This window comes from Paraburkholderia unamae (genome assembly GCF_003268775.1).
GTDB lineage: Bacteria > Pseudomonadota > Gammaproteobacteria > Burkholderiales > Burkholderiaceae > Paraburkholderia > Paraburkholderia unamae.
In genome coordinates this window covers 1-55,582 of sequence record NZ_QLSU01000042.1, presented here as the reverse complement: position 1 = coordinate 55,582, position 55,582 = coordinate 1, and the positions used below count along the sequence as shown (strand labels likewise).

At 66.7% G+C, this 55,582-nt stretch carries 56 protein-coding genes (1 of these 56 cut by a window edge); 23 read left to right on the top strand and 33 right to left on the bottom strand.

Annotated elements, in window-relative coordinates:
* The 3 genes in view from C7401_RS40100 to C7401_RS40095 are tightly spaced (each overlapping or abutting the next) and all read left to right on the top strand, a layout consistent with a single transcriptional unit that may run on beyond the window.
* Positions 1-516, top strand: the 3' portion of a protein-coding gene (locus C7401_RS40100; protein ID WP_112177594.1) for a LysR family transcriptional regulator. 408 nt of this gene lie to the left of the window's left edge; the window shows 516 of its 924 coding nt (coding positions 409-924); the start codon falls outside the window, past its left edge; the stop codon is at positions 514-516.
* A complete protein-coding gene (locus tag C7401_RS44680; RefSeq protein ID WP_146758074.1) occupies positions 513-710 on the top strand; it encodes a hypothetical protein in 198 nt (65 codons plus the stop codon). The genes C7401_RS40100 and C7401_RS44680 overlap by 4 nt, the downstream gene beginning before the upstream one ends.
* On the top strand, positions 707-2,029 hold the full coding sequence (locus C7401_RS40095; RefSeq protein ID WP_112177593.1) for an ATP-binding protein: 1,323 nt from the start codon (positions 707-709) through the stop codon (positions 2,027-2,029). The genes C7401_RS44680 and C7401_RS40095 overlap by 4 nt, the downstream gene beginning before the upstream one ends.
* 47 nt (positions 2,030-2,076) lie before the next feature.
* Here the strand turns inward: C7401_RS40095 and C7401_RS40090 are convergent, their stop codons facing one another.
* Entirely contained in the window at positions 2,077-2,445 is a 369-nt protein-coding gene (locus C7401_RS40090) for a cupin domain-containing protein (protein ID WP_112177592.1), read from the bottom strand.
* Positions 2,446-2,992: 547 nt separating this feature from the next.
* Here C7401_RS40090 and C7401_RS40080 point away from each other — a divergent pair.
* On the top strand, positions 2,993-3,733 hold the full coding sequence (locus C7401_RS40080) for a response regulator (protein WP_112177590.1): 741 nt from the start codon (positions 2,993-2,995) through the stop codon (positions 3,731-3,733).
* Between the two features lie 17 nt (positions 3,734-3,750).
* Here C7401_RS40080 and C7401_RS40075 read toward each other — a convergent pair whose 3' ends face one another.
* The 15 genes from C7401_RS40075 to C7401_RS45845 form a co-directional block, all read right to left on the bottom strand.
* A complete protein-coding gene (locus tag C7401_RS40075) occupies positions 3,751-4,776 on the bottom strand; it encodes a LacI family DNA-binding transcriptional regulator (protein WP_112177589.1) in 1,026 nt (341 codons plus the stop codon).
* A 15-nt stretch (positions 4,777-4,791) separates the two neighbouring features.
* On the bottom strand, positions 4,792-5,955 hold the full coding sequence (locus tag C7401_RS40070) for a glycerol dehydrogenase (protein ID WP_112177588.1): 1,164 nt from the start codon (positions 5,953-5,955) through the stop codon (positions 4,792-4,794).
* Positions 5,952-6,719 (bottom strand): SDR family oxidoreductase, encoded by a 768-nt coding sequence (locus C7401_RS40065; protein ID WP_220092903.1) that lies wholly within the window; start codon positions 6,717-6,719, stop codon positions 5,952-5,954. Before C7401_RS40065 ends, C7401_RS40070 begins: the two co-directional genes overlap by 4 nt.
* Before the next feature lies 1 nt (position 6,720).
* The gene (locus tag C7401_RS40060; protein ID WP_373864487.1) at positions 6,721-7,749 is read right to left on the bottom strand and encodes an NAD(P)H-quinone oxidoreductase; all 1,029 of its coding nucleotides are present in this window, start codon (positions 7,747-7,749) and stop codon (positions 6,721-6,723) included.
* A gap of 10 nt (positions 7,750-7,759) precedes the next feature.
* A complete protein-coding gene (locus C7401_RS40055) occupies positions 7,760-8,305 on the bottom strand; it encodes a 2,4'-dihydroxyacetophenone dioxygenase family protein (RefSeq protein ID WP_112177586.1) in 546 nt (181 codons plus the stop codon).
* A 130-nt stretch (positions 8,306-8,435) separates the two neighbouring features.
* Positions 8,436-9,140 (bottom strand): ABC transporter ATP-binding protein, encoded by a 705-nt coding sequence (locus C7401_RS40050; RefSeq protein WP_112177585.1) that lies wholly within the window; start codon positions 9,138-9,140, stop codon positions 8,436-8,438.
* Complete coding sequence (locus tag C7401_RS40045) at positions 9,124-10,908, bottom strand: branched-chain amino acid ABC transporter ATP-binding protein/permease (protein ID WP_112177584.1); 1,785 nt, start codon at positions 10,906-10,908, stop codon at positions 9,124-9,126. The genes C7401_RS40050 and C7401_RS40045 overlap by 17 nt, the downstream gene beginning before the upstream one ends.
* Positions 10,909-10,926: 18 nt before the next feature.
* Positions 10,927-11,799 (bottom strand): branched-chain amino acid ABC transporter permease, encoded by an 873-nt coding sequence (locus tag C7401_RS40040; protein WP_112177583.1) that lies wholly within the window; start codon positions 11,797-11,799, stop codon positions 10,927-10,929.
* A gap of 98 nt (positions 11,800-11,897) precedes the next feature.
* Complete coding sequence (locus tag C7401_RS40035; RefSeq protein WP_373864486.1) at positions 11,898-13,106, bottom strand: ABC transporter substrate-binding protein; 1,209 nt, start codon at positions 13,104-13,106, stop codon at positions 11,898-11,900.
* Positions 13,107-13,311: 205 nt separating this feature from the next.
* Complete coding sequence (locus tag C7401_RS40030; protein ID WP_112177581.1) at positions 13,312-14,226, bottom strand: alpha/beta fold hydrolase; 915 nt, start codon at positions 14,224-14,226, stop codon at positions 13,312-13,314.
* Between the two features lie 76 nt (positions 14,227-14,302).
* Positions 14,303-14,860, bottom strand: coding sequence for a TetR/AcrR family transcriptional regulator (locus C7401_RS40025; protein WP_112177614.1), 558 nt, complete (start codon positions 14,858-14,860; stop codon positions 14,303-14,305).
* Positions 14,861-15,001: 141 nt separating this feature from the next.
* Positions 15,002-17,056, bottom strand: a complete 2,055-nt coding sequence (fusA, locus tag C7401_RS40020; protein WP_112177580.1) for an elongation factor G — start codon at positions 17,054-17,056, stop codon at positions 15,002-15,004.
* Positions 17,057-17,279: 223 nt separating this feature from the next.
* On the bottom strand, positions 17,280-18,053 hold the full coding sequence (locus C7401_RS40015; RefSeq protein WP_112177579.1) for a slipin family protein: 774 nt from the start codon (positions 18,051-18,053) through the stop codon (positions 17,280-17,282).
* Positions 18,050-19,582: an NfeD family protein gene (locus C7401_RS40010; protein WP_112177578.1), complete on the bottom strand. Its 1,533-nt coding sequence runs from the start codon at positions 19,580-19,582 to the stop codon at positions 18,050-18,052. The genes C7401_RS40015 and C7401_RS40010 overlap by 4 nt, the downstream gene beginning before the upstream one ends.
* Before the next feature lie 437 nt (positions 19,583-20,019).
* The gene (locus C7401_RS45845; RefSeq protein ID WP_255217806.1) at positions 20,020-20,145 is read right to left on the bottom strand and encodes a hypothetical protein; all 126 of its coding nucleotides are present in this window, start codon (positions 20,143-20,145) and stop codon (positions 20,020-20,022) included.
* Positions 20,146-20,466: 321 nt separating this feature from the next.
* On the opposite strand from C7401_RS45845, the gene C7401_RS40005 reads away from it, so the two are divergent.
* A complete protein-coding gene (locus C7401_RS40005; RefSeq protein WP_112177577.1) occupies positions 20,467-20,838 on the top strand; it encodes a DUF4148 domain-containing protein in 372 nt (123 codons plus the stop codon).
* A gap of 255 nt (positions 20,839-21,093) precedes the next feature.
* Complete coding sequence (locus tag C7401_RS40000) at positions 21,094-22,128, top strand: 2-hydroxyacid dehydrogenase (protein ID WP_112177576.1); 1,035 nt, start codon at positions 21,094-21,096, stop codon at positions 22,126-22,128.
* A 17-nt stretch (positions 22,129-22,145) separates the two neighbouring features.
* Here the strand turns inward: C7401_RS40000 and C7401_RS39995 are convergent, their stop codons facing one another.
* The 3 genes from C7401_RS39995 to C7401_RS39985 form a co-directional block, all read right to left on the bottom strand.
* Positions 22,146-22,568 carry an organic hydroperoxide resistance protein gene (locus C7401_RS39995; protein WP_112177575.1) on the bottom strand — a complete coding sequence of 141 codons (423 nt, stop codon included), beginning with the start codon at positions 22,566-22,568 and terminating at the stop codon, positions 22,146-22,148.
* A 105-nt stretch (positions 22,569-22,673) separates the two neighbouring features.
* Positions 22,674-22,922 carry a DUF4148 domain-containing protein gene (locus tag C7401_RS39990; RefSeq protein WP_112177574.1) on the bottom strand — a complete coding sequence of 83 codons (249 nt, stop codon included), beginning with the start codon at positions 22,920-22,922 and terminating at the stop codon, positions 22,674-22,676.
* A 239-nt stretch (positions 22,923-23,161) separates the two neighbouring features.
* On the bottom strand, positions 23,162-24,559 hold the full coding sequence (locus C7401_RS39985; RefSeq protein WP_258397410.1) for an aminotransferase-like domain-containing protein: 1,398 nt from the start codon (positions 24,557-24,559) through the stop codon (positions 23,162-23,164).
* A gap of 169 nt (positions 24,560-24,728) precedes the next feature.
* On the opposite strand from C7401_RS39985, the gene C7401_RS39980 reads away from it, so the two are divergent.
* The 5 genes from C7401_RS39980 (at position 24,729) to C7401_RS39960 (ending at position 30,083) form a co-directional block, all read left to right on the top strand.
* Complete coding sequence (locus tag C7401_RS39980) at positions 24,729-26,015, top strand: hydroxymethylglutaryl-CoA reductase, degradative (protein WP_112177572.1); 1,287 nt, start codon at positions 24,729-24,731, stop codon at positions 26,013-26,015.
* Positions 26,016-26,226: 211 nt separating this feature from the next.
* The gene (locus C7401_RS39975) at positions 26,227-26,757 is read left to right on the top strand and encodes a hypothetical protein (RefSeq protein WP_258397409.1); all 531 of its coding nucleotides are present in this window, start codon (positions 26,227-26,229) and stop codon (positions 26,755-26,757) included.
* Positions 26,754-28,133: a tripartite tricarboxylate transporter permease gene (locus C7401_RS39970; protein WP_112177571.1), complete on the top strand. Its 1,380-nt coding sequence runs from the start codon at positions 26,754-26,756 to the stop codon at positions 28,131-28,133. The genes C7401_RS39975 and C7401_RS39970 overlap by 4 nt, the downstream gene beginning before the upstream one ends.
* Before the next feature lie 350 nt (positions 28,134-28,483).
* Positions 28,484-29,536: an alpha/beta fold hydrolase gene (locus tag C7401_RS39965; protein ID WP_112177570.1), complete on the top strand. Its 1,053-nt coding sequence runs from the start codon at positions 28,484-28,486 to the stop codon at positions 29,534-29,536.
* Positions 29,537-29,624: 88 nt separating this feature from the next.
* A complete protein-coding gene (locus C7401_RS39960) occupies positions 29,625-30,083 on the top strand; it encodes a cytochrome P460 family protein (RefSeq protein WP_258397412.1) in 459 nt (152 codons plus the stop codon).
* A gap of 229 nt (positions 30,084-30,312) precedes the next feature.
* On the opposite strand, the gene C7401_RS39955 is transcribed toward C7401_RS39960, so the two are convergent.
* A complete protein-coding gene (locus tag C7401_RS39955; RefSeq protein WP_112177568.1) occupies positions 30,313-30,876 on the bottom strand; it encodes a thioredoxin family protein in 564 nt (187 codons plus the stop codon).
* A 309-nt stretch (positions 30,877-31,185) separates the two neighbouring features.
* Here C7401_RS39955 and C7401_RS39950 point away from each other — a divergent pair, with 309 nt between their 5' ends.
* The 6 genes from C7401_RS39950 to C7401_RS39925 all read left to right on the top strand — a co-directional run bounded on the left by C7401_RS39950 (position 31,186) and on the right by C7401_RS39925 (position 38,653).
* Positions 31,186-33,075, top strand: a complete 1,890-nt coding sequence (locus C7401_RS39950) for a cytochrome c biogenesis protein DipZ (protein ID WP_112177612.1) — start codon at positions 31,186-31,188, stop codon at positions 33,073-33,075.
* Positions 33,076-33,380: 305 nt separating this feature from the next.
* Positions 33,381-33,743, top strand: coding sequence for a DUF4148 domain-containing protein (locus tag C7401_RS39945; RefSeq protein WP_112177567.1), 363 nt, complete (start codon positions 33,381-33,383; stop codon positions 33,741-33,743).
* Positions 33,744-33,850: 107 nt separating this feature from the next.
* A complete protein-coding gene (locus C7401_RS39940; protein WP_112177566.1) occupies positions 33,851-34,639 on the top strand; it encodes an alpha/beta fold hydrolase in 789 nt (262 codons plus the stop codon).
* 258 nt (positions 34,640-34,897) lie between these two features.
* Positions 34,898-35,896 carry a sensor histidine kinase gene (locus C7401_RS39935; RefSeq protein WP_112177565.1) on the top strand — a complete coding sequence of 333 codons (999 nt, stop codon included), beginning with the start codon at positions 34,898-34,900 and terminating at the stop codon, positions 35,894-35,896.
* 105 nt (positions 35,897-36,001) lie between these two features.
* A complete protein-coding gene (locus tag C7401_RS39930; RefSeq protein WP_112177564.1) occupies positions 36,002-37,210 on the top strand; it encodes an MFS transporter in 1,209 nt (402 codons plus the stop codon).
* Positions 37,211-37,252: 42 nt separating this feature from the next.
* Positions 37,253-38,653: an amidase family protein gene (locus tag C7401_RS39925; protein WP_112177563.1), complete on the top strand. Its 1,401-nt coding sequence runs from the start codon at positions 37,253-37,255 to the stop codon at positions 38,651-38,653.
* A gap of 99 nt (positions 38,654-38,752) precedes the next feature.
* On the opposite strand, the gene C7401_RS39920 is transcribed toward C7401_RS39925, so the two are convergent.
* On the bottom strand, positions 38,753-39,196 hold the full coding sequence (locus tag C7401_RS39920; protein ID WP_112177562.1) for a winged helix-turn-helix transcriptional regulator: 444 nt from the start codon (positions 39,194-39,196) through the stop codon (positions 38,753-38,755).
* A gap of 136 nt (positions 39,197-39,332) precedes the next feature.
* Here C7401_RS39920 and C7401_RS39915 point away from each other — a divergent pair, with 136 nt between their 5' ends.
* Complete coding sequence (locus tag C7401_RS39915; RefSeq protein ID WP_112177561.1) at positions 39,333-40,592, top strand: MFS transporter; 1,260 nt, start codon at positions 39,333-39,335, stop codon at positions 40,590-40,592.
* A gap of 49 nt (positions 40,593-40,641) precedes the next feature.
* Complete coding sequence (locus C7401_RS39910) at positions 40,642-42,000, top strand: pyridoxal phosphate-dependent decarboxylase family protein (protein ID WP_112177560.1); 1,359 nt, start codon at positions 40,642-40,644, stop codon at positions 41,998-42,000.
* A gap of 179 nt (positions 42,001-42,179) precedes the next feature.
* Here the strand turns inward: C7401_RS39910 and C7401_RS39905 are convergent, their stop codons facing one another.
* Positions 42,180-43,760 (bottom strand): methyl-accepting chemotaxis protein, encoded by a 1,581-nt coding sequence (locus tag C7401_RS39905; RefSeq protein WP_112177559.1) that lies wholly within the window; start codon positions 43,758-43,760, stop codon positions 42,180-42,182.
* 212 nt (positions 43,761-43,972) lie between these two features.
* On the bottom strand, positions 43,973-45,256 hold the full coding sequence (locus C7401_RS39900) for a sensor domain-containing diguanylate cyclase (RefSeq protein ID WP_112177558.1): 1,284 nt from the start codon (positions 45,254-45,256) through the stop codon (positions 43,973-43,975).
* Between the two features lie 325 nt (positions 45,257-45,581).
* Here C7401_RS39900 and C7401_RS39895 point away from each other — a divergent pair, with 325 nt between their 5' ends.
* Positions 45,582-45,968, top strand: a complete 387-nt coding sequence (locus C7401_RS39895; RefSeq protein ID WP_112177557.1) for a hypothetical protein — start codon at positions 45,582-45,584, stop codon at positions 45,966-45,968.
* 43 nt (positions 45,969-46,011) lie between these two features.
* Here the strand turns inward: C7401_RS39895 and C7401_RS39890 are convergent, their stop codons facing one another.
* Together C7401_RS39890 and C7401_RS39885 are read right to left on the bottom strand one after the other, a co-directional pair.
* Positions 46,012-46,368, bottom strand: coding sequence for a hypothetical protein (locus tag C7401_RS39890; RefSeq protein WP_258397408.1), 357 nt, complete (start codon positions 46,366-46,368; stop codon positions 46,012-46,014).
* A gap of 39 nt (positions 46,369-46,407) precedes the next feature.
* Positions 46,408-46,794: a putative universal stress family protein gene (locus C7401_RS39885; protein ID WP_112177556.1), complete on the bottom strand. Its 387-nt coding sequence runs from the start codon at positions 46,792-46,794 to the stop codon at positions 46,408-46,410.
* A 191-nt stretch (positions 46,795-46,985) separates the two neighbouring features.
* On the opposite strand from C7401_RS39885, the gene C7401_RS39880 reads away from it, so the two are divergent.
* The 3 genes from C7401_RS39880 to C7401_RS39870 all read left to right on the top strand — a co-directional run bounded on the left by C7401_RS39880 (position 46,986) and on the right by C7401_RS39870 (position 48,786).
* Complete coding sequence (locus tag C7401_RS39880; protein ID WP_258397407.1) at positions 46,986-47,348, top strand: hypothetical protein; 363 nt, start codon at positions 46,986-46,988, stop codon at positions 47,346-47,348.
* Position 47,349: 1 nt separating this feature from the next.
* Positions 47,350-48,228 carry a 4-hydroxy-tetrahydrodipicolinate synthase family protein gene (locus C7401_RS39875; protein ID WP_112177555.1) on the top strand — a complete coding sequence of 293 codons (879 nt, stop codon included), beginning with the start codon at positions 47,350-47,352 and terminating at the stop codon, positions 48,226-48,228.
* 123 nt (positions 48,229-48,351) lie between these two features.
* The gene (locus tag C7401_RS39870; RefSeq protein WP_112177554.1) at positions 48,352-48,786 is read left to right on the top strand and encodes a phosphate-starvation-inducible protein PsiE; all 435 of its coding nucleotides are present in this window, start codon (positions 48,352-48,354) and stop codon (positions 48,784-48,786) included.
* 46 nt (positions 48,787-48,832) lie between these two features.
* Here the strand turns inward: C7401_RS39870 and C7401_RS39865 are convergent, their stop codons facing one another.
* From C7401_RS39865 to C7401_RS39830, 8 genes are all read right to left on the bottom strand, one after another.
* Positions 48,833-49,660, bottom strand: coding sequence for an IclR family transcriptional regulator (locus C7401_RS39865; protein WP_112177553.1), 828 nt, complete (start codon positions 49,658-49,660; stop codon positions 48,833-48,835).
* A 129-nt stretch (positions 49,661-49,789) separates the two neighbouring features.
* The gene (locus C7401_RS39860; protein ID WP_112177552.1) at positions 49,790-50,527 is read right to left on the bottom strand and encodes an SDR family NAD(P)-dependent oxidoreductase; all 738 of its coding nucleotides are present in this window, start codon (positions 50,525-50,527) and stop codon (positions 49,790-49,792) included.
* 23 nt (positions 50,528-50,550) lie between these two features.
* Complete coding sequence (locus C7401_RS39855) at positions 50,551-51,852, bottom strand: MFS transporter (protein ID WP_112177551.1); 1,302 nt, start codon at positions 51,850-51,852, stop codon at positions 50,551-50,553.
* Between the two features lie 68 nt (positions 51,853-51,920).
* On the bottom strand, positions 51,921-52,658 hold the full coding sequence (locus C7401_RS39850; RefSeq protein WP_112177550.1) for an SDR family NAD(P)-dependent oxidoreductase: 738 nt from the start codon (positions 52,656-52,658) through the stop codon (positions 51,921-51,923).
* Positions 52,655-53,176, bottom strand: coding sequence for a 2,4'-dihydroxyacetophenone dioxygenase family protein (locus tag C7401_RS39845; protein WP_112177549.1), 522 nt, complete (start codon positions 53,174-53,176; stop codon positions 52,655-52,657). Before C7401_RS39845 ends, C7401_RS39850 begins: the two co-directional genes overlap by 4 nt.
* Before the next feature lie 182 nt (positions 53,177-53,358).
* Positions 53,359-53,790 carry an SRPBCC family protein gene (locus tag C7401_RS39840; RefSeq protein ID WP_112177548.1) on the bottom strand — a complete coding sequence of 144 codons (432 nt, stop codon included), beginning with the start codon at positions 53,788-53,790 and terminating at the stop codon, positions 53,359-53,361.
* A gap of 42 nt (positions 53,791-53,832) precedes the next feature.
* Positions 53,833-54,948, bottom strand: coding sequence for an alkene reductase (locus C7401_RS39835; RefSeq protein WP_112177547.1), 1,116 nt, complete (start codon positions 54,946-54,948; stop codon positions 53,833-53,835).
* Positions 54,949-55,027: 79 nt separating this feature from the next.
* The coding region (locus C7401_RS39830; protein WP_112177546.1) for an aldo/keto reductase at positions 55,028-55,582 on the bottom strand (555 nt) is incomplete at its 5' end.

Genomic DNA, 55,582 nt, shown 5'->3' with positions numbered 1-55,582 from the left:
GTGGCCGGGGGCTTCGACGCGGGCGTGCGCGTGCTCGAAGACGTGCCGCGCGACATGATCGCGATCCGCTTTACGCAGGACATGCGTTTTGGCGCGGTGGCCTCGCCCGGCTACCTCGCGCAACATGCGCCGCCAGGCGCGCCGCACGACCTGGAGCGGCACCGCTGTATCCGTTTTCGCTTCGAGAGCGGCGCGCTGTTTCGCTGGGATTTCGCGCATGGCGGCAAAAGCGCCAGCATCGACGTGGACGGCCCGCTCACGCTCGGCAATCTCAACCTGATGGTCGAGGCGGCGCTTGCGGGCATTGGCGTGGCCTGGGTGCCCGACACGCTCGTGGCCGAGCACGTGGCCGCGGGTCGCCTCGTGCATCTGCTGCCCGAGTGGGGGCCGGTGTTCTCGGGGCTCTGCCTCTACTATCCGGCCAACCGTCATCCGCCCGCCGCGCTGCGCCTGTTCGCGCAGGCCGTGCGCGAGTGGGCCGAGACCGCGCCGCAGCAGGCGCGCGCGAGCCCATGAACCATCACGAAACCCGGCAAAACCGGACCGGCCTGCAATATTTTGTGTCCCGCGCCCGCGCCGATACAGTGGGATACAAAACATCTCGCGGCATGCGGTATAAACCCAGCATTCCCTGCACACGGAGCCCGAACATGCTCGCCGAAGGTTTTGCGGCCCGCCGCCGCGCACCGCTTGCGGCGGTGCGGCAATGAGCGCGGCGCTGCACTGGCCGCGCACGTTATTTGCGCGCCTCGCCCTGATTCTCTGCGTTGGCCTCGCGCTCGCGCAGGTGATGTCGTTCACGCTCACGATGACCGAGCGCAACGACGCCACCGCGAACATGATGACCGACTACATCTCGCGCGAAGTCGCCATTTCCGTGGCGCTGCTCGACCATCTGCCCGCAGCCGGGCGCGCGGCGTGGCTGCCCCAGCTCGCACGTCGCACCTACAGCTTCATCCTTGGTCCCGGCACGCCGGGCGAGCCGCCCGACGCAAGCCGTTCGCGCACGGTGGCGTCGGCCATCGCGGCGGGCCTCGCCGACAAGTACGCGCTCACGACCAACTCGGTGCCCGGCAACGGCGAGCGCTTGCAGATCCACCTGCGGCTGTCGGATGGCGCGCCGCTCACCATCGACTATCGCCCCGGTTCCGCGCTGCCCTTGTCGGGCTGGCTGCCGGCCGTGCTCGTCGCCCAGCTCGTCGTGCTGGCGGTGTGCTGCTGGTTCGCGGTGCGCACCGCCACGCGGCCGCTGCATGAACTCGCCCGCGTGGCCGACGCGCTCGGCCCCGACCTGAAGGCGGAGCGCCTGGAGGAAGAGGGACCTTCCGAAGTGGCGCGCGCGGCGCGGGCGTTCAACGCGATGCAGCAGCGCATATCGGCGCACGTGGCCGAGCGCATGCAGATTCTCGCGGCCATCTCGCACGATTTGCAGACGCCGATCACACGCATGCGCCTGCGTGTGGACCAGATGGACGACGACGCGCAAGCGGGCAAGCTCGCGCAGGATCTGCACGAGATGGAGCAACTGGTGAAAGAAGGCGTGGCCTACGCGCGCACGCTGCACGGCACCGGCGAAGCGCCCGCGCGCGTGGATCTCGACGCGCTGCTCGACAGCCTCGTGTGCGATTACGTGGATGCGGGCTCGCCCGTGACCTTCGAGCGGCGCCTGAACGTGGCGATCGTCACGCGGGTGCAGGCGCTGCGGCGTATTGTCGGCAATCTCGTGGACAACGCGCTCAAGTACGGCGGCACGGCGGCTATCGAAGTGAGCGAGTCGGCGCGGGACAAGACAGTCACGATTTCCGTGCTCGACAGCGGCCCCGGCGTGCCCGACGACGCGCTCGAAAAGGTGTTCGAGCCGTTCTACCGGCTCGAAACGTCGCGCAATCGCGGCACGGGCGGCACGGGGCTGGGCCTCGCGATCTCGCGCCAGCTGGCCGTGGCGATGGGCGCGCAGCTCACGCTGCGCAATCGCCCGGAAGGCGGTCTGGAAGGGCGGCTCGTGCTGGCCGGCGCGGGCAAGGCGTGAGCGCCGGGCTCGTGCCGGGCTCGCGCCTGGCGCGTGCCGGGTTGCGTTCACGAAGCGAGCGGGATGAATACGTTGAACTGCCCTTCGTCGGGGTGGCGCGAGCGATGACCCTTGCCCACGGTGTCCTCGCACAGCACGACGGTACCCGGCTCGCAGTGGCGCGTGTCGCCGTCGCTGGTTTCGAACTCGACCCAGCCGGTCATCCAGATCACGAACTGGCGCACGGGCGTGGTGTGCCAGTCGGCCTCCTTCAGGCCCGCCGGCACCCAGCCAAAGCGCACCGACTTCGCAGGTTCCCACGTCGAAAGATAGATGGGCGGGATGTTGGGAAACAGCTCGAGCGGCGTGAGGGGAATATCCATGTCCTCGAAATGCGACTCGCCCTCGGCGTCGGCATAGATGCGCAGACATTTCATGGGAGACCTCCTGGAGCCGTTTTCGCCACGGCCGTATTTGTCACCGCCGTATTTGCCAGCGGTATGGCCCGCTCCTGACAACCAGCATAAAAGATGCCGGTCCGGCGGCGGCCGGCAAGCGGCATTGCCGGCCGTTTCAGGTCGATTTCAGTTTGACAGGCGGCGTGCCGGATGTGCGTCAACGCACATTGTGGCCCCGAATCGGGCGGCGTGTAGAGAATCGCGCGCCGCATGCAATGTCTTGTGTCTACGCGCCTGGCGGATACAGTGCGATACGGCGCCGCGCGCGGCCTGGGCTATAAAGCAGGGCATCACCTCGATTGAACGGAGAGCAAAATGATCACCGCGGATCGCGGCGCGCGGGCCTCGCAAGCACGGCGGCATGAACCCGTTTCACCCGATTTCCCTGGCGCGGGACGCATGAAGCGCGTACTCGCCATTCTTTTTTTCGCGGCAAGCGGACTGGCTGCGGAGATCGTGCATCCGGTGTACTGTTCGTGCATCGTGGAAACCCGCTCACGCACAGGGCGCAAGGAGACAAGAACTCATGACGGAAAAGATGGATCACGTGCTGATCGTCGATGACGATCGCGGCATACGTGAACTGGTCGGCGCCTACCTGGAAAAGAACGGCATGCGCGTGTCGCTTGCCGCGAACGGGCGCGAGATGCGCACCGTGCTGGAAAGCGGGGCGCCGGACCTGATCGTGCTCGACCTCATGATGCCCGGCGACGACGGCCTCGTGCTGTGCCGCGAACTGCGCGCGGGCAAGTTCCGCGCCGTGCCCGTGGTGATGCTCACGGCGCGCAACGAGGAAACCGACCGCATCGTGGGCCTGGAAATGGGCGCCGACGACTACCTGCCCAAGCCCTTCGCGGTGCGCGAGCTGTTCGCGCGCATCCGTTCGGTGCTGCGCCGCGCGCGCATGCTGCCGCCAGGCATGGAGGTGAGCGAGTCGGCCCAGTTGCTCGCGTTCGGCGACTGGCGGCTCGACACCACGGCGCGCCATCTGCTCGACGCCGAAGGCACGATCGTGGCCTTGAGCGGCGCGGAGTACCGGCTGCTGCGCGTGTTTCTCGATCATCCGCAACGCGTGCTCACGCGCGACCAGTTGCTGAACCTCACGCAAGGCCGCCAGGCCGACGCGTTCGACCGCTCGATCGACCTGCTCGTGAGCCGCCTGCGCCAGCGCTTGCGCGACGAGGCGCGCGAGCCGCGCTATATCAAGACGTTGCGCAGCGAGGGGTATGTGTTTTCGGCTGCGGTGAATGCGGGCGAGGGGGAGTAAGCGAGGGCCGCAGGCGGCTAGCGCGCTTGCGGCGCGTTGCCGAGACTCTCGCGCTCGATCACCGGCGCTTCCAGCGCCGACTCGGCGCCGACCGCCTTGCCTTCGATCAGCGCCACGACGTGGCGCGCCGCCCGCACGCCGATATCGATCGCGGGCACGTGCACCGTGGTGAGCGGCGGCGTCGTGAGCTGTCCGAGTTCGATGTCGTCGAAGCCTGTCACGGAAAGCTGATGCGGCACGGCAATGCCACGTGAGCGGCAGGCGTCGAGCACGCCGACCGCCTGGAGGTCGGTCCCGCAGATGATGACGCCAGGCGGCGTCTCCCGCGCATCCCACAAACGCCGCAGCGCTTCGCGCCCGCCTTCGAAAGAAAAGGGCACTTCCACGCGCCATTCCGGATGGAACGCAATGCCGGCCTCCTGCATCGCCGCGAGTGTGCCTTCCGCGCGGGCCCGCACGCGCTCGTTGCCGTCGGCCACGCCCGTGCACAGGGCGATGTGCCGATGCCCGCGCGCGATCACGCGCCTGGCCAGCCGGTACGCGGCATCGTAGTTCGAGAAGCCCACGCAATGCGCGTAGCGCGTTTCGTCGAGCGACCATGTCAGCACATAAGGGATGTCGTACTGGCGCACGAGATCGAACACGTCGTCGCCATGGTCGGTGCCCACGAGCACGAGGCCGTCGACGCCACGCTCGACGATGCCGCGCAGCACCTCGCTCTCGCGCACGTGCTTGTACTCGTGGCTCGCGATCATCAGCCGGTAGCCATGGTCCCAGAGCGTCTGCTGGAGGTACTGGATGGAGTCGGCGTAGACGGGGTTGTTGAGCGTGGGATAAATCGCGGCGACCATGCGCGTGCGCCGCGAGGCCAGCGCCTGGGCCGCGCCGTTGCGCACGTAGCCTAGCTGCTCCACGGCCCGTTGCACGCTTTCCAGCGTGGCGGGCTTGACCTGCTCGGGCACGGAAAGCGCGCGCGAGGCGCTGCCGAGCGAAACGCCCGCGAGGCGGGCGACATCAGAAAGCGTGGCGCGGCGTGAAGTCATGGCGCTCCGGTTGGGTTAGTGAGATCGCGCCGGGTCGACGCGGGCGCGCCATGCGCGGCCGAACGCGTCGGCGCGCGCCAGGCCCTCCAGCAGGCGTGGCGCCGTGAGCGGCGGCGTCATATGGCGGCTATAGCTGGCCGCGAGCGTCGCGTCGGCGAGCATTGCCGCCTGTTGCGGCGTGAGCGCCGCCGGCTGGCCGAGCTGCGCGAGCGTCAGCGGGAGTTCGACAGCGTCGAGTAGCGTAGCCAATCGTTCGATCTCCGTTTGCGGTGCGTTTTCAACGAACAGTTGAACCAGGGTGCCGAACGCCACCAGTTCGCCATGCAGATTAGCGGCCATCGCGGGCACCGCCGTCAAGCCGCGGATCAGCGCATGCGCGAGCGACAAACCGCCGCTTTCGAAGCCGATGCCGCTGTGCAGCACCGTTGCCTCGACGACCTGCTCGACCGCTTCGGTCAGGCGGCCTTCGCTTACGTCGCGCCACGCCTGCGCGCCCGCGGCGTACAGGGTCTCGCGTGTTTGCGCGGCCATGCGCAACGCGGTGGGCAGCGCACGCGTGCCGAACCCGTTCGTGCCTTGCGCGCGTTCGCACTGCGCGACCTCGAAGAACTTGCTGAGCGCGTCGCCGATGCCGGCTGCGAAAAGGCGCTTCGGCGCACGGGCGATCACGTCCGTGTCGACGATGACGGCGTCGGGGTTGCGCGCGAGCATGTCGACGCCCGCCACGCGGTGCTGCTCATCGTAGCGCACGATCAGGCGGCTCGTGGGCGCGTCGCTCGACGCCGCGCTCGGGCAGACGACGATCGGCAGGCGCCGCGCGCGCGCCGCGCCCTTGGCCGAGTCGATCGCCTTGCCGCCGCCGATCGTCACGATCGCGTCGGCCTGGAAGGCGCGCGCCGCCTCGGTTAGCGCGGCGATGGTCGCGGCCGTGCATTCGTGCGCGAAATCCACGCGGGCCCAGGACACGCCGGCCCCGGCCAGAGTGGCGTCCACGGCCGGTGCGAGGGTGGCCGCCACCGAAGCGTCCAGAATTGTACACGCGCGGCGCGCGCCCAATTCGGCCAGCACGGGCCCAAGCGCGGCGAGCGCGCCGGGGCCCTGCACATAGCGCCCGGGAAAGCCGATCGTGCGCCACGGGGGCGCGGACGCGCCCGCTGTCGTTTCAGTTGCAGCGCTCATGTCATCAGCCATCCGCCGGAGACGTCGATCACCTGGCCGGTCACGAAGCTGGCGGCGTCCGAGCTCAGGAACAGGCAGGCCTTCGCGACTTCGTCGGGCGTGCCGAGGCGGCGCAGCGGCGTGACGTCCACTACGCTCTGGTTCGCCTCGGGAGCCACGCCGCGCACCATCGGCGTATTGATGCGGCCCGGCGCGAGCGCGTTGACGGTGATGCCGTACGGGCCGAGTTCGCCGGCCAGATGGCGCGTCATGCCGATTAGCGCGGCCTTGGTTGTCGCGTAGTGCGCGGCCACGATGTCGAGATACGCCTTGCCCGCGACCGACGACATCGCCACGATGCGGCCGAAGCGGCGCTCGACCATGCCGGGTGCGATCAGGCGCGTGAGGTTGAACATGCTGTTCAGGTTCACGTCGACGACCTTGCGCCACTCGCTCGCATCCATTTGCCAGATCGGCATGGGCTTGCCCGCGTGCTTCGGCGAGATGCCCGCGTTGTTCACGAGTGTGTCGATGGGGCCGAGCGCGGCCTCGATCTCGCGCGTGGCGCGCTCGCATGCCTCGTACTCGCCCACGTCGGCGCAGGCGAAATGCACGCGCTTGCCTTGCGCGCTCAACTCGCGCGCGAGCGCCTCGCCCAACTGCGCGTCGCGGTCGACGATGCCCACCGCCGCGCCATCGTTTGCGTAGCGGCGCACGATCGCCTCGCCGATGCCGCCGTTGCCGGCGCCGCCCGTCACCAGGACGACTCGTTCTTGATGTTGCACGTCACTGATCTCCGATGTTCAACATGATCTTGCCGATGTGCGCGCTCGACTCCATGAGCCGGTGAGCGTCGGCGGCTTCGACGACCGGCAGCACGCGATGGATGATGGGCAGCGCCTCGCCGCGTTCGAGCATCGGCCAGACCTTCGCTTCGAGCGCCTGCGCGATCGCCGCCTTCTGCTCCGCGCTGCGCGCGCGCAGCGTCGAGCCCGTGAAGGTGAGGCGCTTGAGCATGATCGGCATGGCGTCGAGGGTCACGCGGCTGCCTTCGAGGAACGCGATCTGCACGAGACGCCCTTCGAGCGCGAGCGACTTCAGATTGCGTTCGATGTAGTCGCCGCCCACCATGTCGAGGATCATGTCCACGCCGCGTCCTTCGGTCAACCGCGCTACGGCATCCGCGAAATCCTCGTCGCGGTAGTGGATCGCGTGATGCGCGCCCGCTTCGAGGCAAGCCTTCGCCTTCGCCTCGTTGCCGACGGTGACGAACACCGTCGCCCCGGCGGCGCTCGCGAGCTGGATCGCGGTCAGGCCGATGCCGCTCGAGCCTCCGTGAATCAGCACGGTTTCGCCCGCCGCGAGGCGGCCGCGCTCGAACACGTTGGTCCACACCGTGAAGTACGTCTCCGGCAGCGCGGCCGCCTGGAGCAGCGTGAGGCCGCGCGGCACGGGCAGGCAGTGGCGCGAGTCCGTCACGCAGTACTGCGCGTAGCCGCCGCCCGGCACGAGCGCGCATACCGCGTCGCCGACCTTCCAGCGGCTCACGCCGTCGCCCACGGCCGCGATGCGGCCCGACACTTCGAGGCCCAGATGCGGGCAGGCGCCCGGCGGGGGCGGATAGCTGCCCGAGCGCTGCAACACATCGGGCCGGTTCACGCCCGCATAGGCCACTTCGATCAGCACTTCCGAGGGGCCGGGCGCGGGCCGCTCGCGCGTGGCGAGCGTCATGCAGGCCGCGTCGCCGCCCGCGCCGTGGTCGACGTATTGCATGGTGGGCATGGTGGGCATGGTCGCCGCAAGGGTCACCGTCATGGCGCCTCCCTCAGCGAATGATGTTCAGGAGTGCTTCGGGCGGAAGACCGATCGACTCGTAGTGCTTCTTCGTCGTCTCGATCTTCGTGAACACGTCTTCGTAGCCCTGTGCCACGCCGTGAGGATCGACGTAGGTGTAGCCGCCCGTCACGTGGAACCACGTGATCATTTCGGGCACGTCTTCGGGCACGAACAGCGTGTGGGTTTCGCCGGCCGGCTCGAACGCATAGCCGCCTTGCTCGGCGACCCAGTCGTGTTCGAGGTAGTACCAGCGGCCCTTGAGCACCATCGCATGCACCGCGCCGCTATGGCGATGGCGCGAAACCACGCCGCTGCCGCGCACGCGCAGCAGGTTCACGTAATAGCCCTGGCTCGCGCTCAGCACGAGCGGCTTGAACGAAACGGTGGCGGTGGACGGCACCCAGAGCCTGTCGTCTTCGAGCCAGTCGGTCAGCACGCCGCCGTGCACCAGATCCTTCGACATGAAGGGCGCTTGCGGGAGCTGATAGGCGACGACTTGTTCATCGGGTTTGTTGGCGTTGACGGTCGTATTCATGGAGGATTCCTTAGGTTATCAATGTGTGCTTCAGTGTGTGCTTCGATCGATGCCGACGGATCGGCCTGAAAAAACGGTTGTTGAGGTTGGCGGCGCGGCGCACGCGCCCAGTGCCAACCCTGTGCCCCACTCAGTGCCCTAGATACGCGCGCCGCACGTGCGGGCTTTCCAGCAGTTCCGCTCCGCTGCCCGAGAGCGCGATGGTGCCGTTTTCCAGCACGTAGCCGCGATCGGCGAGCTTGAGCGTATGAAAAACGTTCTGTTCGACGAGCAGCACGGTCACGCCGCTGCGCGCGACCGTGCGCACCACCTCGAACATCTGCTCGACGAGCAGCGGCGACAGGCCGAGCGAGGGCTCGTCGAAAATCAGCAGCCGGGGGTCCGCCATCATGCCGCGCGCAATGGCGACCATCTGCTGTTCGCCGCCCGAGAGCGAGCCTGCGTGCTGCGCAAGGCGCTCGCGCACACGCGGGAACAGTTCGAGCACCTTGTCGAGCCGCGCCTCGCGTTGCACGCGCGCCGCCCGCTTGTACGAGCCCATCACGAGATTCTCGTGAACGGTGAGGAAGGGAAAGAGCTGGCGGCCTTCGGGAATCATCGTGATGCCGAGATCGACGATCTGATGCGGCGTCTTGCCCGTGATCGGCCGACCGTCGAACTCGATGCTGCCCGAGCGCGCGGGCACCACGCCGCACAGCGTCTTGAGCGTGGTGGTCTTGCCGGCCCCGTTGGCGCCGACGAGCGTGACGATTTCTCCCGCGTTGACTTCGAGCGACACGCCGCGCAGCACTTCGCTCTTGGTGTAGCCGGCGGTGACGTTATGCAGCTTGAGCATCGCGATACCCCTTGCCCAGATAGGCTTCAATGACTTGCGGATCGTTGACGACGTCGGCCGGATTGCCTTCCTTGAGCATCTTGCCCGCGTTGATCACGACGATGCGATCGGAGAGCGCGAGCGTGGCCTGCATCATGTGCTCGATCATCAGCACCGCTACGCCCGTGTCGCGTACGCGCTTGACCATGTCGATCGAGCGCACGATATCCGATGGATTCAGGCCCGCCATCACTTCGTCGAGCAGCAGGGCGCGCGGCCGCGTGGCGAGCGCCCGCGCGACTTCGAGGCGCTTCATGCCGCCCACCGTGAGGCTGCGCGCCTCGACGTCGAGCAGGGCGCTCAGCTCGGTGGTGTGCGCCACTTCGCGCGCAATCGCTTCGGCTTCGCCGTGATCGCGGGTATGCATGAACGCGCCGAGCATGATGTTCTCCAGCACGGAGAGCCCGGAGAACGGCTGCGCGATCTGGAACGTGCGGCCCACCCCCGCCAGCGCGAACGCATTCGGTGTGCCCGGCCGCGCCCAGCTTCCGTCCGGCATGCGCAGCTTCACCACGCCTTCGTCGGGGCGAATGAAGCCCGAGAGCTGGTTGAACACCGTGGTCTTGCCCGCGCCGTTGGGGCCGATCACACCCAGGATCTCGCCCGCGTGGAGCGTGATGGAAACGTCGTTGGTGGCGGTAAGGCCGCCGAAGCGCTTCATCAGATGCTCGGCCACGAGCAGCGGCTCGCCACGCGGCGCGCTGTGCGCGGCAGCGCTTTGCGGCGCGGCGGGCAGGGCGCGCTCGCGTGCGCCCGGCAGCCGGTCGATCAGCTTGAGCACGCGCGCGCCGAGATGACCTGCGAGGCCGCGCGGGAAGAACAGCACCACCAGCACGAGGACGACGCCGTACACGAAGCCATGCGTGCCGTTGCCGAAGGCGCTGAGCCAGCCGCGCGCCAGCTCCGCCGCGGGCAGCACGAGCACGGTGCCGGCGAGCGGGCCCGCCACGCTGCCGAGGCCGCCGATCAGCGCGAACATGGCGATCTGGATCGAGAGTTCGAGCGAGAATGCCGCGGACGGGTCGATGAACGTGAGGTACATCGCGTGAAACGAGCCAATCATGCTGGTGAGCGCCGCCGACACCACGGCCGCCGCGAGTTTGGCCTGCACGGCGTTCACGCCCACGGCGCGCGCGGCATCCTCACGTTCGCGCACGGCGATCAGATAGAAGCCGAAGCGCGAACGGCGGATGCGCCAGGCCACCCAGAGCGTCGCCACGAGAAAGCCGAATGCGATCAGCAGATAGGCCCACTTTTCGCGGAACACCATCCACTTCAGGCCGATGTTCAGCGGCAGGTTCAGGCCGGCCGAGCCGCCGGTCCAGTCTTCCTCGTGCACCGTGAGCAGCCGGCACACTTCGAGACACGCGATGGTGGCGAGCGAGAAGAACGGGCCGCGCAGACGCAAGGTCGGATACGCGATCACGGCGGCCGCCACGGCGGATACGGCCGCGCCCGCGAACATGCCGAGCCACGGCGTGATGCCGAAGTGGATCACGAGCAGCGTGGCCGTATAGCTGCCGATGCCGTAGAACACCGCATGGCCGAGCGAGAGCTGGCCGGCATAGCCGCCCACGATGTTCCATGCGGTGGCGAGCGCGCCGAACACGCAGACCTGCACGGCGAGGTGGTAGGCGAAGGGCGACTGGAGCGCGAAGGGCACGGCCAGTAGCGCGAGGAGGGCGAGCACGCCGACGTATGCGCGCGGGTGCAGCAGATTGGGGAACATGAGGCCTCGCTGGTTCGCTTATTCGGAGCCGCGACCCAGACCGAACAGGCCGGTCGGACGCAGGATGAGGATCACGAGGAAGATCGCGAAATACACGACTTCCTTCATGTCCGGCGAAATGTAGTAGCCCGCCAGACTGTCGATCAGGCCGATGAACATCGAGCCGACCAGCGCGCCGGGCAGGCTGCCGAGGCCGCCGAGCACCACGATGACGAACGCGGTGAGCACGAAGTACTGCCCCACCGTGGGAAACACCGGGTACTGCGCGGCGAGCAGCCCCGAAGCCAGCCCGACCAGCGCCGAGCCCACGCCGAACGCGAGCACGTAGGTGGCCTTCACGTTCACGCCCATGAGCGAGGCCGCGTAGCGATGCTGGGCGACGGCGCGAAACGCGCGGCCCGTATAGGTGCGTTGCAGGAACAGATGCAGCCCGAGCGCGACGACGAGCGCGACCGCGAACGTGATGAGCTGTCCGCTCACCACATTGATGCCGCCGAATTCGAGCGACGTGGTGCCGAAGGTCACGTCGACGGGGTGCACATCGGCGCCGAAGATCATCAGCGCGAGATTCATGAGCGCCGTCGAGATGCCGACCGTGGCGAAGATCTGGATATGGGCGTCCGCGGAAAGCAGCGGCTGGATGATGAACTGCTGGATCAGCGCGCCAATGGCAAACAGCAGGATCGCGGCGGGAATCGCCGAAACGTAGGGGTGCAAACCAAAATGCTGGGCAAGCATCCACACGGCGTACATGCCGATCATCAGCAGTTCGCCGTGCGCGAAGTTCACGACGCGCACGACGCCGAAGATCAGCGTGAGGCCGATGCTGATGATCGCGTAAGCGCCGCCGAGCAGCAGGCCGTTGACGAGAAGTTGGACAAAGATGGACATTCGCGTTTCCCTGACGCCGCCGCTGCGTGTTCGCGCAGCCGGCGGCGTATTGCGGTGGGGGAAAGACCGGGGCGGCGGTGCGCCCACGGCGGCGGCGATCAGTGCGCGGCGACCGGTTGAGCGTTCGCGACGTTCTCCGGATACACCGTCACGAGCTTGCCGTTCTGCCACTGCATGACGTTGGTGGTGGCGAGTTCGTTCTGGCCGTTCTGCGCGAACCGGAAGCCCCAGCCTGCCGCCGTCGAGCCGGCCGGCTTGCCGTAAGCGAGCACGGCGGCGCGGATCTTGTCCTTGTCGGTCGACTTCGCTGCGGCGAGCGCGTCGAGGAACGCCTTCGCGCCGACGTAGTTCACGAGGCTGTGGCCCGAGCGCGGCGGCGTGCCGAAACGCTTCTGATAGTCGGCCGTGAACTGGGCGAGACCCGGCGCGCCCTTTTCGTTGATCGAGATTTGCGGGAAGTCCACGTCATAGGCGCCGTTCATCAGATTGCCGAGCGCCTTTGCCGTGTCGGTCAGCGAGTAGCCGCCGCCCGCGCCCACCACCGCCTTGGGCTTGAAGCCCGCCTGTGCGGCCTGCTTCATGAACAGGATCGAATCGTTCTGGTAGGACGTCTGTAGCACGATGTCGGCGTTGGCGCCCTTCAGGCGCAAGATCAGCGAGGAGAGATCGACCGCCTTGGCCGAATACGGCAGCACCTGCACCACGTTCAGACCGAGGCGCTTCGCGTCTTCCTTCTGGAAACCGGAGACCATCGAGCCGTAGGGGCCGTCTTCCGCGATGATCGCAATGCGCAGCGTTTTCGGATCGACCTTGAGTTGCGGAGCGATGACCTTCGTCACGGCTTCGAGCGAGCTTTGCGCGAAGTTCTTCGCCGTGGCGTTGCTGCGATACAGATATTTGAAGCCGCGGTCGGTAATGCTGTCCGCCACCGCGCCAAGCTCGAAGTACGGCACGCCGGCCAGTTCGGTGACCTGGGTCGCCGCAGTCGAAACCGACGAAGCATAGCTGCCGAAGATCGCCTGGACGTTTTCCACCGAGGTCAGACGCCGTGCTTCGCCCACTGCCTGGTTCGCATCGACCGCATCGGCCTTCACCAGCACGATCTTGTCGCCGTTGATGCCGCCTGCCGCGTTGCGCTCGTCCACGGCGAGTTCCACGCCGCGAAAGCTCTCGTCGCCCAGCAGGGCCATGCCGCCGGAAAAGGGGAACAGTGCGCCGATCTTGACTTCGCCGGCGTGCGCCGCGGATGCGCCGAGCGCGGATAAGCAGGCCAGCGCGACGGTCGCGCGCTTCAGGGTCGTAAGCACAGCTTGTCTCCTTGGGGATGAAGGGTAAATTTGAAGCGCTTCATTTTTGTTGGTAAAAAAATTCCGGCAGCAAAGCGGCATAGTGAAATGCCGTTGTTGACGGAACTTTGTCGAATTTGAAGCGCTTCAAATTCTATGAAGCGAACGCATAATGGTCAATCGAGGGTTTGCCCCAGGCGTTCGCTTTGTCATGGCGATCCGGCGTTCAGCCAAAGAAGCGCTGTAGCTCCCCCGCAACCGCACCCGGCTGTTCCTCGGGCAGGAAGTGCCCGCAATGGGCGATCGTGACGCCGCGCACGTCGTCGGCGTAAGCGCGCAGCGGAGCGGCCATGTCGGGAATGGAGCCCTGATCGGCGCTGAGCGCGAGAACCGGCATGCGCAGCTTGCCGCGTGCGCTCAGCTCGCGGTTCTGGCGCGCGGAAAGATCCGCCGCGCGATAGTAGGCCAGCCCCGCGCGCAAGCCGCCTTCCTTCGTGAACACGCGCAAATATTCGTCGATGTCGGCCTCGCTGAAGCTTTGCGGATTCGCGGTCTTGCGGCGCAAGAACCAGTCGAGATAGGCGCGCTCCTTACCCGCTATCAGCAACTCCGGAAGATCGGCAATCGCATGGAACGCGAAGTGCCACGTGCGCCACGCGCGTTCGGGCGCGACGGGCAACGCATCGGGCAGTGTGATGCCGGGAATGCCGGCGTCGAGCAGCGCGAGGCGCTGCACTTCGTCGCCGAATAGCGCGGCGTAGGGGAAGGCGACCCACGCGCCCACGTCGTGGGCGGCGAGGTGATAGCGGCGCGCGTCGAGCTTGCCGAGCAGCGCGTGCAGCGCTGTGGCGAGCGATAGCGTGTCGTAGCCGCCTTGCGGGCGGTCGGAGTCGCCCTGGCCGGGCAGGTCGGGCGCGATCACGCGGTAGCGCTCGCCGATCAGCGCCATGACTTTGCGCCATGCGTATCCGCTTTGCGGATAGCCCGCGAGCAGCACGACGGTTTCGCCGTCCGTGTTGCCGCCGGTGACGTAGTGAAGGCGCGTGCCTTCCACGGTGGCGAAGCGGTGTTCGAAGCCGGGCAGCGCGGCGTCGGGCAGCGAGGCCGGGCCGTGGTCGATGATGCGAGAAGTTGTGCTCATGGGGAGGCTCCTGTTGAATGGGCGAGCGCCGGTGGTTAAATTGGAAATAATCATTTCCTAATTGGGCAAAAAAATTTCAGTCGAGCAAACGCATCGCTTCATCGGCCGAGGCCAGCATGTCGCGCAACGTGCGCCCCGATTTGCCGATCAAGCGAAAGCCATGAAGCAGCGCGAGCAAGGTGCGCGCCATGGCGGCCGCCTGGATTTGCGGCGCGATGGAGCCGTCTTTTTGCCCTTGCTGGAGCAGTTCGCGCAGCATGTCCTCCGTGTGCCGCATGGTGGTTTCGATGCGTGCGGCGATTTCGTCGTCGAAGGTGGCGAGCGCCGTCGCGCTGGAAACGACGAGGCAGCCGCGCCGGCCTTCGCTGCCGTGGGACGATTCCGCGTAGAAGTGCAGCATGGCGTGGATTTTCGCGCGCGCGTCCGGCTGCTTGTTGAGCCGATGCCGCAATTCGTCGTTGCGCACGCTGACGTAGTGGTCGAATGCGGCGAGAAACACGCCGCGCTTGTCGCCGAACGCCTTGTAGAGGCTGCCCGCGGTGAGGCCCGTTGCATCGCTCAGATCGCCCACGGAGGTCGCATGATAGCCACGCTCGCGGAATACGCGCACGGCGCCGTTCACGACCGTTTCCATGTCGAATTCGCGGGGACGGCCGGGGCTGCGGGCCACCGGTTCGGATTTGTGCTCGGATGCCATGCGGCCCATTATAGGAAATGATCATTTCCTAATCAAGACCCGCTCAGGCGTTTCTGCGGGGTGGCATCGATTCGGCCACTACTCCGCGCTTTCCCCTCGGCCCTTATGCTGTGCCGCCAGCTTCTCCTGATGCGCGGGCGGCACCGGATCATAGTGGCTCAACTGAATGCTGTAATTCCCATGCCCGCCCGCGAGCGAATTCAGCCGCGACTGGTAATCGTTGAGCTCCGCCAGCGGCACCTTGCCCGCAATCACCATGGCCTGCCCGCCCATCGTGCGCGTGCCGTGCACCTGGCCGCGCCGCGCGGAAAGATCGCCGATGATGTCGCCCATCGTCGCTTCGGGCGTCATCACCTCGATATCGACAATCGGTTCGAGCACGATAGGCTGCGCTTTGAGCACCGCATCGATAAACGCCTTGCGTCCCGCCGTGACGAATGCCACTTCCTTCGAATCGACGGGATGGCTCTTGCCGTCATACACGATCACGCGCACATCCTGCATTGGAAAGCCCGCGAGCGGTCCGCTGTCGATCACCTGCAAAATGCCTTTCTCCACCGCAGGCATGAACTGCGAAGGAATCGCGCCGCCTTTCACGGCGTCCACGAACTCGAAGCCCGCGCCGCGCGGCAGCGGCTCCACGCGCAGCATGACCTCGCCGAACTGCCCTGCGCCGCCCGTCTGCTTCTTGTGGCGGCAGTGGCCTTCGGCCTTGCCGCCTATCGTCTCGCGCCACGCGATCGTGGGCGGGCGCGTGATCACGTCGAGTTTGTACTGATCGGTGAGCCGCTCCAGCATATAGCGCAGATGCAATTCGCCCAGCCCGCGCACCACGGTTTCGTTGGTTCCTTCGGGGTGATCGATCTGCAAGCAAGGGTCTTCGGCAGCGAGCTTTTGCAGCACTTCCCACACGCGCTGTTCGTTGCCGGGGCGCGCCGGTTCGATGGCGAGGCCGTAAATCGGATTCGGAAACTCGGGCGGCGTGAGGTGGATGTTGCCGTCCTCGGGGGCGTCGTGCAGCACGGCGTCGAAGGCGATGTCGTCGGCCTTGGCCACCGCGCAGATATTGCCCGGCCCGGCGCGCTGCACCTCCATATGCTCCTTGCCCTGCAACATGAGCAGATGCGCGACCTTGAACGGCTGCCTCGCGTTGCCGATATAAAGCTGGCTGTCGCGCGTGACGGTGCCCTGATGAATGCGAAACACGGCCACCTTGCCGATATACGGGTCCATCACGATCTTGAACACGTGCGCGAGCACGTGCTTGTCGGCGTCCGGCTCGGCGCGCACGGGTTCCTTGCCTTCCTTGCCGTCGACTTCGCGATAGAACAGCGGCGGGTTGCCTTCGGTCACGTTGGGCAGCAGCCGCACGAACACGTCGAGCAGTTGCGCGATGCCCGCACCTGTCGCCGTGGAGGTGAAGCACACCGGCACCAGATGCCCTTCGCGCAACGCGCGCTCGAACGGCTCGTGCAATTGCTCGGGGCTGATCGCTTCGCCTTGTTCGAGATACAGCTCCATCAACTCGGGATCGAGCTCGATCACCTGGTCGATGAGCGCGTTGTGCGCCGCTTCCACCGAATGGAAATCGGCCTCGCCGGCGGGGTTGAAAAAGCAGTCCACCACATCGCGGCCGCCCTGTGCGGGCAGGTTGATCGGCAGGCAGGTCTTGCCGAAGGTCTCCTGGATCTGCGCGAGCAGCCCCGGCAGATCGACCTTTTCCGCGTCGATGCCGTTTATGACGATCATCCGGCAAAGCTTGCGCTGCTGGGCGTACGCCATCATCCGCGTCGTGGTCATCTCGATGCCCGTGCGCGCATTGATGACGATGGCAGCCGTTTCCACCGCGGGCAGCGTGCCGATCGACATGCCGGCGAAGTCGGGGTAGCCGGGGGTGTCGAGCAGGTAGACGCGGGTGTCGAGGTGGTGGAAGTGGGCGACGGCGGAATTGAGGGAGTGGTGGTATTTGCGTTCGAGGGGATCGAAATCGCAGAGGGCGGTGCCGCGGTTCACGCTGCCTGGCGCGTGAACCGCGCCGCCCTGGTGCAGGAGCGCTTCGGCAAGCGAGGTCTTGCCGCAGCCGGCATGGCCGACCAGAGCGATCGTGCGGATGGCTTGTGGGCTGTAATCCATGGCCGCCGTCGTCCTTGAGTAGATGTTCTGTTCGGCAATTATTGGCGATATTTCTTCGCTCTGCCAGATTCACGCTGCAAAGAAGCGTGCACGAGCGCGCGCAGCACGCAACACAGATGGCCATGCACGGGTTTCGCTGCGCTGCAATATTCAGTTGAACTGTTGAATGGTTTTGCGGCTTGCGGTTGGCACGGTACGGTTCGGGGCTGAGGGGACGGATCGCTCAATGTTCACGCGGCGGGCCCCCGCGTTCGATCAGCGCATTGAGCAGTTCAATGGGCAGCGGGAACACGATGGTCGAGTTTTTATCGGCCGCGATGGTGGTGAGCGTTTGCAGATAACGCAGTTGCATGGCCTGCGGCTGTCGCGCGAGGCACTGCGCGGCCAGGAGCAGTTTTTCGGAGGCCTGAAGCTCGCCTTCCGCGTGGATCACCTTCGCGCGGCGCTCGCGTTCGGCTTCGGCCTGGCGCGCGATCGCGCGCACCATCGTTTCGTTGAGATCGACGTGCTTGATCTCGACGTTCGACACCTTGATGCCCCAGGCGTCCGTTTGCGAGTCGAGCGTTTTCTGGATGTCGGCGTTCAGTTGCTCGCGCTCGGCGAGCAGGGCGTCCAGCTCGTTCTTGCCGAGCACGGCGCGCAGCGTGGTCTGCGCGAGCTGGCTCGTCGCATCCATGTAGCGCGCGACCTGGATCACGGCCTTTTCCGGGTCCACCACGCGAAAGTAGACCACGGCGTTGACCTTCACCGACACGTTGTCGCGGGTGATGAGGTCCTGCGAGGGCACGTCGAACACCACGGTGCGCAGGTCGATGCGCACCGCCACCTGGACGACGGGAATGATGAGCACCAGCCCCGGCCCCTTGACCTTCCAGAAACGCCCCAGCATGAACACGACGCCGCGCTCGTATTCCTTGAAGATGCGGATCGACGAGATGGCGAGCAGCACCGCCAGCGCGACCAGAAGCCCCGTGAAGCCGAAGGTGTAGCCGATCATGTGCGTTCTCCCTCGTTTGGATTGACGCTTCGCGTTGCGTCGTGCAGCGGCGTGACGGTGAGCAGCAGGCCGCTGCGCGAGGTCACCCGCACGCGGCTGCCGGCCGCAAGCGGGGCGGCGCATGCCACGTGCCAGCGCTCGCCGTGCACGCGCGCCCAGCCCGTGGCCGAAGGCGCGGCGCCGGGGCGCGGGTCGGGGTGCAGGCCGTCGTCGATCACTTCGCCGATGCTGCCCACCAGCGCCTCCGCGCCGGTCACCACGGGCCGCCGCCGCGCGCGCAGCGCCACGCTCGACACGGTGGCGACGAACGCCGCGCCGCCGAGCGCGAGGCCCGCGACGAGCGGGATCGGGATGCCGTAGCCGGGCACGTCGGTATCGATCAGCATGAGCGCGCCGATCGCGAACGCCACGATGCCGCCGAAGCCGAGCACGCCGAAGGTCGGCAGGAACGCCTCCGCCACGAGGCAGGCGAGCCCGAGCAGCACGAGCGCGAGGCCCGCGTAGTTCACGGGCAGCAGTTGCATGGCGAAGAGGCCGACCAGCAGGCACGTTGCGCCCGCCACGCCCGGCAGCACGAAGCCCGGGTTCGCGAACTCGAAGAAGAGGCCGTAAATGCCGATCGTGAGCAGGATCAGCGCGACGTTCGGGTCGGCGATGATCGAGAGGAAATGGTTGCGCCAGTCGGGCGCGACGACTTCGAGCGGCGCATGGGCGGTCGCGAGGCGCACCGTGCCCGCGCTGGTCGTGGCGGTCCGGCCGTCGAGCTGGCGCGCGAGGTCGGCGGGGTCCTGCGCGATCAGGTCGATCACGTGCTGGTCGCGCGCTTCCTCGTCGGAGAGGCTCACCGCTTCGCGCACCGCGCGCTCGCCCCAGGCGGCGTTGCGCCCGCGCAGTTGCGCGAGGCCGCGAATGTAGGCGGCGGAATCGTGCATCACTTTACGGGTTTCCGTCGAGGCGGCGTCGTCGCCGTGTGCGGCCGAAGCGTCCGTGGGCCCCGAGGCTCCCGACGTGCCGGGTGCGCCAGGCTGGCCGCCAGGCGCGCCGCCCGCGCCGATGCCCAGTTGCACCGGCGAGGCCGCGCCGAGGTTGGTGCCCGGCGCCATGGCCGCGAAATGGCTGGCGTAGACGATATAGGTGCCCGCGCTCGCGGCGCGCGCGCCGCCGGGCGCGACGAACGTCGCGACAGGCACCGGCGAAGCGAGGATGGCCTTGATGATCTGACGCATCGACGTGTCGAGGCCGCCGGGCGTATCGAGTTCGAGAATGGCGAGCGGCGACCGCTCGCGCGCGGCGCGTTCGAGCGTGCGGACGATGAAATCGGCGCTCGCGGGCCCGATCGCGCCGTTCACGGTCATGACGACGACGGGCCGCGTGACGGCAGACGCCGTCTGCGCCGCCGCCACGGCGGCCCACGCGACGAGCAGCGCGACGAACAGCAAGGCGCGCGCAAGCCGCGCCGCTAGCGGATGGTGCGGATGAAGGTGCGGAGCCTCGTGCACCGCGGCAGGCGAGGGGCGATGATCGCGCATCGGGACGTCCGGGCCGCGCGCGCCGGCGCGCTCCGGTTCGCAGATGGGGCAAGAGCCGATACTTCAAGAGTAGGCGCTTTCCGCGCAAAGCGCGAACCGGCCCGAAAGCCTGCCGGGCGTGGCGCGACAGCCTGGTTGCGCTGCTGTGGAGGCGATCGGGGAATCGGGAATGGGGCGCGCTCTGGATCGTGCGCGCAGGCAGCTACACGGCGAGCGTGTGCCTCATCACGACATGATTGGCAATGCCTGGGAAATGGACGATGGAACCACGCGACGGCGCTGATGGCCGGCGAGGCTGGCTCGCGCCCATGCGTGCGCAAGGTTCCGGCCACACCAGGACGGCGGGCCGATGCGCCGCGCCCGACGCCTCGCTGATCGAGGCGTGGTTGCGCGCGGCGACATGTTCGACCGCGCGGGGCGGTCGCAGTACGACGCGATTAGTACCAGCGACGCTGGGCTTCAGCGAGCAGTTCGCAGTATTCCAGGTGCCGGTTCAGCGCCTCGACGCTGAGACGACGCAGTCCAGCCAGGATTCGAGCCACATTTTCGACGATTGCACCCATGATTTCCTCTTCGCTAGGGTAGTTACCTAAGGGATAACCCTAATTATAGAGATCTCAGGCGAGATTGCAAGGTGTGACGGGGCAATGTGTGCGGTGCAGCAACACTTTTAATGCGGCCCTTTAATGCCGGAAAGAGGGCCGCGCAAACACAAACGGCCCTTCTTGTATCGCTCTGTATCTGCCGCTGCGCCCGACACGCACGCTTGCAAAAAGCGGCCTGGCCGCAAACAAGCCAGATACATGGCGGCGTTCAAATGTCTCCTACGCAAGGTTGATTCATAACAGTGCGTTAGCCAGTCAACCCACCTCAGGAGAATCACCATGAAGCTTGCTCAATCGTTCGCCGCCGCCGCGCTTGCCGCTCTCGTTGCCGTTCCCGCACTTTCGTTCGCGCAGTCGTCGCAGCCGCTGACCCGCGCCGAGGTGAAGGCCGAACTCGTGCAACTCCAGAAGGCGGGCTACCAGCCGGCCGCCGACAACACGCAATATCCCGCCAACGTGCAAGCCGCGCTGGCTCGCGTGAGCGCCGTGAGCGCTGAAAACGGCGCGGCCGCTGCGGCGTTCGGCGGCGTTGAGCAAGGCGCCACGGCGGCAGGCAGCCGCGCGGCCGCGCACGCCGTGTCGACGCCCTCCCGCGGCGATGTGGCCGGCCAGGACGTGCTGGGTCTCGAACCCATCTACGCGCACTCGTAATGCGCCGGGGCTCACCCGCGAGGCTTGCCCGGTTGCGGCGAGCTTCGCGGCTGTGCCGGGCATGATTGCCCGGTGCGTCCGCATTTTCTTCGAATTAATAAGGATGCCGAACATAATGCGGGTATCAGCACGCACCGCCTCACGTCAAAATCTCGCACGAGCGCTGCTGGTATGATGGTCTTAACGGCCGGCGCGCCATGCGCCCGCCTGTCATTGCGCGAATCGCGCGCGCCCGTCAGCTCGCATGAGGTCCCCATGTCGAGAACCCCGATCCCCTCTCAAGTTCGCCCACGCATGATCCTGTTCAGCGCCCGCCAGTACGACATCGACACGTTCACCGACGCCAACACGGCGTTCCAGTACGACCTGCACTTCCAGGAATCGCATCTCGACGCCGACACGGCCGTGCTCGCCGACGGCTACGACGTGGTCTGTCCGTTCGTGAACGACACGGTGGACGCCGCCACACTCGAGCGTCTGCACAAGGGCGGCACGCGGCTCATCGCGCTGCGCTCGGCGGGCTTCAATCACGTCGATCTGCCGGCGGCGCAGCGGCTTGGCATCACGGTCGTGCGCGTGCCCGCGTATTCGCCGCATGCGGTGGCCGAGCATGCGGCCGGGCTGATCCTCGCGCTCAACCGCAAGTTGCCGCGCGCCGTCGCACGCACGCGCGAAGGCGACTTCTCGCTCAACGGACTGCTCGGTTTCGATTTGTATGGCAAGACGGTTGGCGTAGTTGGCACGGGCATTATCGGCCGGTGTTTCGCGCGCGTCATGGCGGGCTTCGGCATGCAGGTGCTCGCCCACGATCCGGGCGAGCCTTCCGCCGAGCTGCTCGCGCTGGGCGCGCGCTATGTGCCGCTCGACGCGCTGCTCGCGCAGTCGGATGTGGTGAGTCTGCATTGCCCGCTGGTGCCGGCCACGCGTCATTTGATCGACAGGAACGCGCTCGCGAAGATGAAGCGCGGCGCCATGCTGATCAATACCGGGCGCGGCGGACTCGTGGAAAGCAGCGCGCTCGTCGAGGCGCTCAAGAGCGGCCAGTTGGGCCACCTCGGCCTCGACGTGTACGAGGAAGAGGGCGGCCTCTTCTTCGAGGATCATTCCGATACGCCGCTACAGGACGACGTGCTCGCGCGCCTCCTGATGTTCCCGAATGTGATCGTCACGTCGCACCAGGCGTTCTTCACGCGCGAGGCGATGAACGAAATTGCGCAGACCACGCTGCGCAATGTGAAGGCCTGGCGTGACGGCGCGCCCTGCAATCTCGTGGACGCGCCGCACGCATAACATCGGTCACGCAACGCTCAGGCTTCGGCCACCGAAAGCGTGACGTCGATATTGCCGCGCGTCGCCTTCGAATACGGGCAGATCTGGTGCGCCGTTTCCACGATGCGTTGCGCCGTTTCGCGATCGACGCCGGGCAGGCTCACGTTCAGGCGTGCGCGCAGCGAGAACGCGTCGTCGGCGTTGACGAGATCGATCTCGGCGTCCACGGCCACGTCGCGCGGCAGCGTCGTGCCGAGCTTGCCCGCCGCGCGGCCCATCGCGCCGATGAAGCAGGCCGACCAGCCCGCCGCGAACATCTGCTCCGGGTTTGTGCCCGGCGCGCTCGAACCGGGGGGCGAGAGCTTGACGTCCAGACGGCCGTCGTTGCTGCGCGCCGCGCCGTCGCGGCCGCCGGTGGTGTGGGTCTTGCCGGTGTACAGCACTTTTTCCGCGTTGCTCATGATGGTGATCTCCTGATGGGGTTTCAGTGAAACGATGGGGGCTTCGGTTGCGATCCGGTTACGGGCGTAGCTGCCGGGTTTAGCTGCCGGGCTCAGTTGCCGGACTTAGCTGCCGCGATAAAGCTGGTTGATTGCGGCAAGCTGGCCGTCGTGCTGCGCCTGCACCAGTTCCTGGCGGACCTGAGCGCGGGTGATCTTCGCGTTCGCGGCGTTGCTGGCGGGCGTCCAGACCTGGCTTGCCTGAACTGACGGTTGTGCGGCGCTCGCCTGGGCGGGCATGGCGGCGAAAACCGGAGCGGCGGCGGCGAAAGTGACGGTGGCGGCAAAGGCGAGGGCGAGCTTCGAGACGTTCATGGTGTTCTCCTGAAAAGGGGGAGGTTGGCAATCCATCCGGTCATCGGTCGCACGCGCCGCGTTACGGTGGGGAAGGTGGGCTTTCCCGGCGGGCGTTCAGCAGATTCCGGCGTTGATGCATTACAACCACCGGAGGTATCTGGCGTGTTTCACGAACGCCGCGTTTTGCAATGGCGTGTATCTGTGCGCGGCGCTTATACATTGCGATACAAACGCGCGCTACACACCCGCTGCGCTGCCTAGGGCGCGAGCGCCTGCAAGGCGCTGACGAAGCGCTTGTCCGTGAGGTAGGCGACATTGAAGCGGCAAAAACCCGAAACCGTATCGGTCCCTGGCGAAAACACGGCGCCCGGCGCGAGAATCACGCCGCGCTCCAGCAGCGCTTTCGCGAGCGGCATCGAATCGGGCCAGCCCGGCAGCGACGCCCAGAGATAGAGGCTCTGGTCGCTCACCTTGAAGATATCCGCGCCGAGCTTGCGCAGCGCGTTGACGGCCGCGTCCGTCGCGCGGCGCAGCTTTTCCTGGAGATGGTTCGTGTGACGCAGGAAGTGCCCGTCGCTCACGATGGCGTCGACGGTGCGCTCGCAGTATTCGGAACTGCTCACGTGCACGAGCATTTTCACGTCGGCCAGGTCGCTTGCGAGCGCCGTGTTGCAGGCGAGAAAGCCCACGCGCAGCGCGGCGGAAACGGACTTCGAGAAACTGCCGATATAGATGGTGCGCCGCAATTGGTCGAGCGTGGAAATGCGCGTGAGCGAGCGCGGCCGCAGGTCGGCCAGCGCGTCGTTCTCCACGATCACGAGGTCGTGGGCCTCGGCCAGTTGCAGGATGCGATGCGCCTTCGCGGCACTCGTGTCGGTGGCCGTGGGATTGTGGCCGACCGACTGCGTGAAAAAGAGCCTGGGCCGATGCTCGACGAGGCAGCGTTCGAGCGCGGCGACGTTCGGGCCGTCCACCTCGCGCGGCACGCCCACGATATGCGCGCCGCTGAGCTTGAGGCGGCCGAACAGCGGGTAATAGCCGGGATCGTCGACGAGCACGGTGTCGCCCGGTTTCACGAAATAGCGCAGCACGAGGTCCATGGCCTGGTTCGCGCCGTGGGTCAGCACGATCTGCGAGGGCGGCGCCTCGATCTCGTAGCCCGCGAGCTTTTGCTGCAACGACTGGCGCAGCGGCAGATAACCGAAACGGCTGCCATAACGGAACAGTGAAGCGACGCCCGTGCGCACCACGCGCTGGTGGTACTGGTCGAGCCGCGTTTCCTCCAGCCATTCGATGGGCGGAAAGCCTTCGCCCAGATTGAGCACGTCGGGATTCGTCTGCAACTGCTCGCGCATGAGCCACACGGTGTCCATGGCGCGGTCGAGCGAGCGGGCTTCTTCCACTTCCGTCGCCACCTTCACGCGTCGCGCGACATAGAAGCCCGAACCGCGGCGCGGCTCGATCAGCCCGCTTGCCGTGAGCATTTCGAACGCGCTGATCACGGTGTTCTTCGAGCAACCCGAAGCGGCTGCGTATTCGCGGATGGAGGGCAGCCGCGTGCCCGCAGCGAGCACGCCTTCTTCGATCTGTTTGGCGAGGTTGTCCGCCATCGCGCTGGAGAGGCTGGCTTTTGCGCGCTGTGCATGCAGGGTCATCGTCGCGGCCCGAAGAGAGGGAAGTGTTACGGGTACAGTCGAGCAACTGTAGTGCTTAACTGTACCTTTCAAATGGGTACGGCACGCCTATTATTGGACCTTTCAAAAACGGCCGCAAGCGTCGATTGCGCAATGCGGCCTCTCCATTCACGAGTGAGACGAAAGAGTCATGGTCATTCAATCCGAGCTGCCGAAATTCCGTGCACTGAGCCCTGAAGCGCGCCTCGCGCACATTGGCGAGGCCGTTGGGCTGAGCGAGGCCGAACTCGCGCAACTGGCGCAGCCCGGCGCACTGCCGCTCGCCACGGCCAACGGCATGATCGAGAACGTGATCGGCACGTTCGAGCTGCCGCTCGCCGTGGCCGGCTACTTCCAGATCAACGGCAAGGACGTGATCGTGCCGATGGCCGTGGAGGAACCCTCGATCGTTGCGGCCGCATCGTTCATGGCGAAGCTCGCACGTGAAGGCGGCGGGTTCCGCACGTCGAGCACGGGGCCGCTCATGCGCGCCCAGGTACAGATCGTGGGCGTGAGCGATCCGTATGGCGCGCGCCTTGCCATCCTCAAGCACAAGGACGAACTGATCGAGCTTGCCAACAGCCGCGACAAGGTGCTGATCGGCCTTGGCGGCGGCTGTCGCGACATCGAGGTGCATGTGTTTCCCGATACGCCGCGCGGCGCCATGATCGTGGCGCACCTGATCGTCGACGTGCGCGACGCGATGGGGGCGAACACGGTCAACACGATGGCGGAGTTCGTGGCCGGGCGCGTGGAGGAGATCACGGGCGGCAAGGTGCGCCTGCGCATCCTCTCCAATCTCGCCGACCTGCGCCTCGCGCGCGCCCACGTGCGCTATTCGCCGCACACGCTCGCCACCAGCGAGTATTCGGGCGAGGAAGTGATCGACGGCGTGATCGAGGCGTATGAATTCGCCGCGATCGATCCGTACCGCGCCGCGACGCACAACAAAGGCATCATGAACGGCATCGACCCGGTGATCGTCGCGACGGGCAACGACTGGCGCGCGGTGGAAGCGGGCGCGCATGCGTTTGCGAGCCGCAGCGGCCGCTATACCTCGCTCACGACGTGGGAAAAGGCGGCCAACGGCGATCTGGTGGGCACGATCGAAATGCCGATGCCGGTCGGACTCGTTGGGGGCGCAACGAAAACGCATCCGCTCGCGCGGCTCGCGCTCAAGATCATGGATGTGAAGTCGGCGCAGGAACTGGGCGAGATCGCGGTGGCCGTGGGCCTTGCGCAAAACCTCGGCGCGCTGCGCGCGCTCGCGACCGAAGGCATCCAGCGCGGCCATATGGCGCTGCACGCACGCAACATCGCGCTCGCGGCGGGCGCGACGGGCGCCGATATTGACTGGGTAGTCAAGAAAATGATAGCGTCGATGGACGTTCGCACCGACTTCGCCGTGGAAGCCCTGGCGGGTCCGCGCAATGCGTAAGCGACGTCGTCACACAAGCCGCCCTTGAGGTTGTCGCGGCGGTCATCCCTGGCGCAGCGCGGTTCGCCGCGCGCGCGTTGAAGGCGCACATTGAAGAAAGACGTGAAGCGAATTCGCGAACGGAAATCTTTGGCGAGTGCCTTGGGGCAGTAACGGAGGGCGCGCATCATCGCGCGTTTCCCCGCATAACACTCCGTACAGGAGGAGACAAATGGAACAAGCCAGTGGAGGCGTCGCTTCGGCGTCGACGAACGGCCTGCGCTCACGCACGCAAGCGGGTGCACCGGCGCTCGCCGAAGTGTGGGGCGATACGGTCGATCTCAGGCATCTCGCGTGGTCGGTCGTGCTCGGCGTGGGCATCAGTCTTGGCGCGTTCGAGCTGGGCCGCGTGGCGCTTGCCTCGATCGTTGCGGACGCAGCGATTGCGCGCGCCTATGCGATGCTCATCGGCCTTGGCGGCTGCCTCGCGGCGGGCGCGTTGTGCGCCGTGCTGTTCAAGCCCAAACGAGTCGTGGTCGATCAGGCCGTGGACGAAGCGGACCGCATGGAAGTGCTCAGGCAACTCGCCGAGGAGCACGGCGGCCTCGGCAAGCTCTCGGACCTGCCCGCGAGCGCGCGCGCGGAGTTGAAGGAGCTTGGCCTGCTCGATCTCTTCGCCGCGGCGGAGTTGGCTGAGGAGGCAGGCACCGCAACGAGACACACGGCGGTGCAAAAAGCGGCGCACGCGGGAGAACGATCATGACCGAACTCCTCCAGGCGCTTCCTGCCGCGCTCATCATGGGGCTGATCGGCGCCGTCGTGTTCGCGGCCATCGGCCTCGTTTCGGGCACCGACGAAACCACGACGCTCGCACCGCTCACCTTGCTGGTCGCGCTGCTCGGCGTGCCGGCCGCCGGCGTGTTCACGTTCTTTCTCGCGGGCGCCGTGGCCAAGCACATGACGCATGCCATTCCCACCGCGCTGCTCGGCATTCCCGGCGACACGATGGCCGCGCCGCTGCTCGGCGAGGCGACGAAACTGCGCGCGCTGGGCGTGCCGCATATCGCGCTGCGCAAGATGATCTCCGGCGCCATCGTGGCGGCGTTCGTCGCGCTGCCGCTCGCCGTGCTGTTCGCGATCATGCTCGCGCCGTTCGGCAAGTTCATCGCGAGCGCGGCGCCGTGGGTGTTCCTGCTCGCGGCGCTCGGCATTGCGTGGTCGTCGGCGGGACGCTGGGCGAGCGTGCTTTTGCTGATCCCGTTCGTGCTCCTGATCGTCGGCTTGCAGGCGCTCACCGGTCATTATGGCGTGCACCTGAGCGTGAGCTACTTTCTCGGCATCGCGATTGGACCGCTGATTGCCGATCTGTTCTCCGTGCTCTCGCCGGTGGAGCAGCGGCGCATGCGGCGCGAGAACGTGTCGCGCTTTGCGCTCGCGCCCGACCTCAAGGGGTGGAGCGGTTACTTTCCCAATCCGCTCAAGGTGCTCGACCGGCAGCAAACGGCATGGACCGTGGGCACGGCCGCCGTCTCGAGCGCGACCTTCGTGTTCAGCCCCGTCGCGATGACGGTCTTGATGGGGGAAGTCGTGGGCGCGCGCATCCGTCATGCGTACCAGCGGCTGACCACGGTCATCGCCGTGCGTAACGGCGTGACCGAGGCGACCTATATTGCCGAGGCGCTGATTCCGCTGATCGCCTTCGGCCTGCCGCTGAGTCCGGTGGCTGCTGGCCCCGCAGCGCCGCTTTTCAACGCGCCGCCGCGCTTCTCGGTACACACGGCCACGGGGCAGATCGTCAATCTGCATACGCTCATGACCACGTGGCAGTTTCTCGCGTTCGGCCTGCTGTCCGTGCTGCTTGCCGCGCTGATCGCGTATCCGCTCGCGATGAACTACGCCCACCGCGCCGCCTCGTTCGTCGCGCGCAAGCTCAGCCATGAAGCGATCATCGCGACGTTCGCGGGGCTCATCGTCGTGATCAGCGTGTGGGAAGGGCAGTGGCTCGGGCTCGCCGTGATCCTCACGGTCGGGCTGTTCGGCGGGCTGCTCTCGCGCGTGTTCGCGTTCAATACCGGCGTGCAGTTCATGGGCTACTACGTGGCCGTGCTCAGCGTGCCGCAAATCGTCAAGCTCTTCTGAGTCGACCCGCCTGAATGGCGGCGAACATGCAGGCCTTGCGTGTTCGCCGCCGCGTTCCCGCGTATTTCTTCAAGCCTGGGCTCCCGTTCGGCATTGCCGGAATCGCTGCGTGAGCCGCGCTCGCATGGCTTCGCCGCGCGCGGTTCACACGCGTTTTTGATTCGCTTTGTGTATGTGCTTGACGCAGACACACTGCGATACAAAGCGATTTTCAGGCTCGGCTATAAATTCACCGAGGCGCTTTTGCCCGCCCGCCACCCGCGCGATCGACCGATCGGCCGGCGTTGGCGAAATCACGAGGCCATGCCGTCCGGGCGCGGCCCGCATGCAGACAACAAGGAGAATTACTCATGTCAGATCCCGTCAACGTCCGGCGTCGCCGCCTGCTCGGCACCACCCTGGCCGGCCTCACGCTCGCGGACTTCGCATTCGGCGGCATGGCGCACGCGCAGTCGGCCGGCCAGGGTGGCGCCGGGCAGGGCAACTCGCGCACGGGCGGCAGCGCGTCGTTCGGCCCGCTCAAGCAGATCGATGCCGGCCTGCTCAACGTGGGCTATGCCGAGGCGGGACCGAAGAACGGCCCGGTGGTGTTCCTGCTGCACGGCTGGCCGTACGACATCTACAGCTATGTGGAAGTCGCGCCGATGCTCGCGGCCGCGGGTTATCGCGTGATCGTGCCGTATCTGCGCGGCTACGGCACCACGCGCTTTCTTTCCGCCGACACGGTGCGCAACGGCCAGCAGGCCGTGACCGCCGTGGATATCGTCGCGCTCATGGACGCCCTGAAGATCGATCAGGCCGTGTTCGGCGGCTACGACTGGGGCGCGCGCACGGCGGACATCATCGCGGCGTTGTGGCCCGAACGCGTGAAGGGGCTCGTTTCGGTGAGCGGCTACCTCATCGGCAGCCAGGAGGCGAACCGCAAGCCGCTGCCGCCGAAGGCCGAACTCCAGTGGTGGTATCAGTTCTACTTCACGACCGAGCGCGGTGCGCAAGGCTACGCCGCGAATCGCGACGCCTTCAACAAGCTGATCTGGCAACTCGCCTCGCCGAAATGGAACTTCGACGACGCGACCTACGCGCGCTCGGCGGCGTCGTTCGACAATCCCGACCACGTGGCCGTGGTGATTCACAACTACCGCTGGCGTCTCGGGCTGGCGCAGGGCGAGTCGAAGTACGACGCCCTCGAACAGCGCCTTGCCGCCGCGCCGCCCATCACGGTGCCGACCATCACGCTGGAAGGCGACGCCAATGGCGCGCCGCATCCCGAGCCCGCCGCCTACGCGAAGAAGTTCACGGGCAAGTACCTGCACCGGAATATCGACGGCGGCATTGGCCACAACCTTCCGCAGGAGGCGCCCAGGGAGTTCGCACAGGCCATCCTGCAAGTCACCCACTTGTGACCGGAGGGCGGCGATGCAAAGCTTGTTCAAGCGTCGCGCGCGTATCGCGCTCGCGGGTGTCGTGGGTCTGGCGGGACTCGTGGGCGGCATGGCGGCATGGGCCGAACAGCACGCGCAAACCGAGGCGCTCGCGGCGTCACCGATATACGGCGTGACGATCCCACCGGGCTACCGCAAGTGGGAAATGATCGCGCCCGCTGAGGAAGCCGCGCCGCTCGACGAATTGCGCGTGGTGCTCGGCAATCCGGTGGCGATCAAGGCCATCGAGAATTCGACGCTGCCGTTTCCGGACGGCTCGATACTTGTGAAGCTCGCCTACAAACGCAAGCAGTCCGACGAGTTCGCGCCCGCAACGGTGCCGGGGCAGGCCACGACCGTGCAGGTCATGGTGAAGGACTCGCGGCGCTACGCGTCGACGGGCGGCTGGGGATTCGGGCGCTTCGTGAACGGCGTGCCCGCCGACCTGGCGCAGCACCAGACCTGCTTCGCGTGTCACGCGTCGCGCGTGAAGAATCACGATTTCGTGTTTACGCGCTTCGCGCCTTGATGGCGTTGCGGGCAAAGCGGCGTGACCGTCATGGCACGCCGCGTCGCTTTTTCACTCGCTTTGATCAGGAATCCTTCTCATGATGTCAGGATGAGGATCGTGGAAGATGATTCATTGCGCAGACCCGTTGCGGCTTTCAGCGACTTCCGACTCGAAACGAGAGAGTCAACTGGAGGGCACGGCGACGCAACGTGATCAACGCTGTGTCACCACGCCCGCCGCCCTTCGCTCAACCCTGCTTGCCATCGATGCCGAGCAACTGGCGGATCTTCTGTTCCGTCTGTGCGTAATTGCCCTCGCCGAAATGGGTATAAACGAGCTTGCCGTTCTGGTCGATGAGATAAACCGCCGGCCAGTACTGGTTGCCATAGGCGTTCCACGTCGCATAGCTGTTGTCCTGCGCGACCGGATAGGTAATGCCGTATTGCTGAATGGCTTTCTTCAGGTTGGCGGTGTCGCGTTCGAACGAATACTCGGGCGTATGCACGCCGACCACCACGAGTCCCTTGTCGCGATAGCGGGCGTCGAGCTCCTTGATATGCGGGATCGTGTGCGCGCAGTTGATGCAGTCGAAGGTCCAGAAGTCGACCAGCACGACCTTGCCATGCAACTGCTTGAGGTCGAGCGGCGCGCTGTTGATCCAGTTGTTGAGGCCGGTGAAGTTGGGCGCGCTCGCGCCGGTTTGCAGCGCGGCCGGGCCACCCGACGGTTCGTCGGCGGCGGCGAAGGCGGCGAGCGTGGCGGTGGCGGCGAGGCCGACGGCGACGGCGGCGATCTTGAGGCGTGAAAGCATGGCGGTTCTCCTGTTGAGTGGACAGACGAGCGTATTGGAACGCGCCCACGTATCTGGCGAATGTCCCGCCAGGCTGCGCTTGAAACATAGTGTGTCACTTCGGAGCCGCGATACGTTGGGATACATTTCGCGCCTCGCGTCGCCTTGCTGCGCCGGGCCCGGCGCGGTTTTGTATCGGCGTGTATCCGCGCGCGGGCGCGACACACGCGCTTGCAAAACGCGCCGTTCGCGGACATGCCCGCGATACACGCGCACGCTGGAATACCGGACATGGCGTGTCCCGCCGACTTTTGTCTGGAGACCGAAATCATGTTGCTCGTCGTCATCGCATTCGTGGGCGGTGCGTTCACCGTGCTGAGCCCCTGCATCCTGCCCGTCGTGCCGTTCGTGTTCGCGCGCTCCGACGAGCCGTTCTCGACCGGCCGCCTGCCGATGCTGCTCGGCCTCGCGGGCACGTTCGCGCTGCTCACGGGGCTCGGCGCCGCCGGCCTGAACGGCGCGGCACAGTTGAGCCAGTACGGGCGCTGGATCGCGCTCGCGCTTTTCGCGCTGTTCGGCGCGGCGCTGCTCTTTCCCGCGCTCGCCACGCGCCTTGCCGGCCCGCTCACGACACTCGCCGACCGCTTCATGGCGCGTTCGCAGGAGGGGGGCGCTTCGCGCCGCATCGGCTCCGCCGCGCTGCTCGGCGCGGCCACGGGTCTGCTCTGGGCGCCGTGCGCCGGGCCGATCCTCGGGCTGATCCTGACCGGCGCGGCGCGCCACGGCGTGACCTGGCAAACATGGGCCGCGCTCGCCGCCTACGCCGTGGGCGCCGCAGGGTCGCTTGGCGTGGTGGCCGGTCTTGGCCAGCGCGCGATGGCCTCGCTCAAGCGCTCGCTGGGTCTCGGCGAACATGTGCGCCGTGCGATGGGTGCGCTCGTGCTGCTCACGGTCGGCGCGATCGCGTCTGGCGTGGATACGCGCTTGCTCGCACTCGTGCCGGGTGCGCCGACCGACGGCGTGGAGTCGCGTCTGGTGGCCTTGCTGGCCGCGCCTGCCGCGGCAAAGCCAACGCGACAAGCGCAGCAAGCCGCGCAAACTACTGAATCGGCAGAATCGACGCAATCTGTGGAACCGGCGGTTTCAGCGCAGCCCGCACGCGCCGGAAACGAGGCGCTTTCGAACCGGAACGCGCAGCGACCCCACCTCGTGCGCGTGTCGCTGAGCGCGCCGCAGTCCGCGCTGCCGGTGGAAGGCCGCCTGCCTGCGTTCGACGGCGCGAACACGTGGCTCAATTCCGCGCCTTTGACGCCCGAAGCGCTGCGCGGCAAGGTCGTGGTGGTCAACTTCTGGACCTACTCGTGCATCAACTGTTTGCGAACCTTGCCGTATCTGAAGACATGGGCCGAGCGTTATCGTGACGACGGCCTCGTCGTGATCGGCGTGCACACGCCGGAATTCGGCTTCGAGCACGACACCGCCAACGTGAAGCGCGCGCTGGCGAACCTGGGCATCCGCTACCCCGTGGCCATCGACAACGACTATCGCGTGTGGAACGCGTTCGGTAATCAGTACTGGCCGGCGTTCTATATCGTCGATGGCCAGGGCCGCGTGCGTTATCACCACTTCGGCGAAGGCGGCTACGCGGACGCCGAACAGGCAATCCGGCAATTGCTGGCCGACAACGGCCACGCCGCGCCCGGCGTTGCGCCGCAGCCACCGCAGCCGACAGCGGCAAGCGGTGCGCTCGCACCGGCGGACGAGCGCGATATCGGCTCGGGCGAAACGTACGTCGGATACCGCGAGGCGCAGGGCAACGCCAATACGCCGCGCGTGCAGGCCGATGCCGCCACGGCGTACACGCCGCCCCCGGTGCTCGGCCTGAACGAGTGGGCGTTCGGCGGGCAGTGGAACGTAGGCGCGGAGTCGGCCGTGGCGGCCGCCCCGCAGGCGAGCATCGCCTATCGATTCCACGCGCGCGATCTGCATCTGGTGCTCGCGCCCGGCGCCGACGGCAAGCCCGTGCGCTTTCGCATCAGCATCGACGGCGCGCCGCCGGGCGCCGCGCATGGCGCCGATGTCGCCGCCGACGGCACCGGCGTCGCCACGAGCGCGCGCCTGTATCAGCTCGTGCGCCAGGCCGGGCCGGTCGCGGATCACACCTTCGAGATCCGCTTCCTCGATCCGGGCGCGCACGTCTACACCTTCACGTTCGGCTGATGCGCCAGCCGCGTCTCGCGCCGCGCCACCGTGCTTTCGCGAGCACGGTGGCGTTTGCATTCAGGCTTGTGTGCTTACGCCCGCACGGCGCCGCCCGAGGGGTTTTGTAGCGCAATGTATCTGCGAGCGATACGGACACGTTCGCATGCAATCGGCCACCGAAACGGAAACACGGCAGATACATCGGGGCGTTCAAATACATCTACGCCAGCTCGATACACCGCTCGCGTTGCACAGAACCCGATTCACCTGAATTGATCCGATTGATCCGGTTGCCAGTCCACTTCACATTTTTGGAGAACGTCATGAAAGCCCTCAAGCTCCTCGCCCTTGCGGCACTCGCCGCCGCTCCGGTCCTTTCGTTCGCGCAGTCGAGCCAGCCCGTCACGCGTGCCCAGGTGCGCGCCGAACTGGTTCAACTGCAACAGGCCGGCTACAACCCCGCAGCCGACGAAACGCAATACCCCGCGAACATCCAGGCCGCACTGGTTCGCGTGGAAGCGAATCAGGTCGCGCAGCAAGCCGCTTCGGCCTCGTATGGCGGCGTGGTGGGCGCAACGTCGGCATCGTCGGCAGCGGCTACCGGCACGCATCGTCGCGACGCTTCGGCCGCAAGCGGTGCGCAGGACGACGTTCCCGGTCTCGGCCCGATCTACGCGCACTCGTAATGCACCCGGCGTCCCGCGTCTGGTTTGCACTCCGTAGCATTGTCGCCTGACGCGCGCGCCCACTCCCACAAAACCCGATCCACCCGACAAGAGAAGAGAGAACAACGATGGCTTCGATCAAGCAGATAGTCGCGTCCGTGGCGATGCTCGGCGGACTGTTCGCGTTGCAGCCGGCGCACGCCGCGCCGCCGCAGGACCTCAAGGGCACCAACGTCGTGCTCGTGCACGGCGCGTTCGCCGACGGCTCCAGCTGGAACCGCGTGATTCCACTGCTCGAAGCGCGCGGTCTGCATGTGGTGGCGGTGCAAAACCCGCTCAGCTCGCTCGCTGACGACGCCGCGGCCACGAAGCGCGTGATCGACCAGCAGAAGGGGCCGGTCGTGCTGGTGGGCCATTCGTGGGCCGGCGTGGCGATCAGCGAGGCGGGCAACGACGAGAAGGTGAAGTCGCTCGTGTACGTGGCGGCGTTCGCGCCCGACAACGGCCAGTCGATCGCCGATATCACGCAGGGCCAGCCGGCCGCGCCCTGGGCGAGCGAGTTGCGCAAGGACTCGGCGGGCTATCTCACGCTCTCCGACAAGGCGATTCGCGACGACTTCGCGCCCGACCTGACGCCCGCCGAGCAACGTGTGGTCGCGGCGACCCAGGGGCCGTGGTACGGCGGCTGCATCTCGGAGAAGGTCACGCAGGCCGCGTGGCACGCCAAGCCTTCGTACTTCGTGGTGACGGCGCGCGACCGCATGATCGACCCCGCGCTCCAGGAAGCGATGGCCAGGCATATCGGCGCGACCGTCACGCGTGTGAACGGCAGCCACGTGTCGATGCTGAGCCAGCCGAAGGCGGTGGCCGACGCGATCATCGAAGCCGCCGAGCACGCGAAAAGCGACACCCAGTAAGGGCTGTGCCGGGCATGCAAACCAGTCGGGACCGCGCGCCGCGCGGGCGGACAGTCCCGCGTCCGTCTGGTGACACGATTCCCGCTGCGCTAACAAGTGAGTGAAGTGTTCAGGGTACAGTTGACTGTCTGTAGTGGCGATCTGTACCTTTAAAAAGGGTACGGTGTGCTTATCATGCGTGCATCCGCAGACAGTCGTCGCCGCGGCAACAGGAGAACGAAGATGATCGTGTATCCGGCTGGCCGAAATGACGCTCGAATGGAAGCGCTTCCACACCGGCGCACCGCACCGCAGAAGGCACCCCGGCTGCCTGCCTGGGCCGGTGCCGCCACGGTCTTGACGGCGGCCATGTGCGGGTACTGCGCATACGCCGAAACGCTCGCGCCGTGGTCCGTGCTCGCGCCAATCGGCTTGCCGCTGATTGCGCTGAGCGTGCTGGCAATCGGGCTCGCCGCCTTCACGGCGCAGCGCTTCGCAATGCAGGCCGCCGCCATCGCCCGTCTGGCGGCCGCACTCGAGCAGGACAGCCCGGAAGCGGACACCACGCCGTTGGCCGAGTGCGGCACGGCAAGCGTCGCGCGTCTTGCTCGCGCCATCAATCGCGTGGCGCGTCAGCGCGCGGCGCGCCAGGCCGAACTGCTGCATGTGCTCGCCGCCTACGCGCACGATCAGCGCACGCCGCTCACGCGTATGAACCTGCGCTGCGAACTGCTCGACGACGCGCCGCTGCGCGAGGCCCTGCTGCGCGATCTCGCGGAGATGGGCCGCCTCGTCGAGGCGAACCTGTCGTGCGCGAAGCTGCAATGCAGCGCCGAGGAACCGGTGAGCCGCGTGGACGCGGACAGCCTGCTCGACACCCTCGTGGACGACTACCGCGACGCGGGCCGCACCGTGGAGCGGGAAGGGCGCGTGGGGTGTCCCGTCGTGACGTGTCCGCATGCGCTGCGCCGCGTGCTCATGAACCTGATCGACAACGCCTTGCGCTACGGCACCGATGTGCGGCTGTGCGTGCGGGTCGAAGCGCGCCGCCTCGTGCTGGCCGTGGTGGATTCGGGGCCGGGCATCGCACACGCGCAAATGGACGCCGTCTTCGCGCCCTGGTACCGTGCGCCCGAAACGGCGGCCGCGACCTGCGGCTCGGGGCTCGGCCTCGCCATCGCGCGACGCCTCACGCGGGCCATGCGCGGCGAGCTGCATCTGGAGAACCGCCGCAGCGGCGGCCTCGAAGCGCGGCTCACGCTGCCGCTCGCCGTTTGAAGCTGGCCTGAACACAGCGTGAACGGATATAGGGGCGCTTTCATGTCGCGCAGGGTGCACGGGCTGATAATCTGCTCACTTCCGTCATTGTCCGGAACCACCGCCGTGCGCCCATCCAGTGCTCTCTTCATGCTCGTCGGCGTCCTGCTCGCTTCGGCGGGCTATGGCGCGACGTTCCTGTTCTCGATGCATGTGAGGGCCATCGGCGGCACCGACATCAATACGGGCGTCACGCTCGCGGGCGCGGCGCTCGGCACCTTCGTGGGCGTGTCGCTCACTGGCTGGCTCGCGCACCATGTGGGCGCGGCGCGCATGGCCGCGCTCGCCGCGCTGTGCGTGGGTGCGGGCGTGGTGAGCTTCGCGCTGATCGAAACCGTGAGTCGCTTCGACGTGCTGCCCGGCTTTCTCGTCGGCTTCGGCTGGGGCGCGTTCTGCCTCGCCGCGCCCATGGCGCTCGCCGAGCGCACGAGCGACGCCGACCGCGGCCTCTGGTTCCTGCGCTTCGCAACCGTGCAGATGACGGGCATAGGCGGCACCCCGGCGCTCGCCGCCTTCGCGATCCGCTTCTGGCGCATGCCGCTTGGCGGCGTGCTCTACGTGATTGGCGGGCTGTGCGTGGTCGCGGCCCTGATGCTGGAGATCTTCGGCCGTCTCGCGCCGCATGCGCGCGCGCTGCATGGACAACCCGCCCAGGATGCGCCGCCCGCCGGGCCCGCGAGCGGGCACTGGCTGCGCAACTTCGGCGCGATCGCCCGCACGCGCGCCGTCTACCCCATCGTCATCATCGCGCTGGGCGGCTGCGTCTTCTCGGGCCTCATGACCTTCCAGATGTCGCTCGTGCAGGGCACCGAGGCGAAGGCGGGCACCTTCTTCAGCGTCTACACGATCACGGTCGTGGCGACGCGTTGGCTGCTTTCGCGCCTCGTCATCAAGATGCGCGCCGAAACCGCCACCAAAGTGTTGCTCGCCATGATGGTGCTGGGCAGCGCGGCGATGTTCGTCGTGCCGTACCACGTGCTGTTCCATTCGGCGGCGGCGGTGCTGCTGGGTACGGGCTACGGGCTCGCCTATCCCATCGCCCAGCTCCAGGCCGTCAACGACTCCGTCGCCGCGCACCGGCGCGCCGCGCTCACGTGGTTCGTCGCGGCGTACTTCGTCGGCGCGTTCGGATTTCCCGCGGTGGGCGGCTGGGTGCTCGTTCACAGCGGCAAGGGCGCGCTGCTGGCGCTGATCGCCGCGTGCGGGCTCGCGGCGCTGGCGCTCGCGGTGCTGCGCGATCGGCGGCGTATTCCGACGCTTTCCGCAAACGCGTGAAGCACTCCTTACTGATCCCACTGATAACGAACTGGAGGAAACGTGACTGAACTATGGCGTTTATCGGCAACGGAACTGGCGCAGCGCATTCGCGCGCGCGAAGTGTCGGCGCGCGAGACCGCGCAGGCGACGCTGGCGCGCCTCGAAGCCGTCAACCCGCTCATCAACGCGGTGGTCGCCTACCGGCCCGAGTGGGTCTTCGAGCAGGCCGACCGCATCGACGCGGCGCTCGCGCGCGGCGAGGATCCGGGCCCGCTCGCGGGCGTGCCCGTGACCACGAAGATCAATGTCGATCAGGCCGGCTTCGCCACGACCAACGGCACGCGCCTGCAACAGGACCTGATCGCGCAGGCCAACAGCCCGGCCGTGGATAACCTCGTGCGCGCGGGCGCCGTGCTGCTCGGCCGCACCAACTCGCCGACCTTCGCGCTGCGCTGGTTCACGAGCAATCAGGTCCACGGGCATACGAAGAACCCGCGCAATGCGTCGCTCACGCCGGGCGGTTCGAGCGGCGGCGCGGCGGCGGCGGTCACGGCCGGCATCGGGCAGATCGCGCTCGGCACCGACATTGGCGGCTCGGTGCGCTATCCGGCCTATGCGTGCGGCGTGCATGGCCTGCGGCCCAGCATCGGGCGCGTGCCCGCGTTCAACGCCTCCTCGCCGGAGCGGCCGATCGGCGCGCAACTGATGTCGGGCGCGGGGCCGCTCGCGCGCACCGTCGACGACCTGCGCCTCGCGCTTGCCGCGCTTGCGGCGCCCGACCTGCGCGATCCCTGGTGGTCGCCCGCGCCGCTGGTCGGTCCCGAAACGCCGCTGCGTGCCGCGCTCTGCTTGCGCCCCGGCGGCATGACGATCACGAAGGACGTGGAGGACGCCTTGCTCGACGCGGGCCGCAGACTCGCCGACGCGGGCTGGAGCGTCGAGCAGATCGACGACGTGCCGCTCTTGCGCGACGCGGGCGAAGTGCAGGAGCGCCTGTGGCTTGGCGACGGCTTCCCGGCGCTGGCGGACGCCGTCGCGCGTGACGGCGACCCCGGCGCGCAAGCGGTGGTGGACGGTGTGCGCGCCAAGGTCGCGGCGATGCCCGAGGACGTGGTGACGAAGTCGCTCGTGCGCCGCACGACGCTCACGCGCGAATGGCGCTTGTTTCTCTCGACGTATCCCGTGTTGCTGCTGCCGGTGTCGGGCGAACTGCCGTTTCCGGACAACCTCGACATGCAGGGCGAAGCGGGCTTTCGCCGCGTGTGGGACGCCCAGTTGACCATGCGTGCGCTGCCTGCCATGGGGCTGCCCGGGCTCGTCGTTTCGACGGGCATGGTGAAGGACGTGCCGGTGGGCGTGCAGATCGTCGCCGGACACTTCCGCGAGGACCTGTGCCTGCTGGCGGGCAAGGCCATCGAGGCGCGCGGCGCGCCGCCGGCTCCGATCGATCCGGTGCTGTAAACCCACCGGGCGGGCGCGGCCTGAAAGGGGCCGCGCCTGTTGTCATGGTTGATCGTTGATCAGGAATCCTTGATGAATTGAGGTTTCGTTGATCCTGCCTCACGCGGGCTTCCTGACCTCGGTGTCGTGAAGCGTCAACTCGTCACCGTCGCGGGTTCGCGGCTGCATGGCAAGCAGCGGTTTGCCCGTTGCCTTGTCGATGAGCCACGAATGCTTCTCGCCGCGTGAAAACAGATGGCGCTCGCCCCATTGCTGGAGGGCGACCATGATGGGGAACAGGCTTTCGCCTTTTTTCGTCAGCACGTATTCCTGGTAGGTCGTGCCGTCCGACGCCGGGCGCGTTTCCAGAATCCCTTCCTCGACGAGCCGGCTCAAGCGGCCGGACAGAATATTGCGCGCCACGCCCAGGTTGCGCTGGATGTCGCCGAAGCGGTAAATGCCGTCGAACACGTCGCGCAGGATCAGCAACGACCAGCGGTCGCCGATCAGGTCCACCGACCGCGCGACCGGGCAGGTCTCCTTGTTCATGGATTTGCGTGCCATGGCGATTTCCTTTTGCGTTCGCGCTTGAGTTTGGATGCAAGTCCGGGCTTGAGTCGGCATTTGCACATGCAGTTGCATTTTAAAACTACCCGTCATACCATTCAATCGGTTTTATTTTGAAACTGGATTGACGCTCATGGACGTGGACTCGATCACGCTCGTAACGCCCTGCGACGGCGGCGGCGACGCCGCCACGCCCCGCGCGGACCTGCCGCGCGGGCTCGTCATGTTGTTCGCGCTCGCGAGCGGTTTGAGCGTGGCCAATGTCTACTACGCACAGCCGCTGCTGGATGCACTGGCGCGCGATTTCGGCATCGGCCGCGCGGCCGTTGGCGGCGTGGTCACGGCCACGCAGGCCGGTTGCGCGCTCGCGCTGCTGCTGCTCGTGCCGTTGGGCGACAGGATGGAGCGCCGCCGGTTGATGATCGCGCAGTTGCTGGCGCTGGTTGGCGCGCTGATTGTCGTGAGCCTCGCGCGGTCCGCGCCGGTGCTGCTGGGCGGCATGCTGTGCGTCGGTTTGCTGGGCACGGCGATGACGCAGGGCTTGATCGCCTACGCCGCCGCTGCGGCCGCGCCCCACGAGCGGGGCCGCGTGGTGGGCGCGGCGGGCAGCGGCGTGTTCATCGGCCTGCTGCTCGCGCGCGTGTTCGCGGGCGGCGTGAGCGATCTGGCGGGGTGGCGCGGCGTGTACGGCTGCGCCGCCGTCGTCATGCTGGCGCTCGTCGTGCCGCTGTGGCGCCGGTTGCCGAACCTGGCGGGCAAGCCCAACGCATCGGGCTCCATCGGCTATGCGCGCCTGATCGGTTCGATGCTGGCGCTATTGCGCGCGAATCGCGTCTTGCAGATTCGCGGCGGGCTCGCGCTGCTGATGTTCGCGACCTTCAACATCTTCTGGAGCGCGCTGGTGCTGCCGTTGAGCGCGCCGCCCTATCATTTTTCTCACACGGCGATCGGCGCTTTCGGGCTGGCCGGCGCGGCGGGTGCGCTCGCCGCCGCGCGCGCCGGGCGCTGGGCCGACCGGGGATGGTCGCAGCGCGTGAGCGCGGCCGCGCTGGCGCTGCTGTTGCTCGCATGGTGGCCGCTTTCGATGCTGGGGCACTCGCTGTGGCTGCTCGTGATCGGCATCGTCTTGCTCGACCTGGGCGGCCAGGCGCTGCACGTGACCAATCAAAGCCTGATTTTTCGCAGCGACGCGCAAACGCACAGCCGCCTCGTGAGCCTCTATATGCTGTTTTACGCGCTGGGCAGCGGGCTTGGCGCGATCGGCACGACCGCGACGTATGCCGTGGCGGGCTGGCATGGGGTCTGCCTGCTGGGCGCCGGCGTGAGCCTGCTCGCGCTGGTGTTCTGGGCCGTCACGCTACGCCACATGCCCGCAACGGCCGCGCGCGCCTGAAGCGCAAGTGAATCGCAGCTCGAACGACAACCTGAAGAGGGCACAACGGATGGACGAACTCAATCTGCTGGCGGACGCCGATGCGCGCGGCCTGCGCTACACCGAAGGCAACGCCACCCGGCGCGTTTTCCCCTCGGACGAGGCCATCGCGGCGCTCGCCGCCTTCGACGAGCCGCTGCCCGCCAACGGACTGCCCGCCGCGCAGACGCTCGAGTTGCTCGATCGCATCGGCTCGGCGGCGACCACGGCTTCGAACGGGCCGCGCTATTTCGGCTTCGTGATCGGCGCGGCGCTGCCCGCGGCCGCGGCGGCCGAGCGGCTCATGCTCGCGTGGGATCAGTGCGCATCGACGTTCGACAATTCGCCGGTGGCGGCCACGCTGGAGCGCATTGCGGGCCGCTGGGTGCTCGACGCGCTCGACTTGCCGCGCGCCAGTGCCGTGGGTTTCGGCACGAGCGCCACGGCCTGCACGCTGGGCGCGCTCGCGAGCGCGAGGCGCGCGCTGCTGGCGCGCCAGGGCTGGGACTTCGACCGCCAGGGGCTGATCGGTGCGCCGGAAATCAAGGTCGTGGTGTCGGAACTCGCGCACATCACGGTGAAGAAAGCGCTGCGCATTCTGGGCTTCGGGCTCGATCGTATCGTGTACGCGAGCGTCGACGAAGACGGCCGCGTGGATGCCGCGCGGTTGCCGCCGCTCGACGCGCGCACGATCCTTTGCCTTCAGGCCGGCGAAGTGAATACGGGCGCCTTCGATCCATTCGCGCAGATCATTCCGCGCGCGCGAGAGGCGGGCGCCTGGGTGCATGTGGATGGCGCGTTCGGGCTGTGGGCGCGCACTTCGGCGCAGGCCGCGCTCGCCGGACTGACGGCGGGCATCGAAGAGGCCGATAGCTGGACCACGGACGCGCACAAGTGGCTGAACACCCCGTACGACTGCGCGATGGTCATTTGCCGCGACGCCCAGGCGCTCGCCGAGGCCATGAACAGCGACGCGGCGTATCTGTCCGCGAGCGCGGACGCGCAAAAGAACCTCACGCTCGAATTTTCGCGCCGCGCGCGCGGCATTCCCGTGTGGGCGGCGCTGCGCACGCTCGGCCGGGTGGGCGTGGCGCACATGATCGAGCGGCACCATGCCTACGCACGGCGCATCGGCGAGGAACTCGCGCGCCTGGGCTTCGAGGTGCTCAACCGCGTCGTGCTGAATCAGGTGCTGTTTCGCTACGAGACGGATGACGCGACCGTGGCGCTGCGTGGCGCGGTGCAGGCTTCGGGCGAGACCTGGTTCGGCGGCACCACGTGGCAGGGACGGCCCGCGCTGCGCATCAGCGTGTCGTCGTGGCGTACGCAGGAGGAGGATGTGCGGGCGCTGCTGCAACTGCTGGCGAAGCTACGCGGTGAGCTGGTCTGAAAATCCGGCTGCAAAGTCGGCCGACGCTGCGCCGGGCGCCCGGCCTTTCGTTGCGTCTCAAATGCAACTAACCGCCAAGCCCGCACGCTCGCCGCGAACGCCGTTTCACGGCGCTATCGGCAAGCAGGTGGGCGGCGCGCTTTACCCTGGCCCGTTTCACTCGGGCCAGGCGCAACCGCTCAACGCGCCGATAAAGAACCCGTTGCCCGGGTGGCGGCCTCGCCGGGCAGCGCGAACACATTCACCGCTTCGCGCAGCATGACGACCTGATCCTTGAGCGAGTGCGCGGCCGCCGCGGCCTGCTCCACGAGCGCCGCGTTCTGCTGGGTCACCTGGTCCATCTCGCCCACTGCGCGATTGACCTGCTCGATACCGGCCGACTGCTCCGTTGAAGCGTGGCTGATCTCCTGAAGGATCGCACTCACGCGTCCCACCGCCTCGACGACCTCGTGCATGGTTGCGCCCGCGTCGGCCACGAGCGACGCGCCTTGCTGCACGCTCGCCGTCGACGCGTCGATCAACACCTTGATTTCCTTGGCGGCGGTGGCGGAGCGCTGCGCGAGGCTGCGCACTTCGGCGGCGACCACCGCGAAGCCGCGCCCCTGGTCGCCCGCGCGCGCCGCTTCCACGGCGGCGTTGAGCGCGAGGATATTGGTCTGGAACGCAATGCCGTCGATCACGCCGATGATGTCGACGATCTTGCCCGAACTCGACGTGATCGCGTCCATGGTGTGAACGACGTCGTCCACACTCGCGTTGCCGCGCGCGGCCACGTCGGCGGCCTGGCGCGCGAGCGTGGCGGCCTGGTTCGCGCTATCGGCGTTCTGGCGCACGTTCGCGGTCATCTGGTCCATGCTCGACGCGGTCTGCACGAGCGCGGCCGCCTGTTCTTCGGTGCGTTGCGAAAGATCGGTGTTGCCGGCCGCGATTTCCGAAGCGCCCACGTCGATGTTCTCCGTGCCGGTGCGAATCGAGTGCACGGCCTTCACGAGCCCGGTTTGCATCGAGGCGAGCGCGGCGAGCAGGCTCGCGTTGTCGTCGTGGCGCACCGGCACCTGCGCCGTGAGGTCGCCGTCGGCAATGCGCCGCGCCGCGGACACCGCAACGCCGATATCGCCGCCGAGGCTGCGCACCACGCTGCGCGTGACGAGCAGCATGGCGCCGGTCGCGACGCCGCCCAGCACGGCCGTCATCAGCAGCCAGCGCAGCGCGGCGGCGGCGATCGCGCTGTCGATGTCGTCCATGTACATGCCGGTCACGATGTACCAGTCCCAGGCCGCGAAGCGCCGCACGTAGGCCGTTTTCGGCACCGCCTCGGTGCTGCCGGGGCGCGGCCACAAATAGTCGGAGAAGCCGCCCTCGGGGCTCGAATCGGCCACGCGGTTCATGTCGGTGACCACGTGTTTGCCGGCGGGGTCGGTGAAGTCCACCATGCTCTTGCCGATCAGCGCATGGTTCGGGTGCGCGAGCATGGTGGCGTGCGAGTCGTTGATCGCGATATAGCCGTCCTCGCCATAGCGCAGGGCGCCAATGGCTTCCAGTGCTTGCTGCTGCGCCTGCGCCTCGGTCATCTTGTTCTGCTGCGCAAGGTCGTGATAGTGGGCCGCGATGCTGTCCGCGCCGTCGACGATCGATTTGAGCGCCGCGCGACGGTCGGCGAGCATGGAGGCGCGGTTCTGCATGGCGCCCGCGACGACAATCAGGATCAGGCCGATCCAGAGCACCGCGAACATGGCGGCAAGCTTTTGCTTAAGGGTCATTTTTTGGGTCTTCTTATCGGAACGGGAATACGCTGTCGCGCGTAAGCGTGCGAGAGAGACGACGCGAGCAGGACTGCATAACGGCAGCAAGCGGCGCTCTCTTGAGGGGTCTTGAGGGGATTTGACCGTAAGGTTGCGAGGGCAACGAATGGGCGTCGCCGCCCGGCGCGGCAAGCGCGGGCCCACAGCCGTTTGATCAGACGAAAGCGGGGCTAACCGATTTCCACGCGGTTTCGGCCGCTGTCCTTGGCGCGATAGAGCGCGAGGTCAGCGCGCTTCACGATCGCCGCCACGTCGTGCTCGCCGGGCCGGCGCTCGGTCAGGCCGATGCTCACCGTAAAAGGCACGGGCTTGCCCAGGCGCCACTTATGTTCGAAGCGCTGCTCATCGATTGTCGCGCGCAGGTCTTCGGCAACGGCCGTGGCCTGCGCGATATCGAGGCCCGGCAGCGCGGCGACGAATTCCTCGCCGCCCCAGCGGGCGAATACGCCGATGCGCCGGTCGGCGTCCATCACGACCTTGGCCATGACGCGCAAGACTTCGTCGCCAATATCGTGTCCGTAGCTGTCGTTGATCTTCTTGAAGAAGTCGATATCGAGAATGAAGACCGACAGCTTGCCCTCGGCATCCAGCAGTTTCTCCACCGTATCGGCGAATTCCCTGCGGTTGGGCAGGCCCGTCAATTCGTCGGTCACGGCCTGCTTCTGGAGCAGGTCCATCAACTGAACGCGATCGGCAATGTCGCGAATGACGGCCGTGAATTCGATCAGCCCGCCCACGTTGATTTTCGAAATCGCGATTTCCACGGGCAAAAGCGTGCCGTCGCGATGCAGGCCATAAACGCGGTTGCGCTCGTCCATCTGGCGCGAGCGCACGGGCGAGCGGGCAAACTGATGGACATATTGCGAATGATTGGCGCGGTAGCGCTCGGGTAGCAGCAATGTGATGGGTTGCCCAAGCATTTCCGCAGCCGCGTAGCCGAACAGGTTTTCGGCGGCGCGATTGAACAGCGTGATGCAGTGCTGCTGGTCGATCGTGATGATCGCGTCGTAGGCCGCGTCCACGACCGAACGAAAGCGCGACGTGCTGACTTCGAGTTCGTGCGTGAGCTGCATCTTCGTGGTGATTTCGAGGCCCGTCACCATGATTTCGAGCACCGAAGCCGTGCCTTCGCTGTGCCGCAGCGGCTTCAGCGACAGTCGCCACCAGTGCGTGCCGTCTCTCAGGTCATAGGCCTGTTCGAGCTCCTGGGCGATGCCCGAGTCGAAGCACTCGTTGAGTTTCTGGCGAATCTCGGTGCGCGCGTAATTGGGGATCAACGTGTCGAACGACGCCGGGAACGATTTGATCGCGCCGCGCCTGCCGCCCGTCATTTGCATGAAATGATCGTTGCAGGCGGAGACGACGAACTGGCCCCGTTCGTCGCGTCCGATCATGGCGACGCTGGCGGCAATTTCACCGACGAATTCACGAATCATGCTAGACCAGTCAGCCATCGGTCCTCCGCGATCGGCGTGCTCAATACACAGACGATATAGTAGTCCTCATCGCATGAAACCGTGTTGCGGCATGCGCTGCCTCGCGCAAGCGGGAACGACTCGTGCGCGATGACGCTTGATGATTCAAGGAAGTTTGGGAACGTACGATCGTGCGAGTTCTGTGCGGTGCATAACCAAACCTGGGTCGAATGGTTACGAATCTTCTTGATCCCGGTTAGGCGCCTATCTACATTGAAATAGCGTATTGGCGGCGAAATTGCGGCGAAATCATGCCGCGCGCCGCCAGGCGATTCTTGAATCCCCCGACAATATGAGGAATCGCATGCAGCGGAAATATTCATGGCCCGTATTGCTGCTGTGCCTCGTCGCGGCGCAGGCATTCGGGCAGGCACGCAATACCTATCCTTGCGCCACCCCGCGGCAGCATGCGGACAGCGAGGCGCGCATTGCCGCGATCACGCGCGGCTTCGACTCCCAGCGTATTGGCAGCGATTACGCTTCGGCCGACAACCAGCGCCTCCAGGCGCTCGTCACCATTCGCCGATGTCAGACGAGTTCGCCGTCGGGCATGCGCTGCTCGCGGGAACTGGAGCAGTACACCATCGCGGATCAGCAGTACCGCTATGCCGCGCAGAACATGGACGCCTATAACACGGCGGCCGCCACCCAGGCGAGAGCGCGCGCCGCGCAGCTTCCGCCTTGCCGGTGAAGGCGGTGAGCGCGGGGGCACGAAGGCTCGGCCAGGCGCAATGCTAGCGGGCGGCGACGACGCCCCCATGCAACTCCACATGCAGCACGACTAGCCAGCGCGAGGGGCAGGCGCAAGCCACGCGCACGGCGCGCCCGGGGCGAATGGCGGCCGGCTGGACGAAGCCCGATTCGCTCGCGCGCGACCATGCATGCCGCGCATCGGAACGTATCCACGCGGCAAGCAGCGCACAGCACATGAAGCAAAAAAAGGCGGTCAGTCCCAGGGCGAAATCGGGATGATTCGAGAACGCAAAAAACGCGAACGCCGAAGTCAAAATAGGATTGATCAAGAGGATCAGCGCACACACGCGCAGCAGCGCGCGCTTTTGCGCATTCCCGGTGCGGGTGGCTCGAAGCATGGCTCGGTCAGGCTCAGACAATGCACGCAGTCGATGCGTTCAATGCAGCAACGTGACCGGCACGCTGCACAGGCGCTTGAGCCGCGTGAGCATCATCCATTTGCGCACGAAGCCGAGATGGCTCGCATCCACGAGAACGATATCGGCGCCGCCGCATTCCACGCAGGCCGCAATGCTGCGCTCGGCCGGGCCCGGCGCGTGGCGCAGGCGGTAGGGCACACCCGCGTCTTCGAGTATCGCGCACGTCGCGCTCAGCGTGTCGCTCAGGCGCCGCTGTCTGCGCTTGCGCAGGTCGGCGCTGACGTCCTGCACGGTCTCGACGACTTCGACTTCGACCATGCCGCGCTCCGCAAAAAGAAACGCGCTGTGGCGCGCGGCTTCGGCGGCGCCATGATGATCGAAGACGGGAATAAGGAGTTTCAACACGAGGTGGCCCGAGTGATTGGCGGATCACAATGATCGTAGCGAAAGCGGCATAAAAAACCTGTAAAAGATCGGCCGCCAATGCGTAAAGGCGATGCAAGGCAAGTGTGTGCCGAGCGCGATCCCGGCGGGCTTCAATCGCATCGCGCGTTTTTTTAACACCAGTTTTATACGCCACCCACTACGCTAAGGTTGTGTTCACAACCTGCGAGTACCGCCTCATTCTCATGGCTTGCGCAAATCCCATTACGCTTTACGACGAAGCCCCTCGTCCCCGCCCGCGCGCCAAAGTCGTGCCGCTGCGCGCGCCGCGTGCTTGGCTGGAAGTCGTGCTGACCGCAAGCACCGCCGATACCGCGCGCGCCCATCTCGCCACGCTGCTTCATTCGCCGCTCGGCGTGTACGTCGCGCAGACCGGCTTCGAGCGCGGCGTGACGCGCGTGCTGCTCGATATCGCGCCCGAGGATATCGACTTCACCTTGCATACGCTCATGACCACCGTTCCGCAAGCCGCGATCGGCGCGTTGCGTGAGCGTATGCCGCGCAAGGAGGCCTGATATGTTCGAAGGAATCTGGTTGCCGATCGTCACGCCCCTGCGCGACGGCGAAGTGGATATCGACGCATTGCAACGTCTGACCGACGAGTCCGTGAGCAGCGGCATTGCCGGTGTCGTCGCGCTCAGCACGACAGGCGAGGCAGCGCTGCTGCGCGGCGTCGAACGTCTTGCGGTCTTGCAGGCGATAACGGATGTGGCGGCAGGACGTGTGCCCGTGCTCGCGGGCCTGGGCGGCAGCGACACGCAAGCGTTCGTGCAGGACGTGCGCAGCCTGGAAAGATGGGACGTGGCGGGCTTTCTTGCGCCGCCGCCGTCATTCGTGTGCCCGGACCAGGCAGGTCTCCTGTGGCACTTCGAGCAGATCGCGGCCGCGACCGCACGACCGGTCGTGCTCTACGACGTGCCGCATCGCACCGGCGTTTCGCTCGAAGTCGACACGGTGCGCCGGCTGGCCGAAATCGACAATATCGTGGCGATCAAGGCTTGCGTGAGCGAACGCTATGAAGCGCTGGGCGCGCTGCCCATCACGCTGTTGTGCGGCACCGACGAAGCGTTTCTCGAATGCCTGGAAGCGGGCGGCGCGGGGGGCATTCTCGCGAGCGCGCACGTTTGCGCCGACCTGCTGCGCGACGTGCTGGCGCTCAGGAAGGCCGGCTACGGCGAGGCGGCGCAGCGCCTGTTCATGCGCTTCAAGCCCGTGCTGCGCCTCTTGTTCACCGCGCCGAACCCCGCCGCGGTCAAGGCCATGCTGGCGCTCGACGGGCGCATCTCGCACGAAACGCGCATGCCGATACGGCGCGCTTCGCCCGCGCTCGTCACGCAGCTCGAATTCGCGCGCGCCGTGCTCGACGATCTGCGCGCGGTTGCGCCAGTGGCTTGATTGAGGTGGTTTGATCCGGCGGCCACAGCCGGACCCGATTTCATCTTCGCTTACGCGCGCATTTTCGAATTTTCATTTCGTCGCGGTACTATCCCCTTACCTTGTCAATTGGGAACCGCGAAGATGAAGTACGAGCACGCTCTGCAACGAGCGATCAAGGAGCGCCTTGAGCGCGCCATGGAACTGGCCGAACTGTTCGGCCTGTTCATTATCGGCATTGGCACCGTGGCGGCCATGGGCGTGCTGATCTGGCACATGGTGAATTCGGACGGCGTGACGCTGACCGATCTGCTGCTGATGTTCCTCTACCTCGAAATATTCGCGATGGTCGGGCAGTATCTCAAGGCGGGCCAGTTGCCCGTGCGTTTTCCGCTCTACATCGCGATGGTATCGATCGCGCGGGATCTGATCCTGCGCGCGGGCGCGAACACGGAACTCCATTTGCTTGCCTCCGCCGCCGCGATCGTGCTGATCGCGCTGGGCGTGCTCATCATCCGCTACGGGCAGGCGCGCTTTCCGAGCAACACCGACGAGCGGCGCGTCGAAGAGGCGAAGTAACGAAGCCGCCGCCGTGGCGCGAGACGCCGCCCGCGCGCCGGGCGGCTCAGCGCGCCGAAACCGGGCCGAGCCGCGCGGCAATCGCGCGGCACGCCGCGAGCAGCGGCTCGACGTAGCTGCGTTGCGCGTCGGCCTCGCGGCGAAACATCGGCATGCTGATGCTCACACAGCCCACCGCGCGCCCGTCGGCGCCGAGAATCGCCGCGCCGTAACACCAGATCGACTGCTCGTTTTCCTCGCGGTCTTCCGCATAACCACGCTGCGCCGTGAGTTCGATCTCCTCGCGAATCGCGTCGAGATCGGTCATCGTATGCTCGGTGAAGCGCACGCGCGGCGCGTGCTGGAGCAGCGGCTCGCGTTCGGCCGGCGTGAGCGTGGCGAGCCATGCCTTGCCCACCGAGCTCGACGTGAGCGTCACGCGCGTGCCGATGCGCGAGGCCATGCGCACGGCGTGCGGACTTTCGAGCTTTTCGATGTAGACCATCGCACCGTCGCTCGGCACGGCGAGATGCACCGTTTCGGAGGTGGTGTTGCGCAGTTCCATGAGCGCGTCGACGGCGGCGATGCGCAGGTCGGAGCGCTCCCAGCTACGGCTTGCGAGGCTCACGAGCCGCGTGCCGAGCGCGAACGTGTTGCCGCCGCCCACCGCCGTGACGAGCCCTTCGGCCTGGAGCGCCGACACGATGCGATGCACGGTCGGGCGCGGATAGCCGCTCGCCGCCACGAGCTTCGCGATGTTCGGCGGCGTGTCGGCGTCGGCGATGAGCTGAAGCACGGCGATGAACTTCGAAAAGGCGGCGGTGCCGGCGACGGCCTTGGCGTCGCCGGGTGCTGTGGAGGCGGAGGAGGATGCGGAGGGTTCTGAGGTCGACATTCGAAAGCTTGCAGGCGCCATGTGGCGTCATTATGCCCGCAATTCCAGGCCCCGGACATCGGCGCGGCGCGTGCGCGCCGAGGTTGCCGGAGCACAGGGAATGGCGATCATGCGTCCATCAGGTGCGCGTCACGCGCACAGATAGCCGCCGTCCACCGGCACGATCGCGCCCGTCATGAACGAAGCGGCGGGCGTGCAGAGGAACGCCGCCACGTTGGCGACTTCCTCGGGCCGGCCCCAGCGCTTCATCGGCGTGCGTTCGAGAATGCCCTGCGCGCGGCCGTCGTCGTCCTGTAGCGCCTGCGTGAGCGGCGTGGCGATCCAGCCGGGCGCGAGCGCGTTCACGCGGATATTGTCGCCCGCATAGGCAATCGCGAGCGAGCGCGTGAGCTGCGCCACGCCGCCCTTGCTCGCGCTATAGGCGGGCACGAGGCCGCCGCCGAAAAAGCTCAGCATCGACGCCGTGTTGACGATGCAGCCCGACGACGCCTTCAGCAATTCGCGCGCGCTCGCGCATACGCGCATCGTGCCGTTGAGATTGATGTCGAGCACGCGTTCGAACACCTCGATCTGGTGTTCCTCGCCGCGGCTGATGACGCCCGCGCAATTCACCACGATATCGAGCCGCTCGAAGCCGCCGATCACGCGTGCGACGTCGTCGGCGGAGCGCACGTCGAGCGTCGCGCGCTGCACGGCGGCGTCCAGGGCGTCGGGCGCATCGGGCGTGCTCGATGCCGGCGGCAGACCGGCCGCCACGGTGTGCGCGCCGAGTTGCGCGAGACGGTTGGCGATGGCAGCGCCAATGCCGGAGAGGCCGCCCGTTACGAGGGCGACCTTGCCCTCCAGAAGATTGTCCTTGAATGTCATGGTGCGGAGTGCGAACGAATGAATCAGGTGGGTTGAGTGGCCGCCGCCTGGCGCTCGCCCTGAGGCGTGACTTCCTTGACGACGAAGAGATAGACGAATGCGGCGGCGAACGCCACAGCCGCGCTGATGAGCAGGGCGTTGACGAACGAATGCGTCTGGTCCACCACGATGCCCGTGATGACCGGCGCGAACGAGCCGCCGAAATAGCCGCCGAAATTCTGCATGCTGCCGAGCGAGGCCACGAGATGGCGCGGCGCGGCCACGCTCACGAGCGCCCAGGCGGCGCCGCTCGACATGTTCACGAAGAACATCGCGACCGACACATAGGTGATGGCGAGCGCGGTGCTCGGCGTGTAGGCGGCCGGCACAGTGAACGCGGCCGCGCCGATCAGGCCCACGCACAGCGGCCACTTGCGGCTGCGAATGGGCGCCATGCCGCGATTGAGCAGGTAGTCGGAGATAAAGCCGCTGCTCGCCATGCCGATCGTGCCGAACACATAGGGAATGGCGACGAGCCAGCCCGTGTGCGCGATGCTGATGTGGCGCTCCTTCTCCAGGTAGCCGGGCAGCCAGGTGAGGTAGAGCCACACCATGTAGATCACGCCCATGAAGCCGAAGATCATGCCCCACGTGTTGCGCTGCTTGAGCAGCATGCCCCACTCGGCGAAGCTCAGCGCGCTCTTTTGCGGCGCCTGGGTCGCACCGTCTTCGAGCCACGCCGTTTCCTCGGCGGTGAGCACGACCTGATCGCGGTTGCGATAGACCATGTACCAGCCGATCGAGACGAGCACGCCCAGCACCCCCATGATGATGAACATCGGGCGCCAGCCGAACGTGAGCATCAGCACGGTGAGCAGCGGCGGCGCGATCATCGGCGCGATCGTCGAAGAGGAGACGAACGTGCCCGTCGGCGCGCCGCGCTCGCGCACGGCGAACCATTCATGAATGACCTTGGCCCCGGCGGGGAACAACGGCGCTTCGGCAATGCCGAGCACGACGCGTGCGGCGAGAAAGTGATTGAGCGTCTGGATGAAGCCGCCCGTCACCTGCGCGACCGACCACACGAGCATGCCGAGCCCGAGCATCACGCGTGAGCCGAAACGGTCGAGCATCGCGCCCACCGGCAATTGCGCGAACGCATAGGCGAGCGAAAAGGCCGACAGCAGCAGGCCCATTTCCGAGGCGTTCAGATGCAGTTCCTCGGCCACGGAATGGTTGGCGATGGACAGCGTGCTGCGGTCGAGATAGTTGACGATGCCGGCTATCGTCAGAAAGGCGATGGCGACCGTCTGGGTGCGTTTTAGCCGTTGCGACTTCTTTTGCATGGCTCGTCTCCTTGTGCTGTTGTAGTGTGTGCGCCGGGCGGCGGCGCACTATGAATCGGTGCGGCGCATCAATACGTCGCGCGGCCGCCCGAAAGGTCAAATATCGCGCCCGTGCTGAACGTGCAGGAATCCGAACAAAGCCAGAGCGCGAGTTCGGCGACTTCGTCGACGGTGCCGAGGCGCCCGAGCGGGCTTTTGTCGATCATCGTCTGCACGTGCGCCGCCGACATTTGCGCGAGCAGCGGCGTTTCCACGGCGGCGGGCGCAATGCCGTTGACGAGAATGCCCGTTTGCGCGAGCTCCTTGCCAAGCGACTTGGTCAGCGCGATCACGCCCGCCTTCGCGGCGCTGTAGGCGGAGGCGTTCGGCGTGCCTTCCTTGCCTGCGAGCGAGGCCACGTTGACGATGCGCCCGGCTTGCGCGCGGCGCATGACCGGCACGACGTGGCGGCAAACGTGATACGTGCCGACCAGATTGACGTCCACAATGCGCTGCCATTCGGCGGGATCGTAAGCGTCGAGCGGCATGGTCGACCCGGCGAAGCCCGCGTTGTTCACGAGGTAGTCGATGCGCCCGAAGCGCGCGAGCGTTTCGGCAAGCGCCGCCTCGACGGTCTCGGGGCGGGTGACGTCGACTTCCACGTGATGGGGCGCGGCGGCGCTGTCCCGATCGCCGGGCACGCGGTCCCAGTTCACGGTGCGCGCGCCGCCGTGCGCGAAGGCGTTGCTGATCGCGCGGCCGATGCCGCCCGCGGCGCCGGTCACGACGGCCACGCGCCCCGCGAAGTCGTAGCGGGCGCGGCTCATCGGATGAACTGGTCCACGTAGTCTTCGCCCAGGCCCATGGCCGCGTAGTGCTTGCGGCACATGTCGATCTTCGTGAACACGTCCTCGTAGCCCGTGTAGTTGCCCCAGGGGTCGCAGTAGAACATCACGCCGTTCACCTGGAAGTAGGTGATCATTTCCTCCACGTCTTCCGGCACGTAAAGCGTGTGCGTTTCGCCGGGCGGCTCGAACACATAGCTGCCTTCGGTGGCTTCCCAGTCGTGCTCCAGATAGCGCCAGCGGCCCTTGAGCACCATGCCGTGCACGGCCTGCGGGTGGCGGTGCCTGCTCAGGACACCTGACTTGCGAACGCGCAACAAATTCATCCAGTAGCCCTGCGCCGTGTTCAGGCAAAGCGGACGGAACCAGACGTTCTCGGCCTGGGGCACCCAGACGCGTTCGTCGGTGGGAATGGCGTGGGGGATGACGATTTCCTGCTGCGCTTCCTTGGGGAACGGAAGCTGGTACGGCGTCATAGGGGAGTAAGTTTTATCCGACATTGTCTGCTCTCGCTTTGTCCACAATATGGACGTTAAGTCCACGATATGGCTAATTGTGCGGGAGAGATTTGATCTCGGTCAATGCCAGGGTTTGCCCGAGGGGCGGGCAACGCCGCGCGAGGCTTCGCGCCGGCGACCGGCGCGCCGTGCTCGAAGCCTCGATGTGAGAACTGCGGAAGAGGTCAGCCGGCCGTTGTTCCGGCTTCGACGAGCGTCTTGAGGCGATCGAGGCCCGCGCGGTACAGGACCTCGTAATGCCCGGTGAGCGCGGTGGCGCTTTGCTCGTCGAGCGGCTCGAATTCGCTCGCCCAGGTGGCGCGCGTGTGGGTCGCGTCGATGGCGCTGGCGCTCAGCTTTGCCCTGTAGTTCGTCACCGGATCGGGACCTTCGACGATCGCATAGCGATAGAACGTGCCCGGCGCGCTGTGTTCGAGCAGGTTCTCGACGATGATCGAGCCGTCGATCGCTTCGAGGTGGCGCAGCCGCCCGTCATCGCTGAGCCGCGACGAGCGGACGAATTCGAGCCACGCGGGCAGGCCGTTGAATTCGCCGAGCAGCGCCCAGACCGACTCCACGGGCGCGGCAATATCGATGGATACGCTTACGTTTGCCATAGTGTTGTCCTTCATGAATTCGTGCTTGAGTTCGACCGGGGTTCAGGCCGCCGCTTCGTCGAGCGCCGGATAGTCCGTGAGCCCCTTCGCGCCGCCGCCGAACAGCGTTTCGCGATGATGTGCCGCGAGCGGCGCGTCAAGGCGCAAGCGCTGCACGAGATCGGGGTTGGCGACGAACGGCCGGCCGAACGCGATGAGGTCGGCCCAGCCCGACTCGATCGCGTCGCGCGCGCGTTCGCCCGTGTACTTGCCCGCATAGATCAGCACACCTGAGTAGGTGGCGCGCAGCTTGCGCTTGAATTCGAGCGGCATGTGCGGTGCGTCGTCCCAGTCGGCCTCGGCGATATGGATGTACGCCACGCCGATTTCGTCGAGCCGCTTTGCTGCTGCGAGATAGGTGGTTTCCGGATCGGCGTCTTCGCAGCCGTTGAGCGTGGTGAGCGGTGCGAGGCGAATGCCCACGCGCTGCGCGTCACCCGTGCCTTCGATCAGCGCGCGCGCGACTTCGTCGAGAAAGCGCAGGCGGTTGTCGAGCGAGCCGCCGTATTCGTCGGTGCGCGTGTTCGCGTTCGAGTCGATGAACTGGTTGACGAGATAGCCGTTCGCCGCGTGCAGTTCGACGCCGTCGAAGCCCGCCGCCATGGCGTTGCGCGCCGCCGTGCGGTACTGGTCCACGATTTCGCGAATCTCGTCGATGGCGAGCGCACGTGGTTCGGATGCCTGAACGAAGCCCGGCGTGCCTTGCTCGTCGCCGGCGATGAACACGTTCACGCCTTTGGCCTGAAGCGGCGACGACGACACCGGTTGTTCGCCGCCCAGCAGGCTGGTGTGGCTCAGTCGGCCCACGTGCCAGAGTTGCGCGAAGATGCGCCCGCCCCGCGCGTGAACCGCGCTCGTCACCTTGCGCCAACCGTCGATCTGCGACGGCGTGTGAATGCCGGGCGTCCACGCATAGCCCTTGCCGAGCGGCGCGATATACGTGCCCTCGCTCACGATGAGCCCGGCGTCGGCGCGTTGCGCATAGTATTCGGCCATCAGGTCGTTGGCTTCGTCGCCGGGCTGGCTCGCACGCGAGCGCGTCATGGGCGGCATCACGATGCGGTTGGGAAGGGTCAGCGCGCCGAGCTGGAGCGGCTGGAAAAGAGGATCGTGCTTCATCGTCAGGGTTCCTTGTGCGGAGTCGCGGCGCGCCGTGGGACCGAAGGGCCGCGTGAATTCAAACCGGTTGGCCGGGGCTTCAGTCCCACTGCGCGGCGAGACCTTCGGGGCTCACTTCGCGGCCGTTGCGTTCGAGCGCGGCGATCTGCGCCATGTCTTCGTCGCTCAGTTCCAGCGTTTGCGCGAGCAGATTGCTGGCGAGGTTTTCGCGCTTCGTCGAAGAGGGAATGACCGAATAGCCCAGACGCAGCGCCCAGGCCAGCGCCACCTGGGCGGGCGTGGCATGGCGGCGTTCGGCGATGGCGCGAATGACCGGGTCGCCCAGCACCTTGCCGTAGGCAAGCGTCATGTACGACGTCACGTGAATGCCTTCCTGCTGGAGGAAGCTCACGAGCTTGCCGCTCTGCAAATACGGGCTCAGTTCGATCTGGTTGGTCGCGACATTCTCCTTGCCGACCACGGCGATGGCCCGCTTCGTCAGGTCGATATTGAAGTTCGACACGCCGATCTGCTTCGTGAGGCCTTGCGACTTCGCCTCGGCGAGCGCGCTCATGAATTCTTCGAGCGACACGCCGTTATTCGGCGCGGGCCAGTGAATGAGCGTGAGGTCCACTTCGTCGGCGCGCAGCTTTTT

Excerpts from the sequence above, each read along its gene's own strand:
- C7401_RS44680 (WP_146758074.1), top strand. The coding sequence starts at position 513 with ATGAACCATCACGAAACCCGGCAAAACCGGACCGGCCTGCAATATTTT.
- C7401_RS40095 (WP_112177593.1), top strand. The coding sequence starts at position 707 with ATGAGCGCGGCGCTGCACTGGCCGCGCACGTTATTTGCGCGCCTCGCC.
- C7401_RS40090 (WP_112177592.1), bottom strand. The coding sequence starts at position 2,445 with ATGAAATGTCTGCGCATCTATGCCGACGCCGAGGGCGAGTCGCATTTC.
- C7401_RS40080 (WP_112177590.1), top strand. The coding sequence starts at position 2,993 with ATGACGGAAAAGATGGATCACGTGCTGATCGTCGATGACGATCGCGGC.
- C7401_RS40075 (WP_112177589.1), bottom strand. The coding sequence starts at position 4,776 with ATGACTTCACGCCGCGCCACGCTTTCTGATGTCGCCCGCCTCGCGGGC.
- C7401_RS40070 (WP_112177588.1), bottom strand. The coding sequence starts at position 5,955 with ATGAGCGCTGCAACTGAAACGACAGCGGGCGCGTCCGCGCCCCCGTGG.
- C7401_RS40060 (WP_373864487.1), bottom strand. The coding sequence starts at position 7,749 with ATGACGGTGACCCTTGCGGCGACCATGCCCACCATGCCCACCATGCAA.
- C7401_RS40055 (WP_112177586.1), bottom strand. The coding sequence starts at position 8,305 with ATGAATACGACCGTCAACGCCAACAAACCCGATGAACAAGTCGTCGCC.
- C7401_RS40050 (WP_112177585.1), bottom strand. The coding sequence starts at position 9,140 with ATGCTCAAGCTGCATAACGTCACCGCCGGCTACACCAAGAGCGAAGTG.
- C7401_RS40045 (WP_112177584.1), bottom strand. The coding sequence starts at position 10,908 with ATGTTCCCCAATCTGCTGCACCCGCGCGCATACGTCGGCGTGCTCGCC.
- C7401_RS40040 (WP_112177583.1), bottom strand. The coding sequence starts at position 11,799 with ATGTCCATCTTTGTCCAACTTCTCGTCAACGGCCTGCTGCTCGGCGGC.
- C7401_RS40030 (WP_112177581.1), bottom strand. The coding sequence starts at position 14,226 with ATGAGCACAACTTCTCGCATCATCGACCACGGCCCGGCCTCGCTGCCC.
- C7401_RS40025 (WP_112177614.1), bottom strand. The coding sequence starts at position 14,860 with ATGGAAACGGTCGTGAACGGCGCCGTGCGCGTATTCCGCGAGCGTGGC.
- fusA (WP_112177580.1), bottom strand. The coding sequence starts at position 17,056 with ATGGATTACAGCCCACAAGCCATCCGCACGATCGCTCTGGTCGGCCAT.
- C7401_RS40015 (WP_112177579.1), bottom strand. The coding sequence starts at position 18,053 with ATGATCGGCTACACCTTCGGCTTCACGGGGCTTCTGGTCGCGCTGGCG.
- C7401_RS40010 (WP_112177578.1), bottom strand. The coding sequence starts at position 19,582 with ATGCGCGATCATCGCCCCTCGCCTGCCGCGGTGCACGAGGCTCCGCAC.
- C7401_RS45845 (WP_255217806.1), bottom strand. The coding sequence starts at position 20,145 with ATGGGTGCAATCGTCGAAAATGTGGCTCGAATCCTGGCTGGACTGCGT.
- C7401_RS40005 (WP_112177577.1), top strand. The coding sequence starts at position 20,467 with ATGAAGCTTGCTCAATCGTTCGCCGCCGCCGCGCTTGCCGCTCTCGTT.
- C7401_RS40000 (WP_112177576.1), top strand. The coding sequence starts at position 21,094 with ATGTCGAGAACCCCGATCCCCTCTCAAGTTCGCCCACGCATGATCCTG.
- C7401_RS39995 (WP_112177575.1), bottom strand. The coding sequence starts at position 22,568 with ATGAGCAACGCGGAAAAAGTGCTGTACACCGGCAAGACCCACACCACC.
- C7401_RS39990 (WP_112177574.1), bottom strand. The coding sequence starts at position 22,922 with ATGAACGTCTCGAAGCTCGCCCTCGCCTTTGCCGCCACCGTCACTTTC.
- C7401_RS39985 (WP_258397410.1), bottom strand. The coding sequence starts at position 24,559 with ATGACCCTGCATGCACAGCGCGCAAAAGCCAGCCTCTCCAGCGCGATG.
- C7401_RS39980 (WP_112177572.1), top strand. The coding sequence starts at position 24,729 with ATGGTCATTCAATCCGAGCTGCCGAAATTCCGTGCACTGAGCCCTGAA.
- C7401_RS39975 (WP_258397409.1), top strand. The coding sequence starts at position 26,227 with ATGGAACAAGCCAGTGGAGGCGTCGCTTCGGCGTCGACGAACGGCCTG.
- C7401_RS39970 (WP_112177571.1), top strand. The coding sequence starts at position 26,754 with ATGACCGAACTCCTCCAGGCGCTTCCTGCCGCGCTCATCATGGGGCTG.
- C7401_RS39965 (WP_112177570.1), top strand. The coding sequence starts at position 28,484 with ATGTCAGATCCCGTCAACGTCCGGCGTCGCCGCCTGCTCGGCACCACC.
- C7401_RS39960 (WP_258397412.1), top strand. The coding sequence starts at position 29,625 with ATGGCGGCATGGGCCGAACAGCACGCGCAAACCGAGGCGCTCGCGGCG.
- C7401_RS39955 (WP_112177568.1), bottom strand. The coding sequence starts at position 30,876 with ATGCTTTCACGCCTCAAGATCGCCGCCGTCGCCGTCGGCCTCGCCGCC.
- C7401_RS39950 (WP_112177612.1), top strand. The coding sequence starts at position 31,186 with ATGTTGCTCGTCGTCATCGCATTCGTGGGCGGTGCGTTCACCGTGCTG.
- C7401_RS39945 (WP_112177567.1), top strand. The coding sequence starts at position 33,381 with ATGAAAGCCCTCAAGCTCCTCGCCCTTGCGGCACTCGCCGCCGCTCCG.
- C7401_RS39940 (WP_112177566.1), top strand. The coding sequence starts at position 33,851 with ATGGCTTCGATCAAGCAGATAGTCGCGTCCGTGGCGATGCTCGGCGGA.
- C7401_RS39935 (WP_112177565.1), top strand. The coding sequence starts at position 34,898 with ATGGAAGCGCTTCCACACCGGCGCACCGCACCGCAGAAGGCACCCCGG.
- C7401_RS39920 (WP_112177562.1), bottom strand. The coding sequence starts at position 39,196 with ATGGCACGCAAATCCATGAACAAGGAGACCTGCCCGGTCGCGCGGTCG.
- C7401_RS39915 (WP_112177561.1), top strand. The coding sequence starts at position 39,333 with ATGGACGTGGACTCGATCACGCTCGTAACGCCCTGCGACGGCGGCGGC.
- C7401_RS39910 (WP_112177560.1), top strand. The coding sequence starts at position 40,642 with ATGGACGAACTCAATCTGCTGGCGGACGCCGATGCGCGCGGCCTGCGC.
- C7401_RS39905 (WP_112177559.1), bottom strand. The coding sequence starts at position 43,760 with ATGACCCTTAAGCAAAAGCTTGCCGCCATGTTCGCGGTGCTCTGGATC.
- C7401_RS39900 (WP_112177558.1), bottom strand. The coding sequence starts at position 45,256 with ATGGCTGACTGGTCTAGCATGATTCGTGAATTCGTCGGTGAAATTGCC.
- C7401_RS39895 (WP_112177557.1), top strand. The coding sequence starts at position 45,582 with ATGCAGCGGAAATATTCATGGCCCGTATTGCTGCTGTGCCTCGTCGCG.
- C7401_RS39890 (WP_258397408.1), bottom strand. The coding sequence starts at position 46,368 with ATGCTTCGAGCCACCCGCACCGGGAATGCGCAAAAGCGCGCGCTGCTG.
- C7401_RS39875 (WP_112177555.1), top strand. The coding sequence starts at position 47,350 with ATGTTCGAAGGAATCTGGTTGCCGATCGTCACGCCCCTGCGCGACGGC.
- C7401_RS39870 (WP_112177554.1), top strand. The coding sequence starts at position 48,352 with ATGAAGTACGAGCACGCTCTGCAACGAGCGATCAAGGAGCGCCTTGAG.
- C7401_RS39865 (WP_112177553.1), bottom strand. The coding sequence starts at position 49,660 with ATGTCGACCTCAGAACCCTCCGCATCCTCCTCCGCCTCCACAGCACCC.
- C7401_RS39860 (WP_112177552.1), bottom strand. The coding sequence starts at position 50,527 with ATGACATTCAAGGACAATCTTCTGGAGGGCAAGGTCGCCCTCGTAACG.
- C7401_RS39855 (WP_112177551.1), bottom strand. The coding sequence starts at position 51,852 with ATGCAAAAGAAGTCGCAACGGCTAAAACGCACCCAGACGGTCGCCATC.
- C7401_RS39850 (WP_112177550.1), bottom strand. The coding sequence starts at position 52,658 with ATGAGCCGCGCCCGCTACGACTTCGCGGGGCGCGTGGCCGTCGTGACC.
- C7401_RS39845 (WP_112177549.1), bottom strand. The coding sequence starts at position 53,176 with ATGTCGGATAAAACTTACTCCCCTATGACGCCGTACCAGCTTCCGTTC.
- C7401_RS39840 (WP_112177548.1), bottom strand. The coding sequence starts at position 53,790 with ATGGCAAACGTAAGCGTATCCATCGATATTGCCGCGCCCGTGGAGTCG.
- C7401_RS39835 (WP_112177547.1), bottom strand. The coding sequence starts at position 54,948 with ATGAAGCACGATCCTCTTTTCCAGCCGCTCCAGCTCGGCGCGCTGACC.